The following is a 56,445-nucleotide window of genomic DNA, read 5'->3' as shown; positions in this document are numbered from 1 at the left end:
TGGAATTTTAGTTGGATTAGGGCAAACGATCGCCTTGCTTCCAGGAGCTTCTCGATCTGGCTCAACTTTAACAACTGCAATGTTTTTAGGTTTGCAGCGAGGAACCGCTGCTCGCTTTTCCTTTTTGCTGGGCATTCCTACTCTGACGATCGCCACTTTGTTTCAAGCGCGTAAAGCCTTCAGCAACGTTGACAGCATCATTGCTCTGATGGCAGGGATTCTTTCCACTTTTATTTTTTCCTATCTGTCGATCGCGTGGTTGCTGAAATATCTGCAACGTCAAAGCACCTGGGTCTTTGTTTGGTATCGATTGGCATTTGGGATCACGCTCCTAGCATCCGTTGCGATCGGCTGGCTAAAAAACACGTAAGAATGGAGAAGCGCAGAGTGGTGCGGAGTACGAAGTACGGAGAAGTGTGGAGAAAGATATCAACCCCAAACTCCCAACCCCAAACTCCCAACCCCAAACTCCCAACCCCAAACTCCCAACCCCAAACTCCCAACCCCGAACTATTGATTTCCCCCAATGAGTGAATTGTCGATTCGTCCTGCTTTAATCACTGGTGTTTTGCCCGACTCGATCGCGGCAGAAATTGGGTTTGAAGCTGGCGATCGCTTGGTTTCCATTAATGGTGAGCGTCCTCGTGACCTGATCGACTATCGCTTTCTATGCGCCGATGAAGTGTTGGAATTGGAAGTCCTGGATGTCAGCGGCAAAGCTCACCAGGTTGAAATCGAAAAAGACTACGACGATGATTTGGGCTTAGAATTTGAAACCGCTTTATTTGATGGGCTAATTCAGTGCAACAACCGTTGCCCGTTTTGCTTCATCGACCAACAGCCCCCCGGCAAGCGAGAAACGCTCTACCTTAAAGATGATGATTATCGTCTTAGCTTTCTCTACGGTAGCTACCTCACCCTCACCAACCTGACCCAACGTGAATGGGATCGGATTGAGCAACTTCGCCTCTCGCCTCTATATGTGTCGGTTCACGCCACAGAGCCAGAGGTACGAACTCGGTTGCTGAAAAACCCTCGCGCGGGACAACTGCTGGATTATTTGCGTTGGTTCCAAGAGCGAGAGTTGCAGATTCATGCTCAGGTGGTGCTGTGTCCCGGTGTGAACGATGGGCAGCATCTGACTCAAACCCTGACAGATTTAGCACAGTTTCACCAAACCGATCTGCCTGCGGTTGCTTCGGTTGCTGTGGTGCCCGTTGGCTTGACCCGCTTTCGCCCTGATGATGATGAGCTAATTCCTGTTACACCAGCAAAAGCGCAAGAAGTGATTGATCAAGTTCAAGCGCTGCAAACAACGTTTCGACAGCAGCTTGGCTCTACTTTTGTTTGGCTAGCGGATGAGTGGTTTTTGATTGCAGGGCGAGAACTGCCGCCAGAATCACATTACGAAGACTATCCCCAAATTGGCAATGGCGTTGGTTCGATTCGCCAGTTTCTCAAAGCGTTTCAAAAAGCAGCGAAAAAGTTACCCAAAGCCGTGTCTCCAACCCGTCGCTTTACCTGGATCGTTGGCAATGCTGTGGAGTTGGCGTTTCAGCCGATGTTAAAGCGATTAAATGATGTTAAGGGGCTAGAGGTGCGAATGGTGGCGATCTCTAGCCACTATTGGGGGCAAGAGATTTCCGTGACCGGCTTAATCACCGGGCAAGATATTCTCGGCACGCTTCAGGGACAAGATCTGGGTGATGCTCTTTTGCTTCCTTCTGTCATGTTGAAGCACGACGATCCCCGCTTTCTTGATGATATGACTGTGGATGACCTTGCCATGCAGTTAGGAACAAAAGTAATTGCGATTAGTGGTGTAGAGGGCTTAATTAAAATCTGCATCACCGAATCACTATCTTTTGCATAGGCATAATACAGGTATTTTATGGAAGAACTTATTGGTGTTATTGTTCTACCCTGCTTCCAAGCTCTTTTAGATTTTCTCGTACTCATTGTTTCTCAGCACTAGAGCTATCTTTGGACACGCAGCAAGTCGAGAATTGCAACCGGATGAGATTGAGCAAGGAATCTTTGTACAACCGATTCGGTCAGCCTCTGCACGAGTGGTGGACAAGATTTGTGATGATGCTTACAACATCCACTTTGCAATATTTGAATTACCGTTGGGTCAGCATCAGAAGTTTTGTGTCAACAGAGCCGAATGTGAAGCCCTAAGGAATGGAGATGCAGGAATTCTGACGTACCAGGGAAATCGCTGTGTTCAGTTTCACAAGAGTGAATGGTAACTCCTTAGGCGAGTTGATTCAGTGGAATGAGTGTGGTGAATTCATTCCTGGGCATCTTCGGTTGGCGCAAACTTTAGAAGCTAGCGATCGCCGTCAAGAGGCAATTTCTATCTTGCAGCAAGCATTGACCCAAAATCCCGCTCAGCCAGATTTATGTGGTAAAAAACCGCGATGCTGGAGCTTTGGCGCTTCCGGGCGGCAAGGTGTTCATCAGTGCAGGTGCGATCGCCAATGCTAACTCTGCAGCATCTCTGGCAAACGTTCTAGCTCGCCAAATCGGACATGCATCCCTCTCTCACCCAATGAAATTGGTCAATCGCACGAATTCTACTAATACCAAATTAAATTGGAGTAGTTACAGATCAGATAAACTGAGGAATGTAGAGGTGAGAGTCTAATCATGGCTGGTGTCAGCGCAATCGTAATTAAAGAAAGTCTCGAGGAGTTAGGCACCCGCTTGCGAACGGTTGAACAGCCGATAGTTAAAGAACGATTGCAAGTGTTGTACTGGCTCAAACGAGCGCAAGCACCGAGCATCAGCCAGATCGCGGTTGCAATTGGCAGGCATCGAGGCACGGTGCAAAAGTGGTTAGCGCTGTATCGAGCACAAGGATTAGAGGCATTGCTGGTGGTCAAGCCAACGCCAGGAGGAGGCAACCGGATGATTCCAATGTGGGCAGAAGTTGCCTTAGCAAAGCGATTGCAGGAACCGGACAATGGGTTTGACAGCTATGGGGAGGTGCAGCAGTGGCTCTTGGAGAGTTTAGGAATAGAAGCCCAGTATCATGCGGTCTACCAGATGACCCGTTATCGGCTCAAAGCCAAGCTAAAAGTGGCTCGTCCCCAACAACCTCAAGCAGAACCGAGCACAACGAGAGGCATTTAAGCAAACCTTGCAGACGACCTCGATTTGTTGAGCCAATACGCTCGGCAAGTGCGCCAGGATAAACGACCTATTCGCTATTTTGCTGGGGATGAGAGCCGCTTTGGGCTGCATACCATTATCGGGCGTTTGATTACAGCCTTTGGAGTGAAACCCATTGGCTCATGGCAACGGGTGTTCAAAGCATTCTGGCTCTATGGCGCTGTGGAACCTGCCACCGGAGAATCCTTTTTCTGGCAGTTCTCCCATGTCGATACCGAGTGCTACCAATGCTTCTTGGATGAGTTCTCCAAGGCTTACCCCGATAGTCTCAATATCCTGCAAGTGGATAACGGACGGTTCCACAAAGGCAAAGCGTTGATTGTGCCACAGAACATTATCCTGGTGTTCCAACCGCCTTACTGTCCGGAGTTAAATCCAATTGAGAGGCTATGGGAATATCTCAAGGCGGATCTCAAGTGGGTTTCGTTCAAAACGCTTGACCAACTGCAATCCAGAGTAGATCAACTCTTATCCCAGTTAACCCCTCAAGTGATTGCTTCTCTCACGGGCTACCCCTTTATCCTCAATGCACTATCTGTCATTGAAACCATTTAAATTGGTATAATACGCTGACTCGGCTCTTGCCAACCCTTAGCAATCTGGTGGCACCCAAACTGGGCTTCAGTAATGGATTGGTCGGTAACGTAATGACTGGATTGTTGAGCAACGTCATTAGTAAAGCGGTTCAACCCAACTACACGGCTCAAATGAACCGCCAAGCTGATGAAGTAGGCACTCGCTTGCTAACCACTGTAGGTTATAGCCAAAGTAGCTTGATGAACGTCAGCAGTAGCACTCGCCATGCTCAAATTCGTGCCAAGGTGCAACAACTGATTGGCAGCAACTCCAGCTCATCTTGGTGGAGTTCAGGAAGATAGGGCGTAGGGCAGGCGGCGAGAGGGGCTGGAGATAACGATAGGAGGCAGGATCTAGTACAAAGATTGAACTTTGCCACTCCTTAACCCTTTACTCTTCGCCTTTAAAACTGTGGCTGATCGCTCAGGGTTTCAATTAACAGGTCAACTTGTTGCTGGCGATCGCTCAAAAAGGTTTCGCAGAGCCGTAGATCTTCAACGGCTTCTGAAAATTGATCCAATACATCGGCAAGATCTAACTCTCCCGATTCAATTTGAGCGATCGCGGCTTCAATTTTTTTCACCGTTGCCTCATAGCGCCATCCATCCTGGAGACGAACAGATGGTTGCTCGCTATTGTCAGGTTTTAAGTAGTTGGTGTCTGCTCCAGTGGAATTAGTTAAGTTGCTCACAGGATTACTCTTACAAAGAAGCTATTGCGGTAATTTAGCCTTATGGGATCGCAAACATTTTAGGATTGCGGAGAATTATTAGGATGAAGCATCTAAGATTTCTTTTACAGTGACGGTTGCCTGCCCCTCAGATAGCTGAATAAGAAGATCTTGACCCAATGATAATGTGGCGGTTGATCGCACAATGTCACTGTTTGTCGATCGCACCATTGCATAGCCTCGCTTCAAAACCGCTTGTGGGTCAAGTGTATTCAATTTTTGCTGCAATAACTGGGTATGCTGGGTCGCCTGTTGCAACCGATCCCCGTTGCTTTGAATTAGCCGCTGTCGCATCCACCCTAATGCTTGAACTTCATAGTTCAATCTATGATCTAGCTTGAGTTTCTGTAGTCGAGTCCGCACCCGTTGCAAGCGATCGCGAGTCACTTCCAGCCGATGCTGGAGGGCATCACTGAGAGTCAATGCCCGTTCTTGATGCTCGGCATACAAGTCTACCAATTGAGGAACTGCTTGCTCAGCCGCAGCGGTTGGTGTGTGAGCGCAACAATCTGCCACCAAATCTGCCAGCGACTCATCCCGCTGATGTCCAATCCCCGTAATAATAGGAATAGGGGACTCAGCGATCGCTCTTACAACCCGCTCATCATTAAAGCACGCCATATCTTCAGTTGCTCCGCCTCCGCGTGATAGAATTAGTACATCCGCTCTATTATCCACGATCACTCGATGAATTGCTTTCGCGATCGAATCGGGAGCCTGATCCCCTTGAACTAATGCTGGAGAAAACAACACATGTAAACCTGGGTACCGTTGCCGTAAAGTCCGTTGAATGTCTCCCCACGCTGCTGCCTGAGGCGAGGTGACTACTGCTACGACTTTAGGATGGGTGGGTAATACCTGCTTATGCACTGAATCGAACAAGCCCTCTGCTTCTAAACGGCTCCGTAACTGCTTATAGCGCAGTGCCCGCAGCCCCTCGCCGGCTGGCAACACTTGCCACACAATAAGTTGATATTGCCCTCGCTGGGGGTGAATCTGAATCCGTCCTAAAATAATAAATTGTTCTCCTTGAGTTGGCAGAATCGTTAGGCGATCGATCTGGTTATTCCAAACCACACAGCTAATCGCTGCTTTATCAGCAGGATCTTGCAGTGTAAAAAACAATCCACTTCGGTATTGAGTCGCACTAGAGACCTCTCCTGTCACCCAAACCTGCCGAAGCTCAGTATCTTGCTCAAGTAGCGCTTGAATGTAGGTAGTCAATCCAGTAACAGACAACGCTGTATCAGGAACTAATAGATCAGAAAGATAGGAGGTCATAGTCTGCGCTGGAAAAATGAATAATTGCAGTCGGTCAAAGTAGGAATTGCTGAAAAATGCACCCTATTTCCTCTAAGTCAACCGATTAAATTAAGCCAAGAAAATCTGCTGTCATAACCATTCACTGCCTACAGGGTAGCGAGACTTCTCTAGATTTGACAGTGTGCTTCGTTGCCTTCTTTCTTTGAAGCAACGAGCATAGAATAGAAGTCCTCTAACACCCGATTCTTTCACTCCTTCTGACCAAACTTTGCGTTGAGGTGCCCATGGCTAGTAAAACTGACAACTCTGCTTCTGATAAGCAAGCTTCTGAGAAACAAAAAGCTCTAAACCTTGTCGTCTCACAAATTGAGCGAAATTTTGGTAAGGGCAGCATCATGCGTTTAGGCGATGCAACGCGCATGAAGGTTGAAACAATTCCCACAGGTGCCCTCACCTTAGATTTAGCGCTTGGGGGCGGATTGCCGAAAGGTAGAATCATCGAAATCTATGGTCCTGAAAGCTCTGGAAAAACGACGTTGGCGCTCCATGCCTTGGCTGAGGTGCAAAAATCAGGTGGGGTTGCCGCCTTTGTAGATGCAGAACACGCCCTCGATCCGACCTATGCAGCAGCACTGGGTGTAGATATTAGTAACTTGCTAGTGTCTCAACCCGATACTGGTGAAGCAGGGCTGGAAATTGTGGATCAATTGGTGCGCTCTACTGCGGTAGATATTATTGTGATTGACTCGGTGGCAGCCTTGGTGCCTCGTGCCGAAATTGAAGGAGAAATGGGGGATACCCATGTCGGATTGCAAGCTCGGTTAATGAGCCAAGCCCTACGAAAAATTACTGGAAACATGGGGCGATCGGGTTGCACAGTGGTTTTCCTGAACCAGCTACGCCAGAAAATTGGGGTCACCTATGGCAATCCCGAAGTCACCACTGGTGGACAGGCGCTCAAGTTTTATGCATCGGTTCGGCTAGATATTCGCCGTATTCAAACCTTGAAAAGAGGAACGGATGAGTATGGCAACCGTGCCAAGGTCAAAGTAGCAAAAAATAAGGTAGCACCCCCATTCCGTATTGCTGAGTTTGACATTATTTTTGGCAAAGGAATCTCTAGTCTGGGCTGCCTAGTAGATTTGGCAGAAGAAACGGGCGTGATTATTCGTAAGGGCGCTTGGTATAGCTACAACGGCGACAACCTTGCTCAAGGACGGGATAATGCCATCAAAAATATGGAAGAAAATCCCGAATTTGCCAAAAAGGTTGACTTAGAAGTCAGGCAAAAGCTGGAGAAAGGCGCAGTGGTCTCTGCTAATTCTGTGGGTCATGCCGATACAGACGAGAATCAGGATGATGAGGGGCTTGAGGAGGAGTAGAGCTTGACCAAGTTTTGTAGACTGGGATTTGTTAACTATCTATCTTCTTAGATCCCAGCCTATGAAGCTTTGTGCTTGACTCAAGGTTTTTTAACGGTTTAAGAAGCGATCAAGAATATCGGCTTGTTGAGAGGGGCTAAGTTGAGGATGTTTTGGCTCTGGAGCTTCATTTTGTTGACGGGTAGTTGGTTTAAGAAACATGGAGGTTTCTTTTTCACCGCCTTGCAGGGGAGCATCCCAATCAGATTGCTTCGCTTTTAGACTCAGCTCAATTGCACCCATTGCTGGCGATTCTTCAAGTTGGCGAGTTTCTAAGATAGGTGAAACCAGCTTAACGCTAGATAATACACTCAGCGGAATGGGTTCTGCACAGCGGCTGCTTTCGCAGAGAAAGAAAATAAACGACAAACTTCCTAAACGAATGCGATCGCCGTCTTTTAACAAAACAGGACGACGCACGGGTTCATTATTTACAAAAGTGCCGTTCGTACTGTCCAAATCCATTAGAAAAAAGCCTTTATCAGCGACATACTGAACGATCGCGTGACGACGAGAAAGGCGTTTATCTGGAATTGGCAAACTCGCCTTGCGATCACGCCCAATCACCCACAGGTTTTCTGATTGAGTCACAATTTGAGTTTGGTCTTGAAGCAAATTAGTTGTCAAGTAAACTTGATCACCATTGATGACGGCTTGCACATATTGCCACACTCCCCGCAAACGATTGCGATTGTCTGTATTCTCCAATTCAATGATTTCATCTAATAGCTCGCGATGATGCTCATACAATTTGAGAAAGACTTGATACAGTCCCAATCGCTGCTCTAAATCGGTTGAATGACCAGCAGCACTTTGTGAATTTGGCGAAAAGTCTGCTAGGGAGTTTAGGTCAAGCATAATCTGCACTATTTAGCTGTTCAAAGTAAAAAATCATCTATGCGAAGGCGTTATCTGAAGTTGCACGGTAGCAACCCGTAACTCACAAAGTTGGTAAATCTATCTTTTTCAGTGTTGCATTTGAATGGGTGATTTAGCCAATCTGCTTGTTTCAGTGTTGCATTTGAATGATTTAAGCCAATCTGGTTAGAGATCGCACCTTCTTCTCTTAAAGTAAAGCGAATACTCTAAAGACATATCCGCATGATCACTGGATAGTTCTCTGATTGTAAACAGTGTACTGAGTTCAAGAGCGACCATTCAGACTGTAGCAATATGCTTGTCAATTTACTTTTTTGAAAATCCTGCCGCTACACATCAACTCTAGTGGCGATGTTGCTGGTGCCAAAGTGCCAAGGTTCTGCACCATAGCAATTTTTTCGAGCGGTGTGAAAAAAGAAATTGAGTCAAATATTAATTTATAACAATGTTGAGTATTGTAAGCGCTGACACAGAACAGTTAAACCCTTTTCTACAATGAGGGGATTGTCATCACTGGTGTGCGTCTACGACTGATTGATGAGGTTTATGGAATAACCATAATCTCATTTGGAGATCCTAAATTTTTGTTAATTCTGCAAAAGTGCAGAGTCGTTGACGCACGCCATGTTGATTAATTCAAATAACGAGTGGTCTACCCTTGCCGATACGGAATCGGGTTCTATCCGACGTGCCGAAGATTTGGTACGTCCTTCAGCTGCTAGGCTTCAGTCTTCGCCCGTGGGAGATCGCCGAGTAGCGCCTTTAGTCCAGCAGCAATCATCTCTAAATCGGCAAAAGCATGCCTCCGAACTGCAAGCTTTACGCCAGGCAGCTTATTTAGGCGAACAGCAAAAGCAACGCAGTGGTTCAATTCGGAAAGGGGAGTTTGTCTCTTTCGATGGGGATCAGCATGTAGGGAACTTTGCTGCACCCCTTTCTCCCTTAAGAGATCGAGACTTAGATGCCCTATCCGAACTATTTTTAACCGACCAGATGAGTGTCATTGAAGCCGATGTAGCACAACTGTTAATTCGGCTTCAACCAGAACCCTGTTGGGAAGATGATCCCCTGATGTTTTTGCGGGAATTTCTTTAACGAGCGCGGGATGCAAAAAGCATGGAGTGAGCAGATAGAAGCTTAGTCTTTAACTCCGAACTCCGTATTTTGTACATCAAAGATCCTTTACCCTCAACTCTGCACCTCGTACCCCACATTCCTTACTCCTAAAACTTCTTGCAGTAGCTTATCGGCTCCAAATCGGACGGGATCCGTGCAAGGTAGGTTTGTTTCAGTTTCTACCTGAGAGATCGCGGTACGGGCGGCAGGTTCATCTAAATGATGGGTATTGAGGGCGATCGCGGCAACGGGCACAGACGTAAACGCTCCACCTGCCTTAGCAACAGCTTCATAAAGCTGTACAACTTCTGGCAATGGTGGAATGGGAATTTCAGGAATGCGACTGAGGTGAGTTTGTCCGGCACGATGCACCAAGATCAGATGAGTCGGTTGGCTACCTCGAATCAGCGGCAGCGTCGCACTCGAGGACGGATTAAGCAGAGAACCTTGCCCTTCAATCTGCAAAATATCGTGATCATTGCCATACCGCATCACAATCTGTTCCACAGCACCAGAGGCGAAATCTACCCGCACTGCATCTAACGCTACGCCATCCCCAGCAATCATCATTCCGGCTTGCCCCGTCGCTATGAATTTTGAGCGCAGTTCTCGCTTAAGCGACGCCTGGTGAAGCTGCAAACTAGTGGACATTTTGCCGATCGCCATGTCGGTTCCCACGGTCAATACTCGCAAACAGGAAAGCGATCGCGCTTTTCCAGTACCTATTGGCAGATTGGGTGGCTCCTGACGCATATCCCAAATCCATTGATCAGGTTGCAGCGGTTGAAAGTCGGGATCGCTGGCAAGTGGGGTATGTAACCCATTGGAGATCGACAGTCCGGCGGCAATTGCTTGTTTGATTTCCTGTCGCCACTCATTAGGCAACGCACCCCCAGTAGGAGCCGTTCCCAGTACTAAAACATTAGGTTTATAAGCAAGCGCGTCTGTGACCGATGCCACGATGGGCGCAGGCCGCAGAATTCCGGTTAGATCAGTGAGTGAGGCTCCTGAAGATTGGCGATCAATCACGGCAACTACTTCTGATTCCGTATACCGCAGCAATGCCAATCCAGTTTTACCTCGATTTCCTTGAATGCCTTCATGCAAAAGAATGGCCAAACGATGATGAGATTGAATCATAGAAGCAGTGTATTTCCTACAAGCCATCTTAAGACGCGCGCTTTTTTTCGTCCAAATATCGGTGAACGCCCAAGCCCGGTTGATGGGTAGGCACAATTCGCCCATTTTGAAAGGATGCGCCTGCGAAGGGATCGTTGATTAAATTGAGGTGGCTGTCGAGATCAATATGGTCTGCTAGGGGCGAAAGGTGAGATAAAGCGGTGTTGAGCAACGCACTATCGGAGTAACAGCCAAACATGACTTTCAATCCGCAGGCTTTGGCAGTATGAATCATCCGTAGCGCTTCGGTTAAGCCGCCAGATTTCATTAGCTTGATGTTGATACCGTGTACTCGATCCGCTAGGGGCAAAATGTCGTAGCTGGTGAAGCAGCTTTCATCCACAAAAATGGGCAGGGGCGATCGCTGATAGAGCTCGAGCAAGTCTCCTTCCTGTCCTTTTGCGAGAGGCTGTTCCAAATAGGTCACGCCTTGTTCTGCTAGCCAATCTGCCATGTACAAGGCTTCAGTCAAATTCCACCCTCCATTCGCATCTACGCTAACCTGAGAAATATGAGGAGCGGTTTCTTTAATTGCCAACATCATCACCTGGTCTGCTTCAATTCCTAAAGGACTACCCAGCTTGACTTTTAACGCTTGGATTCCATGAAATGGAACAGTTGTATCGCCTTTTCCTAGCCAATCTTTTACTCGCTGCTGGGCAGCTTCAGGAGCGCTAATGCCAATAGTGACGGAGGTGGGCTGAATGCGATCGCACTCCAAGCCCCAGAGTTGCCACAGGGGGAGATTGGTTTGCTTACCGACCCAATCGTGCAAAGCCACATCCAATGCTGCTCCTGCTGCTGAGGGTAGCCGCGCATCTAGCATTAATCGCTCAATTCGCTGACTCTCTAAAGGACTTAGGGATTTCAGCAGAGGCACAAATTTTTGCAGCGATCGCGCAATCATTTCTGTTGTTTGGGAGACTTCTCCGATGGAAAAAGGCGATGCTTCTCCCCAACCCTGAATGCCTTCATGCTCTACTTCAACCCAAACATTAGTCGTCTGCGCGGTAGTGCCGCGACTAATGGTTAATGCAAACCGTTTCTGCACCGTAAATGTAGCTATCCGAACCTGCATGATAAGGAACCTCAGAAGGCACTTTCAATTTTATTAAAGTAGCACTGGATTTAATATGCGTTCTCACTTCAAATTTACAAAAGCCCGTGTGTGGATTGCTGGCATTTTGGTAGCTTCGCTAGCGGTGCTAGGCTGGCTGACAATCCCGGTGATTTCTCAAGCGGCTTCCCCTCAGGTCAAGACCTTCGAGCAGGCTTGGAAAACTGTCACCGAGAACTTTTTTGATCCCAAATTTAACGGTGTAGATTGGCGATCTCTGCGCGAAAAATATGCGCCTCAAGCGGCTCAGGCTCAGTCGGCGGATGATTTGGCAGTCGTTGTCAATGCCATGCTAGCAGAGCTAAAAACTTCCCACACCCGTTTTTATACACCGAACGAAACGGCTTATTATCAATTGCTGGGGATTTTTCAACCGCGTAGTCGTGAACTCAAAAACTTGCCCAAGGAGATTTTTCCAAAAAACAAGCTGGAATATAGCGGCATTGGTATTTTCACCAAAGCGATCGCCAACAAAAACTTTGTCAGCGGTGTGTTAGAAGGCAGTCCAGCGGCGCAAGCAGGCTTACAACTGGGGGATGAATTGCTGAGTGCCGATGGTCGCCCGTTTCATCCGGTGCGATCGTTTGCAGGAAAAACTGGGCAGAAGGTGGTGCTGCAAGTGCAGCGGTCAACCAGTGCCGCCCAGCAAAATATTTCCGTTACGCCCAAGCTACTTGACCCGCTGACAATGTTTTTGGATGCTCAACGGGCCAGCACTCGAATTTTGCAGCAAGATGGCAAAAAAATTGGCTATGTTCATCTGTGGTCGTATGCCGGCGATCAATATCAAGAGCAGCTAGAGGAAGACCTGATTTATGGAAATCTACGAGAGGCAGATGGTTTGGTGCTAGATCTGCGAGATGGGTGGGGCGGTGCGCCGCTGACTGCGCTGAACATTTACACAGCACGGGGTCCAAGCCTGACGAGCATTCCCCGGAGCGGTGATCGCAATTTGATCAAAGCCCAATGGAACAAACCCGTGGTGATGATTGTGAACGAAGGCAGTCGCAGCGCCAAAGAAATCCTTGCCTATGGCTTTCAGCAATACAAGATTGGCACTGTGGTAGGTGCAAAAACGCCTGGTGCCGTCGTTGCAGGGCGTGCCTTTTTGATGCAAGATGGCAACTTGCTTTATGTTGCGGTTGCCGATGTGTATTTGGATGGTAACCAACGACTCGAAGGAAAAGGCGTAACGCCCGATATTGAAGTGCCAATGACGATTGAATATGCTCAAGGCAAAGACCCGCAAAAGGAAAAGGCGATCACAACCTTACTCCAGCAGCTTAAAAGCTAGACGGGGCAATTTAATTCAGAAATTCACCTTTAGGGGTGAGATGCGACATCCGAAACGGTAACGAAAGAAACTGTTGTTTAGTTTGTAAGCCAAATGGCTAATTCAGCACAAAGCCCCAACAGTTTTCATTCATACCTGGAAGGATGCACTTATGAATTTCAACACTATTTTGACGACTGCCTTGACTACTACTTTGACTGTTGGGATGGGCGCGATCGCCGCTGCTCCTGCTCAAGCCGAAACCTTTTCTGCTGGCACCGCTTCTAATGGTCAATTCATTCGCGTAGATATTGATTCTATTAATCGCGCTAGTGCCCGCAGCGTAAATTTTATCTACTACTTAGGAAATGAGCGCGTCTTTGCCCAAGCCCACTGCGATACTCGTAGCTGGACAACGTTTCCCGAAAACCAGACGCAGTATCCTAAATCGCGTGCCACTCAACAAATGGTTGATTTCGTCTGCGATCGAACGCGAAATGTTTCCACCACCTCCCGAACAGCTCGTGTGATTGATCCACCTTCCAACGTTCGTGCTACTCCCAATGGCAGAATCATTTGCTCTTTGGAACGCACTCAAATTGAAGTATTTGAGCCTACAGGTTCCTGGTATCGCACCAACGTTTGTGGCGCAAAGGGCTACATTCACAAAAGCCAAATCCAGTTCTAGATTAAACAAACACGCGCCGCAATCTGGGTTGAATGCTCAGCAGCGCGACTGTGGTAAAGCCTAGCAACACCAACAGAGCCGCGCCCAAGGTAACGTCGCCAAAAGGTGCCTGCATCACCACGCTGCTGAACGACCAATTCTGATGCAAATATACATAGCGAATGGGTTCGATCGCATAGCTTAAAGGATTCAGCGACGCGATCCATTGCAGCCAGGTTGGCATAAAGGACAGCGGCACTAATGCAGTGCTAGCGAACAACAAAGGCAGGTTCGTCACAAAAATCACCGCAATCAGTTCAATATGTCCGGGCAAAGTGAAGGCTAAGCCTAAACTGATTGCGGTTACGCCTAAGACCAAGAGCAATACGATCAACGCCATCAACGCCAAGCCAGAAGCGTTGGGCAATCCGGCACCCAAAACGGCGCTCATCGCAACGATCGCCACGGTTTGAATGGCGCTGAGAGTAGTAATGAAAATGGCAGAAGCCATGACTATAGAGAACCGCGAGGCAAGCGGAGCCACCAATAGGCGATTCAAAAAGCCAAATTCGCGATCGAACATCACCGGCAACCCCGCATTTAACGCGCCGCCAAAAGCAGTGAACACAATGATTCCGGCACCAATGAACTTGCCATAGCTGACGCTGCTGCCCAAAAAGCCTTGGGGTGCATTTTGAAACAGTGCCCCAAATAGAATCAGCCACATCACGGGTTGAATAATGCCCGCAATCAACGTTGAAGGGCGACGCTGAAGTTGGATGAACAAGCGCCGAGTGAGGGCAGTGGTTTCTTGAACAAAATCAGCAAAAGAACTGGAAGGAGGCACGGAAGCATCAGGCATTTTGCCATTGAAAGTCGAGGGAGTCAGAGTCGTCATAAATTTAACAATTATTGGACTAAGGGGCTAACTAGAAAGAGTTGAAGAAAGAGGCTGCGTGGTTTACTACACTGTTTTTTTCTCTACATCAGGCACCACAACTCTCATATCAGACAGATCTTTTAGAGAGAGACGAGGTTTTTTTTCTATAGAAGGTATATCTGGATCTGTAGTAGGTTCAGAGAGAAGGTCGGGTTGAACTCTTTCCAATCCACGATGAGATTTGTCTATCTCAGAGCCTACAAATTCATCGAACAAGTTGAAAAAATGGGCGATCGCACTTTGCTCATCTTCTGAGAAAAAAAGAATTGTCTTGTCCCAAGATTGGTCTGATGAAATCTTGAACTTTGACTTAATCCAGAATTGAAACTCTGAAAACTCTTTTTCCTCTTGAGTTTGGGGGATATCTAACTCACGCCGCGCCAAAATATAGCCTGATAAAAAAGACCGCAGATTACTAATCGCAGGCTTTCCGAGATACATAGAAGGTCTTCTTTTAATTTTTGAGATGAGTTGATAGAAATTACTCATAATGCCCTTTCCTCAAAAGTCAACTTCTGTAATCTGAAAATCCTCACCCATGTCATTCATTGGTGAATACAGGTTATATAACCAATCGCGTCTTAAAATTCCTCGATGATGAAGGTTATCAAAAATTAATTCTTCATTGTTGATATCAACCGCGATCGCTTCATGTCGTCCATTGACTGAAATATTTTTCATGAGCGCCTCGTGGAAAATGTTGCAAAATGGCTCTTCAATGCTTCCTGTGAATAATTTAATGTGCTTACCGTTGACATCTTTCTCAATCAAAAACTGCTTAATTGCCTCGGCACAAATGACACATTCGAAAAGCTTAAATTTACTAGCAATGCTCTCAATCTGCTGTCGCAGTTCAAAATCTTCAAACATTTTTTCTCAAGCTACCGCATTTGTTTTTTGCGTTCGGCTTTTTCGTCGCGGGTGCTGCTAGCGGCAATTTCGGCATCCAGCAGGGTACGTCCAGTGGCGGCAAGATAGACATCATCCAAACTGGGGCGCGATTGGGCAATGCCAAAGGTGGGTAGTCCGGCTTGCTGAAGTGCCTGCTGTACGGTGAGAAGCGCATCGCTTTGAGGCGTGACAACCAGATTAAGAGAGTTGCTTTGCGCGGTGTTGATGATCACTTCCTGAACGGATGGCAGGGACTCCAGCAACGATTTTGCGGTTTCGGCTTCAGCTTGAGGTGTGAACTCGCGAATCCGGAGAGTGATGCGATCGCCGCCCACCTGATCTTTGAGTGCCGAGGGTGTACCGCAGGCAATCACTACGCCTTTATCAATGATCGCCACTCGATCCGCTAGCATATCGATCTCTTCTAAATAGTGGCTAGTAATCAGCACCGTCGTGCCCTCCTCGCGAATCTTTCGCAAAAAATTCCACACAACTAAGCGACTTTCAATATCTAAGCCAACGGTCGGTTCATCCAGCACCAGCACATCAGGTTGATGCAGCAGACCTGCCGCCAAATCCAGCCGCTTTTTCATGCCGCCCGAATAGGTGCCGCTTTTTTTATTCGCGTAGTCTTGCAGACCCAATCGCTGAATCGCCCATTCAATCCGATCTTTCAAAATAGCGCGAGGCAGATGATACAACGCGGCTTGCAGTTGTAGCAGTTCTCGCCCAGTCAATACTTTGTCGATCGCGACCTCTTGAGCCACGTATCCCAATTTTTGTCGTGCCGTTTTAGGATGATCCAAAACAGAAATCCCTGACACTTCCACCCTGCCAGCATCCGGTTCTGCCAAGGTGCAGAGGCACCGCAGGGTAGTGGTTTTGCCAGCGCCATTTGGACCAAGCAGCCCAAAAATTTCCCCTGGTTCAATTTGCAACGAGACATCTTTAACTGCCTCTACTGCGCCATATTTCTTTTGCAGCTTTTCGATTAGAACGGCAGGAGCCATGACGCGACCCTCGATTTGATACAAATCTCAATCTCCATTTTAATGGGGAAAGACCAATCTGAGGTCGAGATCCCTTGAAACAATGGTTTTAGCGACCCAGAATGTCGTAGAAGTGATTTCGACGGGCAACACGCAGAAAAAACGGCTGAAAAAATCCACACTGAAATCTCATTTTCAGCGCAACACTTTTTGTGGAGCTACCAGGGGCAGACCTTTTCCATCATGAGCTACCTCATAGTACTCAGGCTGAGGACGTGTCACTGTGAAGAAGTAGTCAAACCGAGGTCGGGGAATTTGACAAGAGGCTGACCCTGAGCGCCCCCTCTTTTCTGACTACATTCGACCCAAGACGCGATCGCTTCACCAGTGAGGTCAAGACCATGACTCAGACAAAGCTCAATTTTGAAACTGCGCCAGGACATCAGATTTTGGCGGCTGCGGGTAAGAAAACATTGCGACCGGGCGGACGAGTTGCCACTGAGCAATTGTTTCAATGGGCAAACTTTCAGGCGGGCGAAACGGTTCTAGAGTTGGCTTCTAGCTTTGGAGATAGTGCGATCGCCTTAGCTCAACGCTATAACGTGCGGGTCGTTGGCATCGAGAAGAACCCTGATAGCGTTGTTCGCGCCTGTGCCAATGTTGCGGCGGCTGGGCTAAGTGATCAGATTCAAATTATCGAAGGCGATATCTTTCACCTCGATCGCTTGAGTGAACAATTTGATTATGTGCTTGCAGAAGCCATTCTCACGATGCAATCACCCATCGGGAAAGCAAAAATTCTGACGAGTATTCACGATCGCTTAAACCGGGTGGAAAGTTTCTTTCTCACGAGTTAGCGGCTCACAATCGAGAAGCCGAAATTCATCGCGCTTTAGCCGAGGCGATTCGGGTCAATGCGACACCCCTCTCAGCAGCGAATTGGATAGCTGCTTGTGAAACTGCTGGGCTGACGGTGCAGCAACACCACATCGGCGCAATGAATTTGTTAAATCTTCGGCAGATGGTGCGGGATGAAGGCGCGATCGTCATTGGGCGGATTCTGTGGAACGTCTTGACTCAGCCGCCCTTGCGAAAACGAGTGCTGGCAATGCGTCGCGTCTTTCAGCAATATCAGCAAGACTTAGGCTACATTGTCCTCTGCGCGATCGCTGATTAACGTTGCTCATTAACATCACTCATTCACAAAGAACACTTTAGGCAAATTTCTACTAAAAATCATGAACTCTACAACACCTATTTCTTCTATCGTGACTGATCTCACTGAACAGGCTGACTACCCTGAAACGGGAGCGCGAAACAAGCCTTTATATAAAGACGAGCAAACCCAGCACGGACTCATGTGTCTGGCGGCAGGAACGACGATCGCCGAACACGCCTCACCGCGCAATGTCACCGTAACGGTTGTGGCAGGGCAAGGAACCCTGACCTTAGAAGGACGCGAGATTCGCTTGCAGCCGGGAGTCTTTGTTGTGATGCCTGCCAATGCGCCCCACGCTTTGCAGACGACGGATTCGACATTGACATTTTTGCTCAGTAAGTGGTGAATTTAGCAACCCAATCAACCGCTGACTGATTCAACCTCAACGATTCCAACCGCGATCGCTGCAAAAGCATCGAGTTCTACGCGATCGCAGTGGGATCACCCACATTTCCCCGGAGCATGGCGTTTAATCGTCTTGCTCACGTTTGGGCTGATTGTTTGGCGGCAAGCGTGATTCGCAATGCTCCGATCTAGATAGTTGCTCTGATAGAAACGTTGAGTGCGCTGAGTGTCTTGGCGATCGTTGCCCTTTCCGTTTTGCCAGCCCACTTCACTGCTTTTCCTTAAATCATGGCTCATAGAAGGCTTCTGTCCCTGAAGCGATCGCCTCTAACGCCTGCTCATCTAGAATAGTCAGCTTGCCGCGCTGATAAATCACGATCGAGTGAATTCTTTTGAACAGTCGAACACACTCTTCATAAGTAATGCCAATGCTGCGAGCAATTTGATAGTAAGACACCCTTGCCGTCAACTGCTGACCCGATGCACTGGGTATCGTTCCAGACCGCAAGGCAAGAGATTGAATAAATTTCGCTAGCCGCACGATCGCCCGTTCTGACACCAGCCCGTGAACCGTTTCATGGAGTTGTTGAATTCGCTGGTTCAACACTTGCATCATTTGCAGCGCGATATCTGGATGACGTTGAATGGCTTCTAGCAGTCTCGATCGATCAAGGGTTAAAACCCAAGAATCGCTTTTAGCCGTCACCGTTGCAGGAGCGATGCCATCGCCCAGTAAGGCAGGAGCCGCAAAAAAATCGCCAGCCGATAAAGTGCGAAGGATGGTTTCTTTACCCGTCGGGGCTATTTTGGCAATTTGTAGCGCACCCTCCGCGAGCGCGTAGAGTTTTGCGGGTAAGCAATCGCCTTCGCTCATCACAATTTCTCCCTTCTGATAGCGGTGCACTTGCGTATCAGGCTGCAATTGCGCTAATTCAGTTGATGTCAATTCGGCAAAGATCGCGATCGCTGTTAATAGCTCAAGAGTGGCTTGCATTGCCGATGATTAGATTAGCTGAGGATGCAACTTCATCCTAGCGGCTTGTCTTGCTTGGCCGACAAAAGTACGAAGGTGGGGAGTAGACGAGGACTTGAAGTCGTTCAGTCATTGTGCCTGAGAAACTTAGTGCTTGAGAAACTTACATCACGGAACTTCGTGATTCAGTAGCCGATGCAGGATGGGTCGGAACTACTAACGTAACGAGATGTGCGGCTTTCCCGATTGCCCTCACCCTAAATTCCTCTCCCAGAGCGGGGGAGGGACTTTTAATCTTGCTCCCCTTCTCCTATTTTGAGAGTAGACCAACGTGATCCTGGCTATTACTATTAACTAACAAGTCAAGCGTTTAGCGTCGGGTCAAGGCAACGCACTCACCCAGCTTTGCAAGTTTTCACCCAATATAGCCGTGAGTTGATGGGTCACAGGCAAACTATCGAGTCCCATGCCTGCACAGAGCAGCATTAAGTAAAAGATGGAATATTTGAACACCGATCGCGCCACTTGCAAATCAGATGGAGCCTGCATCAATTGCCATGCCTTTTGAACAAAGATGCCGCCCAGCAAGAGGGCGATCGCGGCATACACCGCACCCATCACATGCAGCGGATAGACGAGTAGTAAAGTTACAGGGATCAAGGCCAACGTGTAGTAAAAAATTTGCCGAGCAGTGACTTCATTTCCCTCTATTACTGGCAGCATGGGCACGCCAACCTTCGCATAATCGTCGCGAATTAGCACAGCCAATGCCCAAAAGTGGGGCGGAGTCCAGAAAAAGATGATGGCAAACAGCACCCAAGCCCCCCAGCTTAAATCGCCGGTGACCGCTGCCCAACCCACCAGTGGCGGAATTGCTCCAGCCGCACCACCAATCACAATATTCCAGGTGCTATGGCGCTTAAGCCAATGGGTGTAGATCAGCACGTAGAAAACAATTCCCGACATTGCTAGACAGGCAGCTAACAGATTGGCGAAAACAGTGAGCAGAGTAAAAGAGGTTACGGCAAGGGCGATCGCAAATATTAGGGCATGAAGTGGCTGCACTCGCCCGGATGGTAACGGACGATGCCGGGTGCGCTCCATGATGTAGTCAATGTCGCGATCATATAGACAGTTAACTGTATTCGCAGCCCCAGAGGCAAAAGCACCACTCACGAGCGTGATCAACAGCAGCACTGGATCAACCTGTCCCTCTGCGGCGATCCACATACCACCTGCGGTGGTGATTAGCAGCAGTAAGATGATTCGAGGCTTCGTCAGTTGGTAGTAACTTTGAATGATTTGAGTCAGATTGTCGTGGTGGCGAGTAGTAGAGAGAGTTTCTTGCATTTTCGAGTGTTCCTCACAAAATGATTCACCGATGCCATTTTTGATTCAGTTCATCGGTGATGCAGGGGGTAAGCATTAATGTATCAGCGTGTGTGATAAAGCAGAACGCGTGCTATGGCTTACATATAACTTAAGCAGGTTGTCCATCGACCGGACTGGCGATCGCCTCATCTAAAGATATAGATTTGATCGGCACATCCGTTTCAGAGACACCCATATCTCGAAACGCTAACACGGTAAAGGTGACCAGCACTCCTAGCAGCATCGCACCGATCGCCTGGTGGGCAATAGTTAAGGTCTCAACCTGTAGCCTCAGCTTGAAAGTAGCAACTCCTAGAGCAATTTGCAGCACCAGCAAGCTTCCTGCAAAGTTGGCTAAGCGGCGCAAGCTAGGGTGTAGTGCTGGAGTTCGCAATGCCCAGCCTGTCAAGGTCAACGTGGCTAGGGTTGCAGGAACAACACCAGCAATGTGGCTGTTCATCACACCACATAAAGTGGAATCGCTTAAACACTGGTGCAGTGCCCATTGAGAGCCGACCAGCGCTCCTAAAATACTTTGGGCATAGACGCAAATTGCAGCGATCGCCGCGACCCAAGACAGCCTTCCCGCAGTGCCATTCCCTTGATAAGGCTGAAGTGCGACTCCCGCCGACAGCAAGGTGATAAAAAACAGAAGCGCAGTGCCTAAGTGAGCGGTCACAATATCAAATCGCAGCAGTTCGGTGACGGTCAACGCACCTAAAATGCCTTGGAAAATTACTAAAAACAGCGCTAGCGAGGCGATCCAGGGTGTCCATTTTGGTAACTCCCGGCGATACCACAGGCACAAACCAAACAGAGTGATCGCAAAAAGCCCCATTGAGGAAGCCGTTAGTCGATGAAACCACTCCAAAAAAACCTGTAGGTTCATCTGTTTTTGAGGAACTAGCACGCCATAGCAAAGCGGCCAATCAGGACATGCCAGTCCGGCATTCATTACGCGGGTCGCACTTCCCAACGCCATCAAAAACAGCGTTTCACCTGCCATTCCCAGCACAAACCGACTAATCCATTCGCGAGGGCGAGAAGACTTGTCATTTGCTTGCTGGTGGGAGGTAATGTCAACCATGAGCTTTCAACCTCATTTCTAAAAAACACGCTTCTTTAAATCAATCCTGTGCAATTGCTCATCTCGCAATTCCGGGGGATATCGTCAGTCAGGCTAACTCTTTCACACTGTAATTATCACTTTAGTAAGTTTGTTTAACTTAACGCACAAGGCTTAGCAATTTCTTTCGATTGGTCTGTTGTTCTCTAGACCTCACTCAAAAATAGTCAAAAACACATTTTTGCTCAGTATGGAAAATCAGCTTCAAAGCACGAACAAAAGTCCTGATTTAGAGGGAAGCTTCCCTCTCCCGAAGAAAATAGAAAATTTTTAAAGATAAGTTTACTTTCTGTAGGTATTTAGGTCTGCACAAAAGCTAGAAAGTCGTTAAGTTGAAATAGGGACGTTAACCAAGTTGATTTTTGTGACAATTACCCAAGCTAGTAGTGCTGTACACGGATTCTCTTAAGAGGTGGTTTACCTTGGTAAGGAGTTAGAAGTTTTTGTCGATGAAGTGCCTATAATCTCTATGGATCATTGGTTGACTTCAAACTATTGAAACTTCTAGGGTTAGACACACAGCGCTTTCAACCGTTCTGACTCACTGTTTTGCAAAAGACTCTTTAATTTAAGAATTATTCGTTTCTAGTTGCCTGTTAAGTAGGGAGAGATTTGTGAATATTCCGGGTTCAATTGCAACATTGTTAATCGGTATTGCGGTAACAATTGTTAGTCTCTGGTATGGGCAAAATCATGGCTTAATGCCTGTAGCAGCGTCTACAGATGCTCCTCTGGTAGATGGGCTATTCGACATCATGATGACGATTGGAACCGGGTTGTTTTTGCTGGTGCAAGGGGCATTAGTCTACTCGTTTTTCAAATTCCGTCGTGAACCGGGCGATGATACCGATGGCCCATACATCGAAGGTAATATTCCCTTAGAGATCCTATGGACTTCGATTCCGGCAGTGATTGTGTTAGGAATCGCGGTTTATAGCTTTGAAATTTATAACTCAATGGGCGGGTTAGATCCGATGGATCATTCAGTTGCTCATCACAGCCAGCCCACTCATGAAATGGCAAAAATGCCAGGTGCTGCGATCGCTGGAACATTGACTGATACCACTATTGATCCCGTTTCAGCACCTTTAGAACCCGCAGCAATCCCAGAATCTATTCCTGGGACGACTTCTGCCCCGCAAGAAATGACCATTCAAGCGGCAGGACTGCAATATGCCTGGATTTTCACCTACCCGGATAGCGGGGTGGTTGCGGGTGAATTGCATGTCCCAGTAGGCACTCGAATTAAGCTAGCGATCTCTGCAAATGATGTGCTTCATGCCTTTTGGGTGCCAGAGTATCGCGTCAAGCAGGATGCGATCCCCGGCACTCCGACGGAGCTTGCCTTTACACCGTCTCGTACGGGTGAATATCCAGTCATCTGTGCTGAGTTGTGTGGTCCTTATCATGGCGCAATGAAAACCAAAGTGATTGCTGAAACTCCAGCAGATTTTAATGCCTGGATTGCTAGCCAAAAGGTTGCTAGTGCGGCAGGATTGGAGGACGCGATCGCCCTTACCGCCGCTGAGAAACCCGTCGATCAATTTCTTGCGCCCTTTGTTGCTCCGCTCGGCGTGGATGCTGCCACTCTTCAGCAGCTTCATTCAGCCCATCACCCATCTGCTAGCTAGCCATTTATTGATCTGTTAAAGTTCTATGACTCAATTACTGCAAGACGAAGCGGCAAAAACCCCGCCAGCCCCCCCCATTCAAGAAAAGAAGCGCGAATGGCTGAAATACTTTAGTTTCAGCACTGACCATAAAGTCATTGGCATTCAATACTTGGTCACTTCATTCTTTTTCTATTTTGTAGGCGGTTTTTTAGCCACTCTAATTCGCACTGAACTCGCAACCCCTGAAGTTGATTTTGTCAGCCGCGAAACCTATAACGGCTTATTTACCGTCCACGCTACGGTGATGATTTTCTTGTGGATTGTGCCTGCCGCAACCGGAGCGTTTGGAAATTACCTCATTCCGCTGCTAGTCGGTGCACGGGATATGGCGTTTCCTAAGCTAAACGCTGTTGCCTTTTGGATGATTCCACCAGGCGGAATCCTACTCTTGAGCAGTTTCTTTGTCGGTGCTCCCGGCGCTGGCTGGACTTCCTATCCACCGTTAAGCCTGGTTTACAACAAGCCGGGGGAAATGATTTGGATTTTGAGCCTGCTGATTTTAGGAACATCTTCCATTTTGGGTGCGGTCAATTTTCTGGTTACGATCCTGAAAATGCGCGCTCCCGGTATGACCTTGAACAAAATGCCCTTGTTTTGTTGGGCAATGCTGGCAACTTCGGCGCTGATCTTGATTTCAACGCCCGTCCTAGCAGGCGCATTGATTCTCCTGTCGTTTGATCTGGTGATAGGCACTGCCTTTTTCAACCCCACGGGTGGCGGCAATCCGGTGGTCTACCAGCATATGTTCTGGTTTTACTCTCATCCGGCGGTCTACATTATGGTGCTGCCTGTGTTTGGGCTGATTTCAGAGATTTTGCCCGTTCACTCACGTAAGCCGATTTTTGGCTATAAGGCGATCGCCTACTCCAGTTTTGCTATCAGCTTTTTAGGCTTGATTGTCTGGGCACACCATATGTTTACCAGCGGTACTCCTCCCTGGCTGCGGATGTTTTTCATGATTAACACCATGATCATTGCCGTTCCCACGGGAATCAAAGTTTTTGGCTGGTTAGCAACAATTTGGGGCGGCAAGCTGCGGCTCAATAGTGCCATGCTGTTTGCCATGGGCTTCCTGTCCATGTTTGTGATTGGTGGTATTAGCGGGGTTATGCTGGCAGCCGTGCCGTTTGACATTCATGTTCATGACACTTACTTTGTCGTCGCCCATCTGCACTACGTTTTATTTGGCGGCAGCGTGTTTGGCATCTATGCCGGAACTTACCACTGGTTTCCTAAGATGACCGGACGCATGGTGAACGAAACTCTGGGTAGAATTCACTTTGTCCTGACGTTGATCGGCTTCAACCTGGCATTTTTGCCAATGCACAAATTGGGTCTGGAAGGCATGAATCGGCGGATTGCGGAATACGATCCAAAATTTACAGCTCTCAATTTGATTTGCACCATTGGCACTTACATCTTGGCGGTTTCCACCTTCCCATTCATCTTCAACGTCATCTGGAGCGTGTTCAAAGGAGCGAAAGCGTCTAGTAACCCTTGGGGTGGCTTAACCTTTGAATGGCAAACTACTTCTCCACCGCCCGTAGAAAACTTTGAGATTGATCCAGTGCTTGAGATTGGTCCTTATGAATACGGCACGGAAGAAGCGGTAAAAATCATTAAAGCGGGACCATTTTTGGCACTAGAAGCAGCGGCAGCACAAGGATAAAGAGAGACACCATGCAAAGTTCTGCAATTGATACGACTACGATTGTCACCAGTCACCATGAAGCGGCGGCTCACGGACACCATGCCCACCCGGATCACCGCATTTTTGGCATCATTGTTTTCCTCGTGGCGGAAGCAATGATTTTTATGGGGTTGTTCATTGCCTACCTGACCTTTCGGGCAGTCGCTCCGGTATGGCCCCCCGCAGGAACGCCAGAGCTAGAACTGCTACTGCCGGGAGTGAACACCATCATCCTGATTTCCAGTAGCTTTGTGATTCACAATGCTGACACAGCAATTAAAAAGGATGATGTGAAAGGAATGCGGCTGTGGTTTGCCATTACCGCGGCTATTGGTGCAGTGTTTCTAGCAGGTCAACTTTATGAATATTTTCATCTAGAATTTGGACTCAAGACCAATCTGTTTGCCAGCACATTCTATGTGCTAACGGGCTTTCACGGTCTGCATGTCTTCTTTGGCGTGATGTTGATGTTGGGTGTACTGTGGCGATCGCGCAAACCCGGTCACTACTCCAGCACCAGCCACTTTGGCATCGAAGCCGCCGAAATCTACTGGCACTTCGTCGATGTCATTTGGATCATCTTGTTCATCCTGCTGTATTTGTTGAAGTAATCTATATGGCTTCTGGCACCGGGTGCTGTCCGTAAAATGGGAGGACTTCTGACCAGTGAGGACGCAAACCGTGGTTCCAGTTAGCCTGGGCAATTTCTAAAATGCTGGTGACGTAGCGCCCTAGGCTCCCTTCAGCGGTGATCAGATGGTAAACCTCGTCCTGCTTTTTTAGCAGATTTTCCCAGGCTTCCAGGCTCATGACAGCATCCGGCAAGATTTCAATTAGTTGATTTTGCCGGCGATCGCTCCGATAAATTGCAGCAAATACTTCACCGCGTTGGGCAGGCATTTGTACTGCGATCGCGATCGGGTTTTCCAACGTTTTCGCAGTTTCCCATGCCACGGCTGCCAGGGTTGAAATGCCAAATAAGGGAATGTCAAGTTGTTGGGCTAGAGTACGAGCGGTAACAACTCCAATCCGCGTTCCAGTGAAGCCACCTGGACCTTTTGCCACGGCAATAAATGCCAGATCTTGCCAGGTTTGGGGCAGCAGAAAATCCACTAAATAAGCGTGAAGCAGCATCGAGGTATCGCGCCCCAAATCCCAGACTTGATGGCGGCAAGTCTCGTTGAAGTGGGCGATCGCCAGTCCTAATTCGGGGGTGCTGGTATGGAGGGCAAGTGAATAGAAAGTGACGAGTGGCGAGTGGCGAGTGGCGAGTGGCACTAAGCTTTAGAAGTAACTACAAAATAGTTATACGGTTTTTGGCGAACCAGTGAGCCGTTTCAGGATGACCATTTCAGAGCCGACAACGGGGCTACGAGCTAATAAGTTGTCCTTTGAATCGATCATTTCTAATTTGACGAAATTAAGCTGCTGAGAGCGTTTTAGCATTTCAGTCGCTAGTTTGTTCTGCTGAGCTTGCTCTAGGGTATACCAATCATCGCCCACTTTAACGGTCAAAAGACTGCTGCGGAAGTTTGCCTGCACGGATTGAATCAGCCCATTTACATATTGATTGCTGACATCGGCAACCTGCTCTTGAATTTGAGCAATTAGCGTTTGCTCTGGGGTGAGTTTCAGCGGTGGCAGCGGCTTAGGCGCAGGAGCCGGTGGCGGGCCGGGAGCGGTGACAACATCGGGAATTTTCGGAGGAGTCGTCTCACGAGTCTCGTCAGGAGCCTTTTCCAGCGGTAAGGTTAAAGGAGTTTGTTGAGGGCTTGGCTGGGTAGCGATCGCATCATCAGGGGGCGTTTCAGGAATCGCGTCAGGAGTCGATTTTGCTACTGGCTGATCACTCTTTAGCACTGATTTTTCTTTGTCGTCATCTGTAGCTTTGTCTGGAGCAGACGGGTTGGCTGGCGCAGTGGCGACCTGCGTCGGTGATTTGCTGAAGATCAAGGAGGATGTTGTCCACAGGGTCAGCAGCAGCACGCCTGCGATCGCTCCACTCAGCAACGGATCGGACAATTGCCGATTGAAAGATCGGGGCAACAGCGATCGCGTTAGACCCAACACAGACCCCCAAATTCCCCGGATCTGTCGCCAGGGGGCTGTGCCTTTCTGAGATGAACTTGCAGTAGGTTTTGCTTCTAGCCGAGCAACCAGAGATTCAAGCGACCGGATGGTTGCTTTCAACGTTTTGATGGTTTGCTCTTTCAGCGCTGGCTGAATTTCTGCTTGCCAATACCGCTGAAACTTTTGCCAGCTTGTGGCTTGGTTGATAGCAACGGCAGTGCCTGCTGCAACGCGAGATGACCGCCTACGGGAAAGACTCTCAGCAGCTTTTTCGACCGACGCTTCTTCAATTGAGGTTGATTGCGTCTCGTTTTCTATTTCTACCGATTCCCACACATCTTCTGAAAGGAGAAGATCTTGCTTATTGCTTGTTGTCGATTCCGTCGTATCTCTCGACTGGCTGAAGCTAGTCCCGCCCGCAGGCAGCGCTTGGACGTCAGAATCAGTGGGTTCGGGAATGGGCTCCTGCGACATGGCTTTCTCCGCGATCGCACATTAACCTTAGAATGAGGGCCAGCGCGCTCTGATCACTGCTGCCTCAGTGGATTACTCTACCATTTCCTGCACTCCCACAACTCTATGCGCGAATCGTTACACGATTCCTATGAAAATCGCGAAGTGCCTGCTTCTCCTATTCTAGAAGCCGTCATGCTACAGATTAGACCGGGCACAGCCAACGCATTTGAAGCGGCATTTCGCCAAGCCTCGCCCATTATTGCCAGTATGAAAGGCTATTGCGGACACGATTTGCATCGCTGCCTGGAAACGCCTGAAAAATATTTACTCTTAGTGCGATGGGAAACCTTGGAAGACCACACCGTCGGATTTAGAGGGTCGCCCGACTACCAAACCTGGAAGCAACTTCTACATCCTTTCTACGATCCGTTTCCAGTTGTAGAACATTTTGAAGTGCTTACGCCATTCGGCGCTTCATAAAGTCATAGTTGTCAAAAGATTTGCTGGTTATGGAGCGGCAAGTTGGGTCAAGTCATCTGAACTGCAATTGCAAGCTAAGCCTTTAAATAGTACCCGCCAGGGTACTGCCGACGCTTGGGTGCAACCTTTAGCTTGGAACAGTCAAAGGACTCATTGCTGGAGGTTGTAGTTTGCACTCAATTCAGCAGAATCATAGTCATCAAGGGTTTGAACTCACATCGACTGAGGTTAAGGGTGTTTTCAAGCTGAAATTGGCTGCAACTAAACTCAGCAAAATTGCCCTTTTTATAGTCCGATGTATTGGCATTTGTAAGAAGCCACACCTAACTTTACCCAGGAGAAATGTAATGGATCCAATTTTATATTGGAATGAAGTTGCTCTCGAAGCAAACCGTGTTAGTCATACCAATGGTAAAAACGAGCAAACGGGTCCGACTCTGAGTTCTCGTGCTTTAGCGATCGTTCACTTAGCAATATATGACGCTTATGCAGGGGTACGGGGTAATCCGTTCGCTCCAGTCAACTTATCTCCCTATCTTCCTAACTTACCGAACCCGCAACCCAATGCCTCAGCCGATGCTGCCGTTGCTGCCGCAGCACACGCTACGTTGTCTAGTTTGTTTCCCAGTCAAAAGTCCTTCTTTGATCTGAAACATACTCAAGCAGGTTTGCAAGGAACTGGCTTACAAGAAGGTCATGAATTTGGTCTTTTGGTAGCACAGAAAATGCTAGAGAAGCGGCAGGATGATCCCAGTGCTAGTGATGATGGTTATGCTGCATCGATGGCTCGTGGAGCACATCGCCTTGATCCAGATAATTCTGGGCAAGGGTTCAATGCTCCCTTCTATGGCGCAAAATCGAGATGTTTTGCTGTGACAAACCGCCATGAGTTGGATGTTCCACCTCAGCCAGGAAGTCCTGAATATCTCACCGCCCTACAGCAAGTACGCGGCAAGGGGATTGCACCTGAATTAATGGGAACTCTACCCGCAGGTCTTTCTGCTCGGACAGCGAGTGAGACAGTCATCGGCATCTATTGGGGCTACGATGGCGTTGCTGAGTTGGGTACACCACCCCGGTTATATAACCAAATCGTTCGGGCTGTGGCAATAGAACGCAATAATGGGGCTGATAGTGTGGATCAAAATGCCCGTCTGTTTGCGCTAGTGAATGCCGCAATGGCTGATGCTGGTGTTTTAGCCTGGGATCAAAAATACATTCATGATTTATGGCGGCCCGTTGTTGGTATTCGGGAAAATGACCCGTCTCTAGGACCTACAGGGACTGACAATAATGTCATTTCCGCAGATGCTGATCCTTCCTGGTTGCCATTAGGGGCACCCAAAACGAATTCTAAGACCTTTGAGAAAAACTTTACGCCGCCCTTCCCAGCCTATCCTTCTGGGCACGCTACTTTCGGTGCAGCAGCATTGCACATTACTCGATTGTTTTATGGCGTAAATAGCCGCAGTACCGACAATTTGTTCGATGGTCTGACCTTTGTATCGGATGAATTCAATGGTATTAGCCGAGATAACAAAGGAACAGTGCGACCAAAACACGTTCGCAATTTTCCAGACGGATTATGGCAAATGATTGTAGAAAATGGACTCAGCCGGGTATATTTGGGAGTGCATTGGGTCTTTGATGCTTTTGCACCCGACAATACAGGCAATCCCGATCTATCCAAGAACATTGGTGGCATTCCGCTTGGAATTACGATCGCTGAAGATATTTTTAACAATGGGTTGAACTTATCGAATGTCGGTCCTCGCAATTAAAACTCTTTGCCTAATCAATCAAACGCAAAGTGTTAGTTAGAAGGGGGCAAGCTTGATAACCAGGCTTGCCCTTTTACTGCTTTTCTTGTTTGCCCTATTGAATTTGACTCAAAACCGCGATCGCTTTTTTTGCAACTTCTTCAGGTAAAGGGACGTAGCCTAGCTCTGAAGCAAACTTCTGCCCATCGGTGAGTCCCCATTGCAAGATGTCGCGTAGAGCTTTCGCTTTAGCCGAATCGGCATATTTTTGGTATGCCAATACCCAGCTATAGGTGACCAGCGGATAGGAGGTTTCTCCACCAGGATCGGGAACTGAGCCACGCAAATCTTCGGAAAACTGAACGGTAGATAACGCTGCGCGAACACTTTCATCCGTAAGTGAAACGTACTGATTGGCTTTGTTTTGTATAGTTGCGATCGCGAGTCCGAGCTGTTTTGCAAACGCATACTCCACATATCCAATCGTGCCCGTTGCCTGCTGAATCTGAGCGCTAATTCCAGCATTATCCTTAATGCCGGTACCTGCTAGCCACTGCACGCTTAAGCCCGTCCCTACTCGCTCCTTCCACTCTGGACTGATCGCGCTGAGATGCGCCGTAAATGCCGCCGTGGTACCGCTGCCATCTGAACGATGAACGGTTGTAATCGGCTGATTGGGCAGTGCCAGCGCTGGGTTTAGCGCTTTTAGTTCTGGATCATTCCAGCTTGTGATTTTGCCTAAAAATATATCAGCCAGCAGTTTACGAGAGAGCTTTAACCCACTCACCCCCGGTAAGTTATATACCACCGCAATGCTGCCAGCCGTCGTGGGAATCAGCACGGCTCCATTTTTCACCTTGGCAAGATCGGCATCTGTTGGGGTAGTATCGCTGCCGCTAAAATCGGTAGTAGCTGCGATGAATTGCTGAATTCCGGCGGCGCTGCCAACAGGTTGATAGCTCACCTGAATATTGGAATTGATCCGGTTATATTCGCTGAACCATTTTTGATACAGATAAACCGGGAAGGTAGCCCCGGCTCCATAAAGCGATACGGGTGAGCCGCTTTGCGTTGCCGCAGGATAGGGCGTTGGCGGAACTTCAGGAGGTTTCGCCGACTGAGTTTGGCAGGCTTTTAGCCCTACAGCCACTGTGGCTATTGATATCAAGAACCCTCGACGAGACGAAGCCAATTTAAACACCTCAGCCACCTCAGCACGCATTCGTTTTGATTTTACGACGCGACGGAAGATTCTAAGTGATTAGATCTCCTGCTGACGTAACTCAAACTCCTAATACGCATTAACGAGCGACTACATCAGGTTCTTTTTGGGTCGGCATTGAAGCTCCAGATTCAGGTGGATGAGGTCGTTTAGTGATGCGATCGCTCAAGTTAGTAATCACAATGTATAGGATCGGCACCACCAACAGGCTGAGGAAAGTTGCCACCAATAAGCCGCCAAATACCGCAGTTCCTAGAGAAATTCGGCTAGGTGCCCCTGCTCCAGTTGCCACCATTAAGGGATAAAAACCCAATAGCGAGGCAAACGAGGTCATTAAAATTGGGCGTACGCGATCATAAGACGCTTCAATTACCGCTTTCGTGATCGACAATCCCTCTTCCCGCAGTTGATTCGCAAATTCCACAATCAAAATCGAGTTTTTACTTGCCATCCCAATTAGCATTACCAATCCAACCTGACAATACACATCATTTGGCAAGCCTCGCAGCGATTGCGCCGCCAACGCCCCTAAAATTGCCAGCGGCACCGACAACATAATAATCATCGGATCAATAAAGTTTTCGTACTGCGCTGCTAGCACTAAGAACACAAAAACCAGTCCCAATCCAAAAATAATTGGAGCCAAACCACCCGATTCCAATTCTTCCAGCGCCGTACCCGCCCACTCATAGCCAAAACCAGGAGGCAGCGTTCGATCCGCCAGAGTCTGCATCGCTTTGATGCCATCCCCCGAACTAATACCCGGTGCGGAACTACCGGATATTTCGATCGCCCGAAATAGATTGAAATGTGTAATCGTTTGTGCGCCTGTAGTCGGAGTCACGGTCACCAAACTGCTTAAGGGCACCATCTCATTTTGATCGGAGCGAACATACAAACTGCCAATATCGCCAGGATTCGCTCGATATGCTTGGTCTGCCTGCACGTAAACTCGATAGCTGCGCTGCCCCAGATTAAAGTCATTCACATACTGAGAACCGAGTGCCGTCTGCAAGGTATTAAAAACAGTATCCACTGGAACTCCCAGTGCTTTTGCCAAATCCCGGTTCACATCCACTTTAAACTGGGGCGTACTGGCGGCAAACTGCGTAAACACTTGCTGTAAGCCCGTCCCCGGTGCGTTTGCTTGTCCAATCAGCTGCTGAGCAGACTTCAGCAAATCTTGAATATCGGCATTGCCACGCCGATCCTGCATTTGAAATTGAAAGCCACCGAAACTGCCCAAACCACGAATCGCAGGTGGGTTCACTGGCAGCACTCGCGCTTCGGTAATCGTGCTCACCTTGCCAAATACTTTGCCAATAATGGCTTGAACGGACTGATCTGGCTCGTGCCGTTCTTTCCATGGCTTGAGTGTAGTAAAGATAGCGCCTGTGTTAGCGGTGTTGCCACTAAAGCTAAAGCCTCCGATCGCAAAGGTGCCGACTACTTCAGGAAACTCTTTTTCGTCCAGTAAAATCTTTTCGACTTGGGCAATCACTTTGTCGGTGTAGTTAAGCGAAACACCCTCTGGTGCCTGAATAATTGTGATGAAGTAGCCCTGATCTTCTTCCGGCAAAAAGGCTTGAGGCACTTGAAGATATAACCAGCCCGTAGCACCGATCAACAACACGAACAGCCCGATGACTACCATTTTGAAGTGAATCAGCCAGGTTAGAAGTTGCCGATAGCCGTGACGGAAGCGATCGAACATCCAATTGAACCAGTTAAAAAACCAGGCAATAAATCGAGGTGGACGTTGTCCCGGGCGTAGAAGGATTGCTGACAACGCAGGCGTTAGGGTTAAGGCAAGGAAGGTAGAAATTAAAACGGCAAATGTGATCGTCAGTGCGAACTGTTTATACAATGAACCCGTTGTTCCGGGAAAAAATGCCACCGGCACAAACACCGCCATCAGCACCAGCGATGTGGCAATTACTGCTCCCGTCAGTTCCCGCATCGATTCGGAAGCAGCATCCATTGGGCGCATACCCTTCGTTTCAATCAAGCGGCTAATATTTTCTACCACCACGATCGCGTCATCCACCACCAAACCTGTTCCCAAGGTCAAACCAAACAGCGTCAAGCTATTAATCGAAAAGCCAAACGCCTTGACAAAGCCAAAGATACCAATCAGCGACAGCGGAATGACGATCGTGGGAATGAGCGTTGTGCGCCAATCTTGCAAAAAGATGAAGATCACAAGCACAACCAGAATAATTGCCTCCAGCAGAGATTTTTGCACCTCTGCTAAGGATTCCTCTACATACAGCGTCGTATCAAATGCCACTTGATACTTCATTCCAGGAGGAAATGACTGCGACAGTTTCTCCATTTCCTTTTTGACCCCTTCTGCCACCTCAAGAGCATTGCTGCCAGGAGCCGGAAATACTCCTAGCCCCACTGCATCTTTGCCACGAAACCGCAGAAAGCTGCTGTAGTTTTCAGCTCCAAGTTCTGCCCGCCCCACATCGCTCAACTTAATCAGCGTTCTGCTGGCTGAATCAGCCTTAATCACTACATTTTCAAACTCAGAGGCATCTTTCAACCGCCCTACTGCCTGTAGGTCAATTTGATACAACTCATCTGCCGGGGAAGGAGACTGCCCAACTCGTCCCGCGCCCACTTGAATATTCTGTTCCCTTAAAGCCGCAACCACATCTTGCACAACTAATCCACGCGATGCCAGTCGTTCTGGATCCAGCCATAGCCGCATGGAATAGCGCCGTTCGCCAAAAATCCTCGCTTCGCTCACTCCATCAACCCGCTTTAGAGCGTCACCAATATACAGATCGGCATAGTTGCTTAAAAAGATATTGCTGTACTCTTTGTTTTCCGTGTACAACCCGATCGCCAACAAAATATTATTCGACTGCTTACTCACCCTGACCCCAGTTTGCTGCACTGTTTCGGGTAACTGAGACTGCACCGAAGAAATACGATTTTGCACATCTACCGCTGCAATGTCCTTGTCGCGAGTCGATTCAAACGTTGCAGTAATGGTGCTAGAACCATCGTTGCTGCTGGTGGAGTTCATGTAACGGAGCCCTTCCACCCCGTTGATTTGCCGTTCCAAAATTGTGGTCACTGCACTTTCAACGACTTCAGCACTCGCTCCGGGATAGTTTGCGCTCACCTGCACTTGAATCGGACTGATGTCGGGAAACTGATCGACCGCTAATCCTGGAATGGAAATCGCCCCAATCAGCAAAATAATCAGTGAACATACAATGCTGAAGACGGGTCGCTTGATAAAAAAGTCAGCCATGGGAGTAAGCTCTAGGTTTCAGGTCTAGGTTTCGCGCTAAGAGTTTGGATCGAGGAAAAGAGGTTGGGTAATTGAGCAGTGTTGTCTCTGATTCCTAACCTTTATTTGCCGTTGCCTGTGGCTTCCGCGATCGCACTGCACTCTGACAGGTTGAGAATGCCAGACACAACCACTCGCTCGTTTGGTTTGAGTCCCTCTAAAACGTGGTAGCTGTTACCCTGAATGCTACCCAGTTTGATGAGCCGTTGACGGGCAACAAGCGCTGAAGGTTCTCCTGCGGGAGCACCGGGCGGTCCTGATTTAAGAATTTCTTTGCATGTATCATTTGGCGCTTGGGCAACAAAGACGAAGTTTTCTCCACCAAGGCGGGAAATGGCAGAGGAAGGAATCAAAATTCCGGGAAGCGATCGCCAAACTACTCTGGCACGTGCAAACTGCCCATCTCGTAACTTGCCTGAACTATTAGCAAAGGTTGCCTTTGCCAAAACGCTCTGAGAGCGGCTATCAGACTGGGGTGAAATAAAACTAACCCGCCCTCTACTCAGTATCTTTCCTTGAGCATTGGTTAGCTCAACTGGCAGCCCAATCCGCAGCTCAGCCGCTCTTTCCAGCGGAATGGATAGCTTCAAATCCAGAGATTCATTTTGGGTCACAGTGGTCAGCGTGTCTCTGACCTCAACAATCTGCCCTAACCGAACCGGAACGTCGCCTACTATGCCACTAAACGGTGCAGTAATAGTGGTGTCTTGCAATTGAGCAGTGTTTAAATTGGCATTTGCCTGGGCTTGTTGCAGCCCAGATTCAGACTCGGCAATGCTGGCTTTAGCAGATTGAATCCGCTGATCCATTGCTCTCAATTCTGAAATCGCTCTGGTGCGATCGCGCGCCGTTCGATCCAACAACTGTCGTGACAGTGCGCCTTCTTTCACCAAAGACGAAATCCGCCGATATTCCTGGTTTTGCAGGTCTACCTCAGCTTGCTTAGCAATCCGATCTGCCTGGGTTTCCTGGAGTTGAGAAACGGCATTGGAGCGGATGGCACGGGCAGAATTAACGGCTGCTAGCCCACTGGCAACCTCAGCCTCTCGCTTATCGGGCTTTAATTGAATCAGCGGATCTCCTGCTTGCACGCTGTCACCTGATTTCACCAGAATCCCGCTGATGCGCCCGGTAATTTCTGGCTTTAGAATGACCGACTGCAAAGATTCTAAGGACCCCACGTACTCCGAAGACTCTTGCACAGTTGCCGTTTGAGTGGTACCTAACTTGACCGGGATGCCTGAGGGCATTTCTGCTCCGGTTCCTCGCGCTGCTGCTTGGCTAGCCTGCCACCAACGCCAGCCAAATGCTAAGCCCAGCAGCACCAGTAAAAGTCCGCCAATTGCTAACCAGCGGTTCGTTGATGATTTTGAACCTAAAGGCGATCGCGGCTTCCGCTTTGCAGGTGGGATTTCATGTTCTCGCGCTTCAACAGGCTCGGAATACTTTGACTTTGACGAAGGAAGACCAGACATTCACATACCTCGTTTGAACTTATCTATGTACCCACGTCATGCCCATAACCTTAAACTTATATAAACCATTTGCCCACGTTCTGGAGATAGACCCGATTGGTTGAGCCAGTCCAGAACATAAACAAATACTATGTTATTTGTAAAAATAATAATATTAACTGATATTTTTCGCTCGGCAAGGTAGAGTTAGATCTTTCGTCGAAATTTGTAGGGCGTAACTCCACAGTCCTTGCGAAAGCTAGTTATGAAATGAGCTTGACTGGAAAAACCTAGTTCAAATGCATCTCTACCAGCGTTTTTTGTGGTTTGGAGCAAGATTTTAGCTTTCTCAATTCTTTAATGCATGGCAACTGATGCACAGCCGTCCCAATAGCTTGCTTAAAACCGCGCTCAAGTGATTCATACTGGTATTGCAAGCTTGGGCGATCGCAGCTAGGCGCAGTGTGAAAACAAGCTCCACCAACTCGCCACATCCGTAGGCGAAACCGCCCCAATTAGGACATTTGAAGTTGCTGTCGCAGAAAGCAACGTGATCATGCTGGCAGTGTAAGCACCCACATTAGAGGAAGGGTTCCTACAGTGCAATCGATTCTGGAAAGATTGTTGCCCACTCTCTGGAAACGGCGACAACCAATTGGGTTCAGTTTGCTGCTGCTAGTCAACTATTCCCAAACCTTGGACTCAAAGCTTGACGACGGTGGTGTTTCAATCAACAAAAGAAGAAGGGAAGAGCGTCTTGCTGAGGTTTCAGAACTATTACTGTAATCGTGGCTTTTACAATGGTTGATTTCGTTCTAGCCGATCTCAATCCATCAACTAAGCGTTCTTAACTTATAAAGTTTTTTCGAGTTCTGCTTTCATGCGTTCTAGGGTCATGTTCATTTGGTCAAACATTTGTTGAGGAGTCATGCCAAACTGACCCAGTTGAGTCCGCAACTGTTCAACGGTCATTTGAGCCATAAAGTCCTCAGATAGCTCAAACCGTTTCATAAAAATACGGTAGCGATCCATCATAGATTCCATCTGGTCGATGAACATCTTCTTACCTTCGCGATCAAACTTACCGTAGCTACCGCCTAGCTGCGTGAGAGATTGGTAATCCTCAAACAACTGCTTTGCCTCTTCTTGAACAATTTCAGAATCAAAGAATCCCATCGCGTTAAACCAATTTTTAATGAATTCAGAACGGTAATGTTCCTGAATGCGGCTGTTTTATTATTCTAGAGCGATCGCCGAATGCAAGTTAAGTAGGGGTTTCACCACTCTGCCATAGCGGTTACTTGTCCGCTCTGAGAAACCCAAATAATCCACCGCGTTTTTGTGAAGCCGCAGCGGCTTGTCTCGCTGGAGCTTGTTTGTCGTTGACTGATGGCGGAGTGGAAGCCGGAACAATGATGCCTGCCTGAGGGGCGTATTTGATCACTAAAGGATCGCTAGGATCTAGTTCCAGTGCCCGCTTTAGATGTGCTCTTGCCATGCCTTGCATATTTTGTCGTAGATAAGCGACTCCGAGTAAAGAGTGATACTCGCTCTTGTCAGACTTTAGCTTGATAGCATCCCGCAGTTCACAAACGACCTCTGTCCAGTTGCTGTTGGTTGCATATTGTCTAGCACGACGATAGTGGCGTTGGTCATAGCTTTCGGTTATCACTTCCGAAGCAACTGGAGTAGGAGTAACGGTGATGGGTTTTGCTTCAGCGGCGGCAATAATTCCAGAGCGCTTCTCACGAACGCCCATATCGCCCATTTTGAGCTGAAGATATACTAGATTTAGCTCACCAATTTGCTCTGTCGTAGACTCAAACTGGTCAATATCTTGATATTGATCAGTTGCCAGGTTGGCTGCCGCTTGCTCATAAAAAACGTCTACAGCGCTAACAGGATGCTCAAGGAGCTGGCGGGCAACCTTACTTTTGGGCGCGATCGCCCCGTTTCGCTTGTGAAATAAGCGCACTTTGATTCGGAGATTGGCAATACTTTCATTGCGTCCTTTCTCTGCCTTCAATTGTTTATAGGCAGGGTTAACTAAGCTTGCTAACAGTTGTGTCGCTAGTTCCTTTGTAGCTCCATGCTCTAGCCCAAAGCGATCGGGGTGAAGGAGTTTGGCAATCTCTCGATAGCGTTTAAGCACCCGATTATTGTCAGCTGTGACTGCAACACCCAGCACGGCATAGGGATCAATGAATTTTTCTGTCCATTCAGGAATAAGCGAACTTTGCGACATCGAAGGTCAGTCCTAGCAGGATAGATAAATTTTGAAAGTGATAAACTCTCAAAATAGATAAAAACTCTTCAGAGACTAGCAAGCTTGAGCAAACGAGACATCTTCAATAAGTCGTAAAGTTGCCAATCAAATAGCCCTTGAGCAAGAAAAATTAGATGTTGACGGTGTGAACTGGTACTGCATCCCATAAAAACAGAAGGAGACCTAAAATAAGGTCAATTGCAACCCGTATTTATCTTTAATCTAATGTACTGTGCAAAATCTGGTTCGACCGGAGAAGTCCTATGAATCCTTGCTATGGTTTTTGCCCAGGCATTATAAAAGCAGAGATAAACTAAAAGCAGTTGCCTCAAGAATAAGAAGTAGAAGGAGTTACACCCGTGTGGCGATCGCCCAGTTGGAATGACATTTTGAGTCAGCCAAAAGATCGAAAAGTTGCTTCTTTGCTAGCGTTGGCTGGCATGATAGCTCCCGTCTCAGGGTTTCATAAGTTTTACCTGAAGCAACCTATCTGGGGGACATTGTATTTAATGTTATCGTGGACTCCTATTCCTCGCATTGCTTGTGGCATTGAAGCGGTTTGGTATCTATTTCAAGATGCTAATGAATTCGATTCGCGGTTTAATTCGGAAACTTTGCCATCAAACTCGATCTCGGCTACTTTTGCATCTCCCAAGGTTGATCCTACTAAAATTAGCGCGATCGCCGATGCCGTTCGTCAACTCGACCAACTTCGTATGGATGGATTGATTTCGGAATACGAATTTGAGCAGAAACGGCGGAAACTACTGGATCATATTGGATAAAGAGTGCGGAGATCTGAGTGCAAACAAGACTCAAAATTCGGTTCTGCAAACTCACCGGAAGCCAAAACTCAAAACTTTTAAAGCACATATCCCATGGCTTGGCGCGACTGGTTTGTAAATGCAACTCAATCTCAATCGATACGATCGCGGATCTTGAGCGATCCCTACTATCGATTTCAAACGCTTGAAGAATTACAATTGGCTGCAAGCTTAGGCATCCAAATTGATGTGAATCAAGCGGGGGTAGATGATTGGTTGCGGTTGCCTGGTTTGTCTATTCATCAGGCGCGATCGCTGGTGGAACTGACCCAGTCTGGGGTTCACCTTCATGCCCTAGAAGACATTGCGGCGGCATTGGGGCAACCAGTGCAGCGGCTGAATCATTGGAAACCGGTGCTGTTGTTTTGTTATTACGATGAAGATAGTCTTCACACCATTCGACCGATTAATGCAAACACGGCATCTGTAGAAGCACTTTTGCGAATTCCTGGTGTGGATACCTACTTAGCCCGGACGATCGTCCAAAATCGCTTTCCTCATCCCTATCGCAACCTAACTCACCTTCAACGGCGGCTCTCTTTACCCAGTGATACAGTATCTAAGCTCTTGCATCACCTCAAGTTTTAATGAATTGCATCCGTGCGATCGCACCATAGCCATCCGGGCACAGGTGAATTTCCAAGTAATTTTTTGATTTCTGCCCCTTATTTTTCAGCAAAACTGTGCTTACCAATACCGTGCCATCTACCCTGCCCGATTTTTCTGATCTTTGGCAAGAAACCTTAGGTTGGCAGCCCAGTGTTGCCCAAAATAGTCTATTCCAGCAGCTTTATGAAGGGATTCTGGAAGGCAACCAACAGCTTAATTTAACCCGGATTACTGACCCTATAGAGTTTTGGGAAAAACACCTGTGGGATTCGCTCAGTGGAATTAAGTCGTTTCTCCAGTTACCCAGCAATGAGCTTTCCAACCCCGACACCTCGCACCTAACACCAGAACGGAATCTGAACCCTTACCGCGTTATTGATATTGGCACTGGAGCGGGTTTTCCGGGATTGCCAATCGCGATCGCCCAACCGAGCTGGCAGGTCACCTTGCTTGACTCCACCCGCAAAAAGCTTGATTTTGTCAGTCAGTTGTTGGAGCGCTTAAATATTGCGAATGCCACCACGCTGGTAGACAGAGTAGAGCAGATTGGGCGCGATCGTGCCCATCGAGAACAGTACGATTTGGTGGTAGTTCGGGCCGTAGGCGCGGCATCCATCTGCGTGGAGTATGCACTGCCGCTAGTGAAAATTGGTGGTTTAGCCGTGCTGTATCGAGGACAGTGGCTTGAAGAAGAAGCGGAGGATCTTGCTCCGGTGGTGAATTTGCTGCTGGGTGGTGAGCTAGAACAAGTGACAGCGTTTAAAACGCCTATTACTCACGGCGATCGCCACTGTTTATATATTCGTAAGGTTGCTCCAACTCAACCGCTCTATCCTCGTGCTGTGGGCATTCCTGCCCAAAAACCATTGGTGCTTACTTCAGCAGCTTCTTTACCGCATCGATCAAATCCGGCGGATGATACGGCTTTGTAATATACGCATCTGCACCTTGCTTCATGCCCCAATACACATCAAACTCCTCGCTTTTACTCGTACACATGACCACAGGAATGTGCTTAGTGTTCGGTTCGTTTTTCAGCCAGCGGCATAGCTCGTAGCCATTTTTGCGGGGCATCACGATGTCTGTAACAACCAGATCAGGGAGGTTTGCGCGGATTTTGGTGATTGCTTCTTCGCCATCGATCGCCTCAACTACATTAAACCCACTTTTTCGGAGTTGCTCTGAAACCATTTGCCGCACAGTGAGGCTATCATCCACGATCAAAACTGTATGCATAACTCCCAAGGGGCTAGTAATTCAGGGCGGAAACGACTTAGTTCAGTTTAGAGGACGAACAGAGGTTAGTCTATGGGAGATTGTGCCACCCATTGATTCGTTGGACCTGAACTCCCTCACTTCTTCCACCCCTATCAGTTGAGAGTCAACCGATCCAATTGCTCCACTTCCTCTGGGATGAGGCTCCAACCGATCGCGCCTGCATTTTGCACCGCTTGATTTGCATTTTTAGCACCAGGGATTGGCATGACGTTGCCTTGAGCAATCAGCCAATTCAACGCAACTTGAGCAGGGGTGCGTTGATGAACATCGCCGATTGTTTGCAAAGCGTTAACGAGTGGGGCAATTTTTTCCAATCCAGCCCGGTTGAATCGGGGATCAATGCGCCGTGCCCCCCGCAGGGTTTGCACTGAGTCTGGAGTGTATTTACCGGTGAGCAATCCTTGCGCCAGGGGACTATAGGCAAGAATGGCAATATCCAGTTCCCTTGCCGCAGCTAGCACCCCGTTGGTTTCAATCTGGCGACTCAGCAGAGAATAACGGACTTGGTTCACTGCCAGAGGAATGCCCCGCGCCGCTAAAAATGTGTGAGCCTGCCGCATTTGCTCGGCGGAATAGTTGCTGACACCGATCGCCCCAATTCTGCCTTGATCAACCTCATTGGCTAGCGCATTCATTAAGGTGCGCTGGCTCATCAAAAAATCTAAGGGGAAATGCACCTGGTACAACGCTACGCGATCGACCTGAAGCCGTTGCAGGCTGGCAGTCAGGGTGTCTGCAACCGCTTGAGCATTGAGCCGCCAAGGGAGGGGAAAGTATTTGGTGGCGATTTGAACTGGCTTGTCGGTTTGCTTGAGGAATTGCCCAATCAGTCGCTCAGATTCACCCAAGCCATAAATCTCTGCGGTATCAAAAAAGGTGATACCAGACTCAACGGCAGCATGGAAGGCTTCACGCACCTGGTCTGCTCCGTAGTCTTTGCCATAGCTCCAAAATAGGCTGTCGCCCCAAGACCATGCACCAATACCAATCGCAGGCACAACAGATCCATCTTTGCCTAAATTAACGGTTTGCATGTTTGTTTGCATAGCGATCGCCCTCCAATTTGTAACTTTTTCTTCACACTTCTAGTGTATTCTGCGACTTCCCGGTTCGACCCTTCCAATTCCTTTTAATCTAGAAAATGGTGGCAATATCCAATCTGGTTTAGAAGAAGTATGGCAAGTAGCAATCTGTCCGGTTCACACCTGTCGTCTAGCGAGTCGGCTCCTGTGTCCACCATTACCCTGCTAACGATGTTTCGGTTGGGTCTGTACCAACTGGGATTGGGCATGATGTCGGTGTTGGCATTGGGAGTCATGAACCGGGTGATGATTGGCAACTTGGCGATACCTGCCACGATCGCGGCGGGGGCGATCGCCATGCACCAGTTTGTGGCACCCGCGCGGGTTTGGTTTGGGCAACGCTCCGACAGTAAACCGCTGTTGGGACACCATCGCACGGGCTATATCTGGATCGGTACGATGATATTTGCGGTGGTGTCGTTTTTAGCGCTGCAGGTAATGTGGCAACTGGGGAGCGCGGCTCCTGACTCTGGCGAATTCTACGGCTGGACAGGCCTTTTAGGATTGACCTTTGCTATTTATGGCTTGGCATTAAGCGCTGGATCGACTCCCTTTGCAGCGTTGCTAGTGGATGTGTCGGATGAGGGTAATCGTTCCAAGCTGGTGGGCGTGGTTTGGTCGATGTTGATGGTCGGGATTGTGATTGGAGCAATTTTGATTAGTGTGCTGCTGAGGCAAGTGACTAACGATACGCCTATAGAGGTGATGCAAGCTTCAATTAATCGGGTGTTTGTGATTGTGCCAGCGATCGTGGTGGGGTTAGCGGTGGTGGCAACCGCAGGCATGGAAAAGAAATATTCGCTCTATCGGCTGCGGTCTACCATTAGCGATCGCGAAGACAAAATCACCTTTGGGCAAGCCTTGCACGTATTAACTGCTAGCCGCCAAACCGGAATTTTCTTCACCTTTCTGCTGGTTATGACCATTAGTCTGTTCATGCAGGATGCTATTTTGGAACCCTACGGCGCGAAAGTGTTCAACATGGAGTTTTCTAAAACCACGCTGCTCAATGCCTTTTGGGGAACGGGCACCTTAATCGGCATCAGCACTACAGGCTTTTTGATTACACCCCGAATTGGTAAAAAAAATACTGCTAAGCTCGGCTGTTTATTGGTTGCAGGTTGCTTCATCTTGCTTATCCTGGCAGGATTTACCGCTAATCAAACGGTGCTAAAAACAGGCGTATTTCTCTTCGGCTTGTGTTCTGGCGTGGTCACTACGGGTGCCCTCAGCCTGATGCTGGATTTGACGGCGGCTGAAACCGCTGGCACCTTTATTGGCGCGTGGGGTTTGGCTCAGGCAATGGCGCGGGCTTTAGCAACAGTGGCAGGCGGCACGGTGCTTGATTTGGGCAACAGACTGTTTACTGTGCCCATGTTTGCTTATTCCTTAGTGTTTGCGGTGCAAGCCTGCGGCATGATCTTGGCAGTCTATTTGCTCAGCCGGGTGAATGTGGCGGAGTTTCAGGCAAACGCAAAACAAGCGATCGCCACCGTCTTTCAGGGTGAAATGGATTAATTTAGCTGGTGACTGATTTTCTGATCGTCTAACGACTAACTAAAAAACTGCGATCGCTCGATATGGATCCAACTTTGGAGATGCGGGAATAGGTTATGTCTTTCTACGCTATCTATCTGGAAAGACCTGAAGGTTAGTTTTTCTGACAATGTAGTTGAGCAACCCTAATCTATTACTTTCCCTATGTCTGATTTTTGGGCTCAAATTCTGGATTTTGCTAAAGCTACCACTCATCGAGTCGGAGATCGCCTGCTACAAGATTTTGGGCAAGCGCAGGCGCAAGAAAAAGCTGACGGCAGCTTAGTCACGCAATCGGATCGGTGGGCAGATGAGGAACTGAGGAACGCGATCGCCCAGGCTTTTCCTGATCATGGCGTGGTTAGTGAAGAAACCGAGCATATTTTTCCAGAAACCGAGTGGTGCTGGATTATCGATCCGCTGGATGGCACCACTAATTTCGCTAGAGGTCTGCCGCTGTGGGGGATTTCATTTGGGCTAGTGTACAAAGGCACGCCTGTTTTTGGCTATGTCCACTTTCCGCCTCTGCGGCAGTCATTTCATGGCTACTGGCGTGGTGACTCGGGCTTAGAAATGCCCACAGGCGCTTTTATGAACGATCGCCTGATCCATACCAGTCCTGATGCTCCTAGTTCCAACCACTTTTTCAACCTTTGCGCCCGTAGCCTTTCAGTATTGCAGCAGCCCAATCCCTGCAAAATTCGGATGTTGGGTGTGTCAACCTATAGTTTTTTGACGGTGGCAGCCGGGTGGACTCTCGCTGGCGTGGAAGCGACGCCAAAAATTTGGGATATTGCCGCAGTCTGGGCGATCGCCCAAGCCGCTGGTGCCGCCTGGACACCCCTAGAACCAGAAACCATCTTTCCTTTGCAAACTGGCGTTAACTATAGTCGCCGTGCCTACCCCACATTGGTCGTTAGCCGAGCCGAATGGGTGGAGACATTTTTACCGCTAACGGCATCTATTGGGGTGAAGCGGTAGGGAATGGGATAATGCTAGACGTTGCTAGTTTGGAGATTGTTTGTGGATCTTTCGCGTATTCCTGCCCAACCTAAACCCGGTTTGCTAAATATCCTGATTGAGATTCCGGGTGGTAGTAAGAATAAATATGAGTTTGATAAGGATATCAACGCCTTTGCCCTCGATCGCGTCCTTTTCGCCTCAGTCCAGTATCCTCTTGATTACGGCTTCATTCCCAATACCCTGGGTGATGATGGCGATCCGCTGGATGGCATGGTGATGATGGATCAACCCACCTTTCCAGGCTGTGTGATTGCTGCACGCCCAATTGGAATGCTGGAAATGATTGACGGGGGCGATCGCGATGAAAAGATTTTGTGTGTTCCCGACAAAGATCCGCGCTATGCCCAAGTTAAAACCCTTGCAGATGTGGCTTCTCACCGCCTAGACGAAATTGCTGAATTCTTTAGAACTTACAAAAATCTAGAGAAAAAAGTGACCGAAATTTTAGGCTGGAAAGATGCGGATCAAGTTCTGCCTTTAGTAGAACAATGCATCAAGGCATACCGCTAAGCAAGTTCTGACTGTAAGTGAGAGATGCTGAGGCTTAGTTATTCTAAGCCTCCTTTCTGTAACGATTCATTGCTGACATGGGGGGCTATAGCTGCGGTCTTACCTATTCCATAGGCAAAATGGGAAATATCCGTTGTTTAATTAAGTCAAGCTAATTGAATACATCCGCTTTTTTACTTCTTCAAAGAGAAGAAGATTAAATATGCAACGCACGTTTTTATTATCGAAAATTCATCAGTGTGTATTAACCGCTGCCAACTTAAGCTATATCGGCAGTATCAGTGTTGATGAGATTTTATTAAGTGCAGCGGGTATTCTACCTTATGAGCAGGTACAGGTAGTGAACGTTTCTAATGGTGAACGGTTGATTACATATGCCATCTCAGCGCCTGCAGGCTCTGGTGAGATTCAATTAAATGGTGCAGCGGCTCGGCTCGGCGTTCCGGGCGATCGCTTAATTATCATGACCTACGCTCAACTCACGGCTGAGGAGTTGAAAACTTTTTCCCCGACTGTCGTTTTAGTGGATGAGCAAAATCATTTGCGGCAAGTGCATCGGTACAAAGACCTTCTTGAAACCTTACCAGTAATTGATAATGTCAGAGCTTGAGTCAGCCTCCACCTTGGAGGAAAAAACCAACAGCATTGATGAAAACAGCCCAGCAACGGATTTTGTGGTTCAGTTTTGGGGTGTGCGGGGCAGCATTCCGTCACCCGGAAGTGAAACCGTCCGCTATGGCGGTAACACGTCTTGTGTTGAGATGCGGATTGGTGGAAAACGCCTAATTTTTGATGGTGGCACAGGGTTACGAGTGCTAGGCAAATCTTTGCTGTCTGAGATGCCTGTTGAAGCTTATATGTTTTTCACCCATTCCCATTGGGATCATATTCAAGGTTTCCCGTTCTTTGTGCCCGCGTTTGCGAAAGGAAACTGCTTTCATATTTATGGGGCGATCGCGCCAAATGGAGCCAGCATGAAGCAGCGACTCCACGACCAAATGCTGCACCCTAATTTTCCGGTGCCGATGCAGGTGATGCAGTCTGACCTAAAGTTTTATGACTTGTTTGCGGGCGACACGATGCAGTTGGGTGACATCACCATTGAAACAGGTCCGCTCAACCATCCCAATAGCGCTATGGGCTATCGCCTTACCTGGCAAGGACGCACTGTTGTCTATGCAACTGACACGGAACACTTCGCCGATCGCCTGGATGAAAATCTGTTGCATCTTGCTCGCAATGCCGACATCCTGATTTATGATGCCTGCTACACAGACGAAGAGTATCACGATTTAAAAACTTCTAAAATTGGCTGGGGTCACTCGACTTGGCAAGAAGGGGTAAAGATGGCAAAAGCGGCAGGCGTGAAAAAATTGGTCGTCTTTCATCACGATCCTAGCCACTCTGACGACTTTTTAGACAAGGTTGCATCCCAAGTAGAATCTGTTTTTCCTAACAGTGTGCTTGCCCAGGAAGGCATGATTCTTTCAGTTATTTAGCGAATGGCGAGAAATGAGGAGCAGAGAATACAAGCAACTCAAAACTCCCCTATTTGCTCCAACTTACACCAAAGTCTTCCTACTGCCTTCATGAACTTCCTTGGCATTCATCACGTTGCGATCATTTGCTCAGACTACGATCGCTCCAAGCATTTTTACGTCGAGCTACTCGGTTTTTCGATCATTCAAGAAACTTATCGAACAGCACGAAATTCCTACAAGCTAGATTTGCAGGCTAGCAACGCTCAAATTGAGCTTTTTTCCTTTCCTGATCCGCCTGAGCGCGTCAATAGTCCCGAAGCTTGCGGTTTGCGTCATCTTTCGTTTGCTGTAGCAAATTTAGACGCATCGGTGGCTGACCTATTGGCAAAAGGCATTTCGGTAGAACCAATTCGGTTGGATGAATTGACTGGAAGGCGCTTTACATTCTTCAAAGATCCAGATGACTTGCCGCTGGAACTATATGAAGCTGATTGAAACGGAATCGGGCGATCGCTCCTGTGTAACAAGCGATCGCAATGCTCACTTTCTTCTAGCTTTAAGGTTGAACTGTCGCGTGTTAAGCAATTTCCACAAATTTCGGCTGTTGCAGAATGAATCGCCTATCTTCGTAGAAGTTCTAATTTGCTGGTGATTATGACAAGATCAAGAATGGAAAGGCATTTGATCGTGGCGACATGTTTAGGCGTGATCACTGCTTTGAGCAACCTTTTTCCAGCGATCGCGGTGAATCCCTCATCTTCATCTGTTACTGCTGATGACAGTAGTACTGCGAAACCTGCGCGATCGCAAGTGGATGGCAAGCTGGCTCAACGCAACCAAAACTGCCGCGTAATCGTTGCCGATGGATTTATTCCGTTTAACAATAGAGCCGCATCAGGAAACGCGCTGGGTAATTTAGCAAATGGGGACAAAGTCGAGCTATCGAATGGGATAAACACTATCCTAGGCGTTGACGGACGATCTTACATTGGGGTGCGGATTCCCTATATCGAATCTTCCTACAACCGCCCCATCCAGCAGAGCGGCTATATTCCAACCCGCTATCAGAGCTACGGTGGCGAAATGAAGTCTACACTAAGAAAGTGCATTCGGGCAATGTGGTAATGAAGATCTAGTATGAAAAGTCAAACAAACTGGCAGACAACCGCGCTGCTTTTTCTGGCGGCGATCGCCTTGTTGATCGGGCTAAGTGCTTATGTAGTCATCAACCCAGGTGAAGCGGGAGTGCTCAGTATTTTGGGCAAAGCAAGAGACGGGGTTTTGCTAGAAGGCATTCATCTCAAGCCACCTCTGATTTCACGGGTGGATATGTACGACCTGACGGTGCAAAAGTTTGAAGTTCCGGCTCAAAGCTCTACTAAGGATTTGCAGCAGTTGACCGCTAGTTTTGCCATTAACTTTCGACTTGATCCGGTGCAGGTTGTCAATATTCGCCGCACCCAGGGGTCACTGCAAAATATCGTTTCAAAAATTATTGCGCCTCAAACCCAGGAATCCTTCAAAGTCGCTGCGGCACGACGCACCGTGGAAGAAGCCATCACCAAGCGAGACGAATTGAAGCAAGACTTTGATGTTGCCTTGGGGGAGCGACTGCAAAAATACGGCATTATTGTGCTAGACACCAGCGTTGTCGATCTCACTTTTTCAACTGAGTTTTCTAAAGCGGTAGAAGAAAAACAAATTGCCGAACAACGTGCCCAACGGGCGGTTTACATTGCTCAAGAAGCGGAGCAAGAAGCAGAAGCAAATGTCAATCGAGCAAAGGGACAGGCAGAAGCCCAAAGATTATTACGAGAAACATTAACTCCAGAACTGCTGCAAAAACAGGCGATCGACAAGTGGGATGGCAAGTTTCCGCAGGTGATGGGTGGCAATGGAGCGTTGCCGTTTATCAACCTGGAACCCGGAAAATCGTCTTGAGCATAGGGTAAAAAAGCGTAGAAAGAAACTGCTTTTTTCCTACGCATCTAAAAATATGCGGTAATAGGTAAACAGAAGTCCTATGCTGGAGAGCGTAGAATGTAGTCTTTGGAGTAAAAGTCTTTCCAGTATGTCTTCTGTTGCCATCGAGATTGTTCTCATTATTGCGCTGACGATCGCCAACGGTATTTTTTCGGGATCGGAACTTGCGATTCTTTCCGCCCGTAAAGTCCGGTTAGAGCAGATGGTCAAACAAGGCGACAAAAGGGCGCGTCTGGCACTGAAGCTGGCAAGCTCTCCCAATAATTTTCTTTCCACAGTTCAAATTGGAATCACCTTAATTGGTATTCTTAGCGGTACCGTCGCCGGAGCAACGATTGCTCAACGGTTGGAAGAAGTTTTTAGGACCATTCCTCCCCTCGCACTTTACAGCAAACCTCTTAGCATTCTTGCTGTGGTGACTGTTATCACCTACTTGTCGTTGGTCATCGGCGAACTGGTGCCCAAACGGATTGCGCTCAACAATCCCGAAAAACTTGCTTGCACCGTGGCAGGTCCTATGCGATCACTGTCTATTTTTGCGGCTCCAGTGGTGCACTTGCTGAGTGTCTCAACGGAGGGGTTGTTGAAGCTGCTAGATATTCAGGCCTCAGATGAACCTGCTGTAACGGAAGAAGAAATTAAAGTGCTGATTGAGCAAGGCACTGAGGCTGGGATGTTTGAGGAATCGGAGCAGGAGATGGTGTCGCGGGTGTTTCGCTTAGGCGATCGCGCAATCAAAACCTTAATGACTCCTCGCACTGCAATCTCATGGCTCGATGTTGAGGCACCCTGGGAAGAAAATCAGCAAGAGATTCTAGAAAATACCTACTCTCGTTTTCCCGTTGCGCAGGGAACTCTTGATAGTTGTCTGGGTATTGTTAGAGCGCGCGATATTCTGTCTTTGCAATTGGCACAGGCACCTGTCGATCTAAGAACCTTATTGCGATCGCCCCTTTACATTCCGGAAAACAGCCGCGCTCTGAAAGTGCTAGAAATTTTCCAAGAGTCAGGTACCCATATTGCATTGATTACTGATGAATATGGCGGCATCGAAGGGTTAGTAACACTAAATGATTTAGTTGAAGCGATCGTAGGCGAGTTACCGTCGGCAGAAGATGAAGAGGAACCTCAAATCATTCGTCGAGAAGATGGTTCTTGGCTGCTAGATGGTTTGCTGCCAATCGAGCCATTGAAAGACCTGTTGGAGCAAGAGATGCTACCCCACGAAGAAGATGAACACTACCATACGCTGGGTGGATTTGTGATGGCGGTTTTGGGACGGGTGCCCACATCAGGAAACTTCTTTGAGGCTGCCGGGTTCCGATTTGAGGTTATGGATATGGACGGAACGCGGGTAGATAAAGTGTTGGTGATGCCTTCTACAACGCCATCAGTAGAAGAGGAACATCACAATTGATGTAATTCTGATGTGGGAGTTTGCGTATGTGCCTGTCACTCAGCGCCCCAATAACAAATGTCTTGAGTTGTAGCCTGAAGTCCTGATTGAATTCTAAACTCCGCTCTGATATTGCAAATGATTTAGGGTACAACAACTACCCGCGATCGCCCGATATTAGCGCTTCTGCCAAATTTTTGAGAGGTATTGGGTCAAGGTGTATGCATCCACGCCTAGTTCTGTACGCTCTTGAGCTGCCAAAATTCCGGCTTGGGCGTGCCACCATGTCGCGGCTTGTACAAGACAGGTTACGGGTGTCAGAGGTTGATTGTCAGGGACTGGAGTTGGATGATCTTCTCTTTGTAAAATTTCTGATAGCTGTAGCCGTTGCAGCCGTTGGAGCATGGAAGTCTGGGCGAAGTGCTGGGCTAAAAGTCCGCCGAGCAAGCCCGTGAAAACATCGCCACTGCCACCGCGAGCAAGAGCTGAAGTGCTGTCGGGATTGATCCAGGTGGTGTGAGTGTTGGAAATAATGGTGCGAGCACCTTTGAGCAAGACGATCGCCCCGGTTTGGGTGCTGGCTTGCTGAGTGGGTGTAATCCGACAGGTTGGGTTTTCAGAAAGATCGGGAAACACAAGATCGGGAAACAGGCGTTTGAATTCTCCCCAGTGGGGGGTAAGAACGGTTACTGTTGATCGCCGCTGCAAGGTGGGCACTGTGCCTATACTGGCAAGATAATTTAGCCCATCGGCATCGAGCAGTAAAGGGCGATCGCTGTCCAATACGCGCTGCACGATAGCACCCGCGTCGCTGGTTAAACCGGGACCACAGGCAATCGCCTTATAGTTCTCTAGATCATCTAGAGGGAGGTGAGCGATTGCACCCGATTCCGTTTCGGGACAGCCTATAATCAGCGCTTCCGGTAGCTGTGCAGTCAAAATCGGCTTAATTGATTCAGGCACTGCAATGGATAGCATCCCGACCCCACTGGCACGCGCACCCAATCCCGCCAAAATCGCCGCACCAGCATACCGCCGGGAGCCACAGATCAGCAGCAGGTGCCCCATTGTGTACTTGTGGGCCGTAGCAGAGCGATGTAGAGGAAGATGAGCGATCGCGCTGTCTGCTGTAATCCGCTGCACTTTGGGCAACTCACCCACTATTGCCCACACATCCGCTAGGGGCAAATCAAAATCAATCAGTTCTGCCTTGCCGACAAACTTGAGCGCATGATCTTGCAGCAAACCCTGTTTCCACAAGCCTAAACATAAGGTATGAGTCGCTTGAATCGCGGTTCCTAAAGCCTGCCCTGTATCGGTATGCAATCCTGACGGGACATCAATGCTGATAACAGGTTTCATCCAAGTATTGACTTGATTGATTATTGCAGCAAGATCGGTCGATAGCTCTCGATCTAACCCGACGCCAAAAAATGCATCAATCAGCAGGTCACAGTCTTGCAGGGCACCAACCTGATCAACAAAAGGAATTCCTAAGCGTTGGCAGTAGTTTGCATGACATCCAGTTAATTCCTTTAGCTCGGTTGAAGAGCGGTAAATCGAAACGGAGTAACCGCGAAAGTTTAGCTCCCGTGCTACGACTAACCCATCGCCGCCATTATGCCCCGACCCAACCAATACCCCAATTTGCACTGTTAGATCGGGATACAGGTCGGCAATCCGATGCACGATCGCGATCGCAACCTTTTCCATCAGTGCTGCCACAGGCATTCCGGCTGCAAAAATGCGCTTTTCCACCTGCCGCATTTCCTCAGCCGTAACCACGATCTGCTGAATCGCCTGCTGCCGCTGAGAAAGAGACTGCCGCATCATCTCGAATAAAACACTCGTGCATCCATACCGCCACTGCGGAGATAGCTACTCACGCTTTCTGCTTCTCCCTGTTGGGTAAAGGGTCCAACCGCAACGTGAGGACCATTGGGCGATCGCTTAGTTTGAATTGCCTCTGGGCGAACTCCCATTGTCATCATTTTGTTTGTAATCATGCCGTAGTTGGATGGAGGCGTGGGAACGACCACTTGATAAAAAGGAACCCTTGGCAAATCGGCATTCATAGCGTTAGGATTCATGCCCATGGCTGAATTAGGATAGGCATTGGGGTAAGTTGTGGGCATTACCTGGCTTGGGAAGCCTACTGTTGCTGTCACTACTTGAGCACCAATTCCCTGCTGATTTAAAACCGCTACACGCTGTTGAGCTTCTGGTGCGGTACTAAATACGCCTGCCTGAACCACTCTTTTCCCTTGATATTCCCGCACAAAAGAAGCAGCATCCACGCGCTGAATTTGTTGCAATAAGTAAGGGCTATCTCCATTCACCAACACTTGATAGCTTGGAGCAGTGCTCTGAGCTTGAGCAGGTGCTTGAAAAATAGCTTCCTGCGGTGCGCCCATCATTCCCGGCATAGGATTGACAGGCTGCAAGGAAGGCAAGGGAACCAGATTGGGCACCGATGGCGGCGGCGGTAATGCCTGCTGAGCAATGCTTGATGGAATCACGAGCAACGACCCCGCGATCGCGCCTCCAAAGATTAACCCAATCGCGTTTCTGTGTTGTTGCGCTGCCATACCATAACCCCCAGTTGTCAGGCTTTATGGAATGCATGTTACATGCAGAATTTAGAATTGAAGCAATAAAAAGTTGAGCAATGGTGCGACATACAAAGCAACAGTTATCGCTGTCCGCTCCTGACTCTCGACTTCCCTAATCGATATTGATCGATGTTGGGCGCGCTCCACTAGAAGCCATCCCAATCAGTGGTTTCCGATAGTCGGAATAGAGTTTATCGCGCCAATCAAAAAATGGTTTAAAGGTGCCAATGTCAGCGATACCTGTTACTCCTTTACCCTTAAGAGCCTCAGGAATGTTGAGATAGTTACCTTCAGGAAATTTGACATACATTGTTAACCCAGCAACGGCAAAATCTGCCAGGGTTGGGTGATCAGTCACTAGATAGGGTTGGTCTAGCAGGATGAAGCACAAAGCGGCAAGGTCACGCTTCATGGCATCATGAGCCGCTTTAATGGTATCGGGACCAAGACCTACGCCAAAACCAAGAAAGCTAAATAAATCATTGGGGACTGAACTTACCAAATTTTTGAGGAAATCAGGCGTATTAGAGGGAAGGGCGGCTGTGCGGAAGCTTTGATCTTGCCCTAGGGAACCAATCAGGCATTTACGAGCATTCAACCCGATGGATTCATCTGCCCATTGCTCCATCATCAAGCACAATCCGCGTAGCTTCGGATCGTGAGGAATAATCGGTTTGTCGGGATAGTGTTTGTCTAAATATTCTGCGATTGCAGTGGAATCTGCGATAACTTCATTGCCGTCTTTTAGCACAGGTACTTGCCGTTGCCCTGACTTTTGCATCAGATCCAACTGACCCATCCCAGGAGTGACATTAATTTTGCGATACTCCAATCCTTTGTAGTCCAGAATTAGGCGAATTTTTTCGACATAATGAGACATCTCAAATTGGTATAGCTCTAGCATTTACCTTTCCTCTAATACAGACGGCGGCTCTGATACTCTAGCGCCAAACCCTTGCAAAGGGTGAGTCATGCTAGTCACTCTTTAGATAGATTCTCAGCAAAATATGTTTCGAGTTTTGCTCCACCTGTATACTCCTCTTAAAATTGGAATTTCGCTGTCCTTTCACTCCTATGTCTGATTCCACCATTGCGGTCACAGTCAAGCTATTTGCGGCATATCAAGAGGTTTGTGGAGTGTCTGACTTGAAGCTTGAGTTGCCTACAGGCACGAGGGTCGAAGCGGTGCGCGATCGCTTGATTGCCGCCCATCCTCAACTGGCTCAGTGGCAGGAGGTCACGCGATTTGGCGTAAATTTGCAATTTGTCCCACCTGAAACCGTTTTGCAATCAGGCGATGAAGTGGTTCTCATTCCTCCGGTTAGTGGTGGATAGTGTTGTCGTATCTCAACATCCTCTATCTGCCAGTACGCTAGAAGTGTTGCTACTAATTTGCATAGAACTATGACTCTTCCTCAGCTTCCAATTTCTACGCCTGCTGCATTGCTTTATGGCATTGTTGCAGCGGCCGCATTGATTTATTTGCCCTTTTTCCTGGTCGCTGCTGGTCGCGTTCAAGTTGGGTTTCAGGCTTTTGAAACTCCTCGTGCGCTAGTTGATAAATTGCCGATCTATGCTCAACGGGCAACCTGGGCCCATCAAAATGCCTTTGAAGCCTTTATGTTATTTACGGCAGCAGCGCTGATGACATATATGACTCAGGTGACCTCTCCCAGTGCGGCGTGGGCTGCGATCGCCTTTGTCATCGCCCGCACTTTCTATCCGCTCTTTTATGTTCTAAATTTTGTCCCAGGGCGATCGCTGATGTTTGCAACGGGTTCCTTCAGCATCTTTACACTGTTTATTCTCAGCCTGAAGCAGCTAGGTTAGGAGTTCGGGGTTCGGAGTTCGGGGTTCGGAGTTAGATGAAAGCCTTTCTCCATCTGTCGTTTGTACTCTGCCCTATTCGCTGCACTCTGTACTCCGCACTTCGTGGCTCCGCACTCCGTACTTTCCTCGGCTGCAACACAACGTAACGTAAGGGATCAATGGTTCCGCAGCAGAACGTTTTAGACTTTTAAGAACTGATGCATCCTTTGTTTAATTATGTTTCCAGTTCATCGTCCTCGTCGTCTTCGTAGCCATCCTCAGCTTCGTCGCATGGTGCGTGAAACAGTACTAACGACCAGCGACTTTATCTATCCGCTGTTTGCAGTCCCAGGTGAGGCGATCGCCAAAGAAGTGAAATCTATGCCGGGAGTCTTTCAGCTTTCGGTAGACAAAATTGTTGAAGAAGCCAAGGAAGTGTATGACTTGGGCATTCCCGGTATCATTTTATTTGGCATTCCCGCCGACAAAGATGACGATGCCACGGGTGCTTGGCATGATTGCGGCATTGTGCAAAAAGCAGCCACTGCGGTTAAGGAAGCGGTTCCTGACCTGATCGTGATTGCAGATACCTGCTTGTGTGAATATACTGCCCATGGACACTGCGGCTATTTGGAAGTGGGCGACTTAACAGGGCGGGTACTCAACGACCCCACCTTAGAACTCCTGAAAAAAACTGCTGTTTCTCAAGCAAAAGCAGGCGCAGATATTATTGCTCCCTCCGGCATGATGGATGGCTTTGTTCAGGCTGTGCGTGAAGGGCTGGATGCAGCAGGCTTTCAAGATACGCCGATTATGTCCTATGCGGCAAAATATGCTTCGGCGTACTATGGTCCGTTCCGGGATGCGGCAGATTCTACGCCTCAATTTGGCGATCGCCGCACCTATCAAATGGACCCAGGTAACGCACGCGAAGCCCTCAAAGAAATTGAATTGGATATTGCTGAAGGCGCAGACATGCTAATGGTTAAGCCTGCCCTGTCTTACATGGATATCATTTGGCGTGTGAAAGAAGCTTCTAATCTGCCGGTTGCCGCTTACAACGTTTCAGGTGAATACGCCATGATTAAAGCCGCTGCCCTCAACGGCTGGATTGACGAACAGCGCGTCGTTTTAGAAACCCTCACCAGTTTTAAACGCGCCGGAGCCGACCTCATCCTCACCTATCACGCCAAAGATGCCGCCCGGTGGTTAGGGGCTTAAGCTGGGAATTGCTGTAGGGTGCGTCGCGACTAAGCTCAACGCACCTTAATTCTTTAGGTCAAGCCGGAATAACAGTAATTCGCCCTCGGCATACTATTTTCTCCGGATAAATTGTTAACTCTTCCAAGCAAACCTCTGAGCCAAGATCAAATGTAAAACTGGTTGGCAAATCGGCTAGTGAACTTGGCTCCATTCCCCCTTCTAACTGGCAACGGAACTGATCCAGCCGCAAATGATTGCCCCTTTCAATTACTAGCTGCGTTTGCACCATTAGCGGATACGGCTGACCATCCTGCATCAGCGTTGCATTGAAGATTAATCCGCCTTGTTGCAGATTGACCTGAATATTTTGCAGTTCAGTAGTTTTGGTTGTGTTTCCTGAACTATTATTTCTCTCGTCTTCATGCAGTAAGCCGAGCAAAAAATCGCTGACCGCATTTCCTAATAGCGGAGCATGAAGAGACGTATTTAAATCTGCTTCTGATAGAGTCACAGTGCCGCTAACCGGAAATGGAACGAGCAATCGAAAAGGCTTTCCCCGCAGCACTTGCCCTAGATTGGTCTGAATAGCTTGTGCAGTCACTCGAACTTGGCTGAAGTGTAAACCCTGATAAATTGCTTTATTCGCGGAAGCAATCACCTGATGCAGTGAACCAGATAAAAGCTGTCGATCGCCTGCCTCAATCTCCAGTTCCAGGTCTTCTACTTGGTCAAGCTGCGATCGCAGCCAGAGCTTCACAGCAGGCGACAGCACCCGACTAATCATTCGACTTTGCTTGCGATCGGTGTGATCAGCCCGATCCTTAGGCGCATCACCTAACGCCACAATCTCCGACAAAGGGTTTTGTTCTTGATGTTCGCCACCTGACATCTGAGTACGTTCGTTAAAGATCACACTGTGCCCTCTGAGTATATCGAGTTGTGCCGTTCAATCCGCTTAAATCGAATTGATGATCCCCATTGAGATCAATATGTCAGAAAATCATGACATATTGATCTCTCGATCGCTTAAGCATCCGTTAAACGCTTCAAATTTCTTTGTTCTAGCCCTTGACCCTGATTCGGCTTTCTTGCAACATTGTTTTAACAATTTAATCCTGATGCGTCAAAATACCTGGTTTGCCATCCGGCATTAGTTAGAGATCATAAGTTTTTATAGAAAGTCGTTTTTATCCTTTCGCCTAGTTGGAGCCCCTATCAGCAATGTCTACAGAACGTCTTCCCATTGATGAAATGACGCTACGGCAACTTCGTAGAGTCGCCAGTGAATGTGGTGTTTCTCGCTATAGCCGGATGCGTAAAGATCAGCTATTGGCGGCAATTCAAGCAATTCAAGCAATGCAGCAACAAGGCGCAATTGCAGCTCAACGAGAAAGAGCACCTCAAGAGGTAGTGGAAACTGCCAAATTTAATGTGGGTCAAGATGACCGTACCGGAGGAGCATTAGCATC

64 protein-coding genes (2 of these 64 running past the window's edge) are annotated in these 56,445 nt (G+C 48.3%); 37 read left to right on the top strand and 27 right to left on the bottom strand.

Translation table 11 applies throughout. The annotated features are described in order from the left end of the window. The 8 genes from JOY44_RS00830 to JOY44_RS00795 form a co-directional block, all read left to right on the top strand. A protein-coding gene (locus JOY44_RS00830; protein ID WP_171571909.1) for an undecaprenyl-diphosphate phosphatase crosses the window boundary here: on the top strand, positions 1-370 show its 3' portion. Its footprint begins 485 nt before the window's first position; the window shows 370 of its 855 coding nt (coding positions 486-855); its start codon lies off the left edge, out of view; the stop codon is at positions 368-370. A 156-nt stretch (positions 371-526) separates the two neighbouring features. Continuing rightward, positions 527-1,873, top strand: coding sequence for a TIGR03279 family radical SAM protein (locus tag JOY44_RS00825; protein ID WP_171571908.1), 1,347 nt, complete (start codon positions 527-529; stop codon positions 1,871-1,873). An 85-nt stretch (positions 1,874-1,958) separates the two neighbouring features. Further along, positions 1,959-2,252: a hypothetical protein gene (locus JOY44_RS00820; protein ID WP_171571907.1), complete on the top strand. Its 294-nt coding sequence runs from the start codon at positions 1,959-1,961 to the stop codon at positions 2,250-2,252. After that, on the top strand, positions 2,224-2,490 hold the full coding sequence (locus JOY44_RS00815) for a tetratricopeptide repeat protein (RefSeq protein WP_203032013.1): 267 nt from the start codon (positions 2,224-2,226) through the stop codon (positions 2,488-2,490). Before JOY44_RS00820 ends, JOY44_RS00815 begins: the two co-directional genes overlap by 29 nt. Beyond that, complete coding sequence (locus tag JOY44_RS32740) at positions 2,408-2,650, top strand: M48 family metalloprotease (protein ID WP_197984860.1); 243 nt, start codon at positions 2,408-2,410, stop codon at positions 2,648-2,650. Before JOY44_RS00815 ends, JOY44_RS32740 begins: the two co-directional genes overlap by 83 nt. 2 nt (positions 2,651-2,652) lie before the next feature. After that, the gene (locus tag JOY44_RS00805; protein ID WP_171571905.1) at positions 2,653-3,138 is read left to right on the top strand and encodes a helix-turn-helix domain-containing protein; all 486 of its coding nucleotides are present in this window, start codon (positions 2,653-2,655) and stop codon (positions 3,136-3,138) included. Positions 3,139-3,165: 27 nt separating this feature from the next. Beyond that, positions 3,166-3,732 (top strand): IS630 family transposase, encoded by a 567-nt coding sequence (locus JOY44_RS00800; RefSeq protein ID WP_171571904.1) that lies wholly within the window; start codon positions 3,166-3,168, stop codon positions 3,730-3,732. Between the two features lie 26 nt (positions 3,733-3,758). After that, positions 3,759-4,055: a hypothetical protein gene (locus JOY44_RS00795; protein ID WP_171571903.1), complete on the top strand. Its 297-nt coding sequence runs from the start codon at positions 3,759-3,761 to the stop codon at positions 4,053-4,055. Between the two features lie 101 nt (positions 4,056-4,156). Here JOY44_RS00795 and xseB read toward each other — a convergent pair whose 3' ends face one another. Continuing rightward, positions 4,157-4,444, bottom strand: coding sequence for an exodeoxyribonuclease VII small subunit (gene xseB / locus JOY44_RS32120; RefSeq protein ID WP_171571902.1), 288 nt, complete (start codon positions 4,442-4,444; stop codon positions 4,157-4,159). Positions 4,445-4,522: 78 nt separating this feature from the next. Then, a complete protein-coding gene (gene xseA, locus JOY44_RS00785; protein ID WP_171571901.1) occupies positions 4,523-5,764 on the bottom strand; it encodes an exodeoxyribonuclease VII large subunit in 1,242 nt (413 codons plus the stop codon). Between the two features lie 266 nt (positions 5,765-6,030). On the opposite strand from xseA, the gene recA reads away from it, so the two are divergent. Then, a complete protein-coding gene (recA, locus tag JOY44_RS00780) occupies positions 6,031-7,128 on the top strand; it encodes a recombinase RecA (protein WP_171571900.1) in 1,098 nt (365 codons plus the stop codon). Positions 7,129-7,218: 90 nt separating this feature from the next. On the opposite strand, the gene JOY44_RS00775 is transcribed toward recA, so the two are convergent. Then, a complete protein-coding gene (locus JOY44_RS00775) occupies positions 7,219-8,025 on the bottom strand; it encodes an FHA domain-containing protein (RefSeq protein WP_171571899.1) in 807 nt (268 codons plus the stop codon). Between the two features lie 645 nt (positions 8,026-8,670). On the opposite strand from JOY44_RS00775, the gene JOY44_RS00770 reads away from it, so the two are divergent. After that, positions 8,671-9,141, top strand: coding sequence for a hypothetical protein (locus tag JOY44_RS00770; protein ID WP_197984859.1), 471 nt, complete (start codon positions 8,671-8,673; stop codon positions 9,139-9,141). A 93-nt stretch (positions 9,142-9,234) separates the two neighbouring features. On the opposite strand, the gene JOY44_RS00765 is transcribed toward JOY44_RS00770, so the two are convergent. Both JOY44_RS00765 and JOY44_RS00760 read right to left on the bottom strand, forming a co-directional pair. Continuing rightward, positions 9,235-10,302 carry a DUF1611 domain-containing protein gene (locus JOY44_RS00765; protein ID WP_171571898.1) on the bottom strand — a complete coding sequence of 356 codons (1,068 nt, stop codon included), beginning with the start codon at positions 10,300-10,302 and terminating at the stop codon, positions 9,235-9,237. 28 nt (positions 10,303-10,330) lie between these two features. Continuing rightward, positions 10,331-11,419, bottom strand: coding sequence for a dipeptide epimerase (locus JOY44_RS00760; protein WP_171571897.1), 1,089 nt, complete (start codon positions 11,417-11,419; stop codon positions 10,331-10,333). Between the two features lie 55 nt (positions 11,420-11,474). Here JOY44_RS00760 and JOY44_RS00755 point away from each other — a divergent pair, with 55 nt between their 5' ends. After that, positions 11,475-12,752, top strand: coding sequence for a S41 family peptidase (locus JOY44_RS00755; RefSeq protein WP_171571896.1), 1,278 nt, complete (start codon positions 11,475-11,477; stop codon positions 12,750-12,752). 151 nt (positions 12,753-12,903) lie between these two features. Beyond that, the gene (locus tag JOY44_RS00750) at positions 12,904-13,419 is read left to right on the top strand and encodes a hypothetical protein (RefSeq protein ID WP_197984858.1); all 516 of its coding nucleotides are present in this window, start codon (positions 12,904-12,906) and stop codon (positions 13,417-13,419) included. A gap of 1 nt (position 13,420) precedes the next feature. On the opposite strand, the gene JOY44_RS00745 is transcribed toward JOY44_RS00750, so the two are convergent. From JOY44_RS00745 to JOY44_RS00730, 4 genes are all read right to left on the bottom strand, one after another. After that, positions 13,421-14,296, bottom strand: a complete 876-nt coding sequence (locus JOY44_RS00745; protein ID WP_171571895.1) for an ABC transporter permease — start codon at positions 14,294-14,296, stop codon at positions 13,421-13,423. Between the two features lie 66 nt (positions 14,297-14,362). After that, positions 14,363-14,827 (bottom strand): hypothetical protein, encoded by a 465-nt coding sequence (locus tag JOY44_RS00740; RefSeq protein WP_197984857.1) that lies wholly within the window; start codon positions 14,825-14,827, stop codon positions 14,363-14,365. 12 nt (positions 14,828-14,839) lie between these two features. Continuing rightward, a complete protein-coding gene (locus JOY44_RS00735; protein WP_171571894.1) occupies positions 14,840-15,208 on the bottom strand; it encodes a papain fold toxin domain-containing protein in 369 nt (122 codons plus the stop codon). An 11-nt stretch (positions 15,209-15,219) separates the two neighbouring features. Further along, positions 15,220-16,239 (bottom strand): ATP-binding cassette domain-containing protein, encoded by a 1,020-nt coding sequence (locus JOY44_RS00730; RefSeq protein WP_171573623.1) that lies wholly within the window; start codon positions 16,237-16,239, stop codon positions 15,220-15,222. A 380-nt stretch (positions 16,240-16,619) separates the two neighbouring features. Between JOY44_RS00730 and JOY44_RS31215 the strand changes: the two genes are divergently transcribed. The 3 genes from JOY44_RS31215 to JOY44_RS00720 all read left to right on the top strand — a co-directional run bounded on the left by JOY44_RS31215 (position 16,620) and on the right by JOY44_RS00720 (position 17,783). Continuing rightward, on the top strand, positions 16,620-17,075 hold the full coding sequence (locus tag JOY44_RS31215; RefSeq protein WP_197984855.1) for a class I SAM-dependent methyltransferase: 456 nt from the start codon (positions 16,620-16,622) through the stop codon (positions 17,073-17,075). Positions 17,076-17,215: 140 nt separating this feature from the next. Next, positions 17,216-17,395, top strand: a complete 180-nt coding sequence (locus JOY44_RS31210; RefSeq protein ID WP_197984854.1) for a hypothetical protein — start codon at positions 17,216-17,218, stop codon at positions 17,393-17,395. A gap of 61 nt (positions 17,396-17,456) precedes the next feature. Beyond that, positions 17,457-17,783 carry a cupin domain-containing protein gene (locus JOY44_RS00720; RefSeq protein ID WP_171571893.1) on the top strand — a complete coding sequence of 109 codons (327 nt, stop codon included), beginning with the start codon at positions 17,457-17,459 and terminating at the stop codon, positions 17,781-17,783. A gap of 95 nt (positions 17,784-17,878) precedes the next feature. On the opposite strand, the gene JOY44_RS00715 is transcribed toward JOY44_RS00720, so the two are convergent. The 4 genes from JOY44_RS00715 to JOY44_RS00700 all read right to left on the bottom strand — a co-directional run bounded on the left by JOY44_RS00715 (position 17,879) and on the right by JOY44_RS00700 (position 21,213). Then, on the bottom strand, positions 17,879-18,079 hold the full coding sequence (locus tag JOY44_RS00715) for a hypothetical protein (protein WP_171571892.1): 201 nt from the start codon (positions 18,077-18,079) through the stop codon (positions 17,879-17,881). Beyond that, positions 18,069-18,776, bottom strand: coding sequence for a Crp/Fnr family transcriptional regulator (locus tag JOY44_RS00710; protein WP_171571891.1), 708 nt, complete (start codon positions 18,774-18,776; stop codon positions 18,069-18,071). The genes JOY44_RS00715 and JOY44_RS00710 overlap by 11 nt, the downstream gene beginning before the upstream one ends. A 360-nt stretch (positions 18,777-19,136) precedes the next feature. Then, positions 19,137-20,105, bottom strand: coding sequence for a heme o synthase (locus tag JOY44_RS00705; RefSeq protein ID WP_171571890.1), 969 nt, complete (start codon positions 20,103-20,105; stop codon positions 19,137-19,139). Positions 20,106-20,235: 130 nt separating this feature from the next. Further along, positions 20,236-21,213, bottom strand: coding sequence for a COX15/CtaA family protein (locus JOY44_RS00700; RefSeq protein ID WP_171571889.1), 978 nt, complete (start codon positions 21,211-21,213; stop codon positions 20,236-20,238). A gap of 653 nt (positions 21,214-21,866) precedes the next feature. Between JOY44_RS00700 and JOY44_RS00695 the strand changes: the two genes are divergently transcribed. Genes JOY44_RS00695 through JOY44_RS00685 form a run of 3 tightly spaced genes read left to right on the top strand, consistent with a single transcriptional unit; the run spans position 21,867 to position 25,226 of the window. Beyond that, the gene (locus tag JOY44_RS00695) at positions 21,867-22,883 is read left to right on the top strand and encodes a cytochrome c oxidase subunit II (RefSeq protein ID WP_171571888.1); all 1,017 of its coding nucleotides are present in this window, start codon (positions 21,867-21,869) and stop codon (positions 22,881-22,883) included. A 25-nt stretch (positions 22,884-22,908) separates the two neighbouring features. Further along, positions 22,909-24,594 carry a cytochrome c oxidase subunit I gene (ctaD, locus tag JOY44_RS00690; protein ID WP_171571887.1) on the top strand — a complete coding sequence of 562 codons (1,686 nt, stop codon included), beginning with the start codon at positions 22,909-22,911 and terminating at the stop codon, positions 24,592-24,594. An 11-nt stretch (positions 24,595-24,605) separates the two neighbouring features. Further along, positions 24,606-25,226, top strand: coding sequence for a heme-copper oxidase subunit III (locus JOY44_RS00685; RefSeq protein ID WP_171571886.1), 621 nt, complete (start codon positions 24,606-24,608; stop codon positions 25,224-25,226). A gap of 1 nt (position 25,227) precedes the next feature. On the opposite strand, the gene tsaB is transcribed toward JOY44_RS00685, so the two are convergent. Both tsaB and JOY44_RS00675 read right to left on the bottom strand, forming a co-directional pair. Further along, positions 25,228-25,893: a tRNA (adenosine(37)-N6)-threonylcarbamoyltransferase complex dimerization subunit type 1 TsaB gene (tsaB, locus tag JOY44_RS00680; RefSeq protein WP_171571885.1), complete on the bottom strand. Its 666-nt coding sequence runs from the start codon at positions 25,891-25,893 to the stop codon at positions 25,228-25,230. Between the two features lie 27 nt (positions 25,894-25,920). After that, positions 25,921-27,159 carry a hypothetical protein gene (locus JOY44_RS00675; protein ID WP_171571884.1) on the bottom strand — a complete coding sequence of 413 codons (1,239 nt, stop codon included), beginning with the start codon at positions 27,157-27,159 and terminating at the stop codon, positions 25,921-25,923. Between the two features lie 105 nt (positions 27,160-27,264). On the opposite strand from JOY44_RS00675, the gene JOY44_RS00670 reads away from it, so the two are divergent. Further along, the gene (locus tag JOY44_RS00670) at positions 27,265-27,621 is read left to right on the top strand and encodes an antibiotic biosynthesis monooxygenase family protein (protein ID WP_171571883.1); all 357 of its coding nucleotides are present in this window, start codon (positions 27,265-27,267) and stop codon (positions 27,619-27,621) included. Between the two features lie 347 nt (positions 27,622-27,968). Continuing rightward, positions 27,969-29,402: a vanadium-dependent haloperoxidase gene (locus JOY44_RS00665; protein ID WP_171571882.1), complete on the top strand. Its 1,434-nt coding sequence runs from the start codon at positions 27,969-27,971 to the stop codon at positions 29,400-29,402. Between the two features lie 94 nt (positions 29,403-29,496). On the opposite strand, the gene pstS is transcribed toward JOY44_RS00665, so the two are convergent. The 6 genes from pstS to JOY44_RS00635 all read right to left on the bottom strand — a co-directional run bounded on the left by pstS (position 29,497) and on the right by JOY44_RS00635 (position 37,609). Beyond that, a complete protein-coding gene (pstS, locus tag JOY44_RS00660) occupies positions 29,497-30,531 on the bottom strand; it encodes a phosphate ABC transporter substrate-binding protein PstS (protein WP_242541697.1) in 1,035 nt (344 codons plus the stop codon). A 151-nt stretch (positions 30,532-30,682) separates the two neighbouring features. Beyond that, entirely contained in the window at positions 30,683-33,871 is a 3,189-nt protein-coding gene (locus JOY44_RS00655; protein WP_171571880.1) for an efflux RND transporter permease subunit, read from the bottom strand. Positions 33,872-33,972: 101 nt separating this feature from the next. Further along, positions 33,973-35,385: an efflux RND transporter periplasmic adaptor subunit gene (locus JOY44_RS00650; RefSeq protein WP_171571879.1), complete on the bottom strand. Its 1,413-nt coding sequence runs from the start codon at positions 35,383-35,385 to the stop codon at positions 33,973-33,975. Positions 35,386-35,571: 186 nt separating this feature from the next. Next, positions 35,572-35,718 carry a helix-turn-helix domain-containing protein gene (locus tag JOY44_RS32735; protein ID WP_415881102.1) on the bottom strand — a complete coding sequence of 49 codons (147 nt, stop codon included), beginning with the start codon at positions 35,716-35,718 and terminating at the stop codon, positions 35,572-35,574. Positions 35,719-36,216: 498 nt separating this feature from the next. Next, positions 36,217-36,540, bottom strand: coding sequence for a DUF1825 family protein (locus JOY44_RS00640; protein WP_171571877.1), 324 nt, complete (start codon positions 36,538-36,540; stop codon positions 36,217-36,219). A gap of 121 nt (positions 36,541-36,661) precedes the next feature. Beyond that, a complete protein-coding gene (locus JOY44_RS00635) occupies positions 36,662-37,609 on the bottom strand; it encodes a J domain-containing protein (RefSeq protein WP_171571876.1) in 948 nt (315 codons plus the stop codon). Positions 37,610-37,989: 380 nt separating this feature from the next. Here JOY44_RS00635 and JOY44_RS00630 point away from each other — a divergent pair, with 380 nt between their 5' ends. The 3 genes from JOY44_RS00630 (at position 37,990) to rsmG (ending at position 39,995) form a co-directional block, all read left to right on the top strand. Then, positions 37,990-38,415, top strand: coding sequence for an NINE protein (locus JOY44_RS00630; RefSeq protein WP_245404899.1), 426 nt, complete (start codon positions 37,990-37,992; stop codon positions 38,413-38,415). A gap of 93 nt (positions 38,416-38,508) precedes the next feature. After that, complete coding sequence (locus JOY44_RS00625) at positions 38,509-39,042, top strand: helix-hairpin-helix domain-containing protein (protein WP_171571875.1); 534 nt, start codon at positions 38,509-38,511, stop codon at positions 39,040-39,042. Positions 39,043-39,137: 95 nt separating this feature from the next. Then, positions 39,138-39,995 carry a 16S rRNA (guanine(527)-N(7))-methyltransferase RsmG gene (rsmG, locus tag JOY44_RS00620; RefSeq protein ID WP_171571874.1) on the top strand — a complete coding sequence of 286 codons (858 nt, stop codon included), beginning with the start codon at positions 39,138-39,140 and terminating at the stop codon, positions 39,993-39,995. On the opposite strand, the gene JOY44_RS00615 is transcribed toward rsmG, so the two are convergent. Both JOY44_RS00615 and JOY44_RS00610 read right to left on the bottom strand, forming a co-directional pair. Then, a complete protein-coding gene (locus JOY44_RS00615; protein ID WP_171571873.1) occupies positions 39,937-40,299 on the bottom strand; it encodes a response regulator in 363 nt (120 codons plus the stop codon). The genes rsmG and JOY44_RS00615 overlap by 59 nt on opposite strands. A 134-nt stretch (positions 40,300-40,433) precedes the next feature. Beyond that, entirely contained in the window at positions 40,434-41,387 is a 954-nt protein-coding gene (locus tag JOY44_RS00610; RefSeq protein WP_197984852.1) for an aldo/keto reductase, read from the bottom strand. A gap of 129 nt (positions 41,388-41,516) precedes the next feature. On the opposite strand from JOY44_RS00610, the gene JOY44_RS00605 reads away from it, so the two are divergent. From JOY44_RS00605 to JOY44_RS00560, 10 genes are all read left to right on the top strand, one after another. Beyond that, entirely contained in the window at positions 41,517-42,941 is a 1,425-nt protein-coding gene (locus tag JOY44_RS00605; protein ID WP_171571872.1) for a BCD family MFS transporter, read from the top strand. A gap of 183 nt (positions 42,942-43,124) precedes the next feature. Next, positions 43,125-43,940 carry an inositol monophosphatase family protein gene (locus tag JOY44_RS00600; RefSeq protein ID WP_171571871.1) on the top strand — a complete coding sequence of 272 codons (816 nt, stop codon included), beginning with the start codon at positions 43,125-43,127 and terminating at the stop codon, positions 43,938-43,940. A gap of 42 nt (positions 43,941-43,982) precedes the next feature. Then, positions 43,983-44,492 (top strand): inorganic diphosphatase, encoded by a 510-nt coding sequence (locus JOY44_RS00595; protein WP_171571870.1) that lies wholly within the window; start codon positions 43,983-43,985, stop codon positions 44,490-44,492. Positions 44,493-44,694: 202 nt separating this feature from the next. Beyond that, positions 44,695-45,102: an aspartate 1-decarboxylase gene (panD, locus tag JOY44_RS00590; protein ID WP_171571869.1), complete on the top strand. Its 408-nt coding sequence runs from the start codon at positions 44,695-44,697 to the stop codon at positions 45,100-45,102. Beyond that, complete coding sequence (locus JOY44_RS00585) at positions 45,089-45,991, top strand: MBL fold metallo-hydrolase (protein WP_171571868.1); 903 nt, start codon at positions 45,089-45,091, stop codon at positions 45,989-45,991. The genes panD and JOY44_RS00585 overlap by 14 nt, the downstream gene beginning before the upstream one ends. Positions 45,992-46,081: 90 nt before the next feature. Then, positions 46,082-46,468: a VOC family protein gene (locus JOY44_RS00580; RefSeq protein WP_171573620.1), complete on the top strand. Its 387-nt coding sequence runs from the start codon at positions 46,082-46,084 to the stop codon at positions 46,466-46,468. Continuing rightward, positions 46,455-46,625, top strand: a complete 171-nt coding sequence (locus JOY44_RS00575; protein ID WP_203031904.1) for a hypothetical protein — start codon at positions 46,455-46,457, stop codon at positions 46,623-46,625. Before JOY44_RS00580 ends, JOY44_RS00575 begins: the two co-directional genes overlap by 14 nt. 35 nt (positions 46,626-46,660) lie before the next feature. Further along, positions 46,661-47,098, top strand: a complete 438-nt coding sequence (locus tag JOY44_RS00570) for a hypothetical protein (RefSeq protein WP_171571867.1) — start codon at positions 46,661-46,663, stop codon at positions 47,096-47,098. Positions 47,099-47,110: 12 nt separating this feature from the next. After that, a complete protein-coding gene (locus JOY44_RS00565; protein ID WP_171571866.1) occupies positions 47,111-47,914 on the top strand; it encodes a prohibitin family protein in 804 nt (267 codons plus the stop codon). 130 nt (positions 47,915-48,044) lie between these two features. Then, positions 48,045-49,373: a hemolysin family protein gene (locus tag JOY44_RS00560; protein WP_171573619.1), complete on the top strand. Its 1,329-nt coding sequence runs from the start codon at positions 48,045-48,047 to the stop codon at positions 49,371-49,373. Positions 49,374-49,529: 156 nt separating this feature from the next. Here the strand turns inward: JOY44_RS00560 and JOY44_RS00555 are convergent, their stop codons facing one another. The 3 genes from JOY44_RS00555 to JOY44_RS00545 all read right to left on the bottom strand — a co-directional run bounded on the left by JOY44_RS00555 (position 49,530) and on the right by JOY44_RS00545 (position 52,868). Then, entirely contained in the window at positions 49,530-51,185 is a 1,656-nt protein-coding gene (locus JOY44_RS00555) for an NAD(P)H-hydrate dehydratase (RefSeq protein WP_197984850.1), read from the bottom strand. Then, complete coding sequence (locus tag JOY44_RS00550) at positions 51,182-51,940, bottom strand: hypothetical protein (protein ID WP_171571865.1); 759 nt, start codon at positions 51,938-51,940, stop codon at positions 51,182-51,184. Before JOY44_RS00550 ends, JOY44_RS00555 begins: the two co-directional genes overlap by 4 nt. Before the next feature lie 136 nt (positions 51,941-52,076). Next, positions 52,077-52,868 (bottom strand): glutathione S-transferase family protein, encoded by a 792-nt coding sequence (locus tag JOY44_RS00545; RefSeq protein ID WP_171571864.1) that lies wholly within the window; start codon positions 52,866-52,868, stop codon positions 52,077-52,079. 170 nt (positions 52,869-53,038) lie between these two features. On the opposite strand from JOY44_RS00545, the gene JOY44_RS00540 reads away from it, so the two are divergent. From JOY44_RS00540 to hemB, 3 genes are all read left to right on the top strand, one after another. Next, on the top strand, positions 53,039-53,299 hold the full coding sequence (locus tag JOY44_RS00540; RefSeq protein WP_171571863.1) for a MoaD/ThiS family protein: 261 nt from the start codon (positions 53,039-53,041) through the stop codon (positions 53,297-53,299). A gap of 69 nt (positions 53,300-53,368) precedes the next feature. Continuing rightward, positions 53,369-53,794, top strand: a complete 426-nt coding sequence (locus JOY44_RS00535) for an MAPEG family protein (protein ID WP_171571862.1) — start codon at positions 53,369-53,371, stop codon at positions 53,792-53,794. Positions 53,795-54,010: 216 nt separating this feature from the next. Then, on the top strand, positions 54,011-54,994 hold the full coding sequence (gene hemB / locus JOY44_RS00530; protein ID WP_171571861.1) for a porphobilinogen synthase: 984 nt from the start codon (positions 54,011-54,013) through the stop codon (positions 54,992-54,994). 58 nt (positions 54,995-55,052) lie between these two features. Here hemB and JOY44_RS00525 read toward each other — a convergent pair whose 3' ends face one another. Beyond that, positions 55,053-55,889 (bottom strand): DUF2993 domain-containing protein, encoded by an 837-nt coding sequence (locus JOY44_RS00525; protein WP_171571860.1) that lies wholly within the window; start codon positions 55,887-55,889, stop codon positions 55,053-55,055. A 308-nt stretch (positions 55,890-56,197) separates the two neighbouring features. Between JOY44_RS00525 and JOY44_RS00520 the strand changes: the two genes are divergently transcribed. Then, positions 56,198-56,445, top strand: the 5' portion of a protein-coding gene (locus JOY44_RS00520) for a DUF4912 domain-containing protein (protein ID WP_171571859.1). 1,351 nt of this gene lie beyond the right edge of the window; the window shows 248 of its 1,599 coding nt (coding positions 1-248); it begins with the start codon at positions 56,198-56,200; its stop codon lies off the right edge, out of view.

Source organism: Leptolyngbya sp. Cla-17, from assembly GCF_016807185.1.
GTDB lineage: Bacteria > Cyanobacteriota > Cyanobacteriia > Leptolyngbyales > Leptolyngbyaceae > ULC077BIN1.
This window is presented reverse-complemented; position numbering and strand designations above follow the sequence as displayed.

Coding starts and splice junctions, on each gene's coding strand:
- JOY44_RS00825 (WP_171571908.1), top strand. CDS start 527: ATGAGTGAATTGTCGATTCGTCCTGCTTTAATCACTGGTGTTTTGCCC.
- JOY44_RS00805 (WP_171571905.1), top strand. CDS start 2,653: ATGGCTGGTGTCAGCGCAATCGTAATTAAAGAAAGTCTCGAGGAGTTA.
- xseA (WP_171571901.1), bottom strand. CDS start 5,764: ATGACCTCCTATCTTTCTGATCTATTAGTTCCTGATACAGCGTTGTCT.
- recA (WP_171571900.1), top strand. CDS start 6,031: ATGGCTAGTAAAACTGACAACTCTGCTTCTGATAAGCAAGCTTCTGAG.
- JOY44_RS00775 (WP_171571899.1), bottom strand. CDS start 8,025: ATGCTTGACCTAAACTCCCTAGCAGACTTTTCGCCAAATTCACAAAGT.
- JOY44_RS00770 (WP_197984859.1), top strand. CDS start 8,671: ATGTTGATTAATTCAAATAACGAGTGGTCTACCCTTGCCGATACGGAA.
- JOY44_RS00765 (WP_171571898.1), bottom strand. CDS start 10,302: ATGATTCAATCTCATCATCGTTTGGCCATTCTTTTGCATGAAGGCATT.
- JOY44_RS00760 (WP_171571897.1), bottom strand. CDS start 11,419: ATGCAGGTTCGGATAGCTACATTTACGGTGCAGAAACGGTTTGCATTA.
- JOY44_RS00755 (WP_171571896.1), top strand. CDS start 11,475: ATGCGTTCTCACTTCAAATTTACAAAAGCCCGTGTGTGGATTGCTGGC.
- JOY44_RS00750 (WP_197984858.1), top strand. CDS start 12,904: ATGAATTTCAACACTATTTTGACGACTGCCTTGACTACTACTTTGACT.
- JOY44_RS00745 (WP_171571895.1), bottom strand. CDS start 14,296: ATGACGACTCTGACTCCCTCGACTTTCAATGGCAAAATGCCTGATGCT.
- JOY44_RS00740 (WP_197984857.1), bottom strand. CDS start 14,827: ATGAGTAATTTCTATCAACTCATCTCAAAAATTAAAAGAAGACCTTCT.
- JOY44_RS00735 (WP_171571894.1), bottom strand. CDS start 15,208: ATGTTTGAAGATTTTGAACTGCGACAGCAGATTGAGAGCATTGCTAGT.
- JOY44_RS00730 (WP_171573623.1), bottom strand. CDS start 16,239: ATGGCTCCTGCCGTTCTAATCGAAAAGCTGCAAAAGAAATATGGCGCA.
- JOY44_RS31215 (WP_197984855.1), top strand. CDS start 16,620: ATGACTCAGACAAAGCTCAATTTTGAAACTGCGCCAGGACATCAGATT.
- JOY44_RS31210 (WP_197984854.1), top strand. CDS start 17,216: ATGAATTTGTTAAATCTTCGGCAGATGGTGCGGGATGAAGGCGCGATC.
- JOY44_RS00720 (WP_171571893.1), top strand. CDS start 17,457: ATGAACTCTACAACACCTATTTCTTCTATCGTGACTGATCTCACTGAA.
- JOY44_RS00715 (WP_171571892.1), bottom strand. CDS start 18,079: ATGAGCCATGATTTAAGGAAAAGCAGTGAAGTGGGCTGGCAAAACGGA.
- JOY44_RS00710 (WP_171571891.1), bottom strand. CDS start 18,776: ATGCAAGCCACTCTTGAGCTATTAACAGCGATCGCGATCTTTGCCGAA.
- JOY44_RS00705 (WP_171571890.1), bottom strand. CDS start 20,105: ATGCAAGAAACTCTCTCTACTACTCGCCACCACGACAATCTGACTCAA.
- JOY44_RS00700 (WP_171571889.1), bottom strand. CDS start 21,213: ATGGTTGACATTACCTCCCACCAGCAAGCAAATGACAAGTCTTCTCGC.
- ctaD (WP_171571887.1), top strand. CDS start 22,909: ATGACTCAATTACTGCAAGACGAAGCGGCAAAAACCCCGCCAGCCCCC.
- JOY44_RS00685 (WP_171571886.1), top strand. CDS start 24,606: ATGCAAAGTTCTGCAATTGATACGACTACGATTGTCACCAGTCACCAT.
- JOY44_RS00675 (WP_171571884.1), bottom strand. CDS start 27,159: ATGTCGCAGGAGCCCATTCCCGAACCCACTGATTCTGACGTCCAAGCG.
- JOY44_RS00670 (WP_171571883.1), top strand. CDS start 27,265: ATGCGCGAATCGTTACACGATTCCTATGAAAATCGCGAAGTGCCTGCT.
- JOY44_RS00665 (WP_171571882.1), top strand. CDS start 27,969: ATGGATCCAATTTTATATTGGAATGAAGTTGCTCTCGAAGCAAACCGT.
- JOY44_RS00655 (WP_171571880.1), bottom strand. CDS start 33,871: ATGGCTGACTTTTTTATCAAGCGACCCGTCTTCAGCATTGTATGTTCA.
- JOY44_RS00650 (WP_171571879.1), bottom strand. CDS start 35,385: ATGTCTGGTCTTCCTTCGTCAAAGTCAAAGTATTCCGAGCCTGTTGAA.
- JOY44_RS00640 (WP_171571877.1), bottom strand. CDS start 36,540: ATGGGATTCTTTGATTCTGAAATTGTTCAAGAAGAGGCAAAGCAGTTG.
- JOY44_RS00635 (WP_171571876.1), bottom strand. CDS start 37,609: ATGTCGCAAAGTTCGCTTATTCCTGAATGGACAGAAAAATTCATTGAT.
- JOY44_RS00625 (WP_171571875.1), top strand. CDS start 38,509: ATGGCTTGGCGCGACTGGTTTGTAAATGCAACTCAATCTCAATCGATA.
- JOY44_RS00615 (WP_171571873.1), bottom strand. CDS start 40,299: ATGCATACAGTTTTGATCGTGGATGATAGCCTCACTGTGCGGCAAATG.
- JOY44_RS00610 (WP_197984852.1), bottom strand. CDS start 41,387: ATGCAAACAAACATGCAAACCGTTAATTTAGGCAAAGATGGATCTGTT.
- JOY44_RS00605 (WP_171571872.1), top strand. CDS start 41,517: ATGGCAAGTAGCAATCTGTCCGGTTCACACCTGTCGTCTAGCGAGTCG.
- JOY44_RS00600 (WP_171571871.1), top strand. CDS start 43,125: ATGTCTGATTTTTGGGCTCAAATTCTGGATTTTGCTAAAGCTACCACT.
- panD (WP_171571869.1), top strand. CDS start 44,695: ATGCAACGCACGTTTTTATTATCGAAAATTCATCAGTGTGTATTAACC.
- JOY44_RS00585 (WP_171571868.1), top strand. CDS start 45,089: ATGTCAGAGCTTGAGTCAGCCTCCACCTTGGAGGAAAAAACCAACAGC.
- JOY44_RS00580 (WP_171573620.1), top strand. CDS start 46,082: ATGAACTTCCTTGGCATTCATCACGTTGCGATCATTTGCTCAGACTAC.
- JOY44_RS00575 (WP_203031904.1), top strand. CDS start 46,455: ATGAAGCTGATTGAAACGGAATCGGGCGATCGCTCCTGTGTAACAAGC.
- JOY44_RS00565 (WP_171571866.1), top strand. CDS start 47,111: ATGAAAAGTCAAACAAACTGGCAGACAACCGCGCTGCTTTTTCTGGCG.
- JOY44_RS00560 (WP_171573619.1), top strand. CDS start 48,045: ATGTCTTCTGTTGCCATCGAGATTGTTCTCATTATTGCGCTGACGATC.
- JOY44_RS00555 (WP_197984850.1), bottom strand. CDS start 51,185: ATGATGCGGCAGTCTCTTTCTCAGCGGCAGCAGGCGATTCAGCAGATC.
- JOY44_RS00550 (WP_171571865.1), bottom strand. CDS start 51,940: ATGGCAGCGCAACAACACAGAAACGCGATTGGGTTAATCTTTGGAGGC.
- JOY44_RS00545 (WP_171571864.1), bottom strand. CDS start 52,868: ATGCTAGAGCTATACCAATTTGAGATGTCTCATTATGTCGAAAAAATT.
- JOY44_RS00540 (WP_171571863.1), top strand. CDS start 53,039: ATGTCTGATTCCACCATTGCGGTCACAGTCAAGCTATTTGCGGCATAT.
- JOY44_RS00535 (WP_171571862.1), top strand. CDS start 53,369: ATGACTCTTCCTCAGCTTCCAATTTCTACGCCTGCTGCATTGCTTTAT.
- hemB (WP_171571861.1), top strand. CDS start 54,011: ATGTTTCCAGTTCATCGTCCTCGTCGTCTTCGTAGCCATCCTCAGCTT.